Source organism: Streptomyces sp. NPDC028368, from assembly GCF_055565615.1.
On sequence record NZ_JBVHTY010000001.1, the window covers coordinates 564576 to 622246 of the forward strand.

Consider the following 57671-nt stretch of genomic DNA (forward strand, 5'->3'; position numbering starts at 1 on the left):
CCGCACGTGCGCCGTATACGTCGCGATCTTGCCGCGCAGATGCTTGAGCACCGGTACCCCGCGGGTGTCGAATCCGGTGCACAGCAGCACCGCCCCGACCGACGTCCGCAGGTCGGCGACCGCCCGTTCATAACGGTCGGCCACCGCGTCCGGGTCCGAGCCCGGCCGCAGGATGTCATTGCCGCCGGCACAGAATGTCACCAGCGCGGGGGCGAGCTCCTTCGCCCGGGGCACCTGCTCCTCGACGATCTGATCGAGCAGCCGCCCCCGCACGGCAAGGTTCGCGTAGCGGAAGTCCCCCTCTTCCCGCTGGTCCGACAGGAGAACCGCTAGCCGGTCCGCCCAACCGATGTACGCCCCGTCACGGCCGGGATCCCCGACCCCCTCGGTGAAGCTGTCCCCGACGGCTGCGTACGACCCGATGGCGCCACCGGCGCCGCTGTTGATGTTCTTCGAATCGTCTGCCACGTCAGGACATACTTCACCTTGAGAAGTGACTTACGCCACCGTAACCAGGGGTTGACGGGAGGTGATTAATGCCACCAGGTCAAATTCTTCTCAAGTGGGAATAATGAACGATCACAAACTGCTTCACCATCGCTCCATGAGCGGTCACGAGCGATCCATGAGCGGGCCCGGGAAGAGTCACACGTCGGCACTGTTGCCGCCCGATTGCCCCATGCATCAATGTCGTATCGTCGTCGTATCGTCGAAGCTGTCCCGCCGCGTCGACGACAGGCGCCGGCGGCCGAACAAAAGGAGCGCCCGTGACGCAGACGCCGCAGGTCCCGCAGGACCGGTCCGAGCTCGCGGAGGTCCGCAACTTCCGTGATGTGGGCGGACTGCCGACCGTGGACGGGCGTCGGGTACGTCAGGGGCGGCTCTTCCGCAGCGGCCATCTCGCCCATGCGACCGAGGCGGATGCCGCATTCCTCGGCAGCCTCGGGCTGCACACCGTCTTCGACTTCCGTAACGCCGCGGACATCAAGCTCGAGGGCCCCGATGTCGCGCTCCCCGGCGTACGGAATGTGAACATCCCGCTCACCGATCCGGCCGACGGCGCGGAATTCTGGACGATGGTGCGCGACGGCCGGCTGGAACAGCTGCGGGTCGCACTCGGTGACGGCAAGGCCGCGGCCCGGATGGCCGCGACCTACCGCCACATCATCACCACCCGCACCGAAGACCACAGCCGGGTGCTGCATGCGCTCGCCGAGGACAGCGTGCCCGCGCTGATGCACTGTGCGGCCGGCAAGGACCGCGCGGGCCTGTCCGTAGCCGTGACCCTGCTGGCGGTCGGGGTGGAGCCGGAGGCCATCGAGGCGGACTACCTCAAGTCCAACGACCCGCACCGCCGCTACAAGATCCGCCGCAGCGACAACTCCGCGGTCGGGATGTCGGAAGAGGTCATGGATCTGCTCTCGCCGTTGTTCGGGGCGCACACCGACTACCTCACGGCCGCCTTCGACACGATCGAGCAGACCTGGGGCTCCACGGAGAGCTACCTCACCGACGGCCTCAAGCTGACCCCCGCGACCCGCGAGCGGCTGCGCGCCCAGCTGCTGACCGACTGAGCGGCCCGGCCGCTCACCAGCTGTCCCCCGGGCGTGGCGGGCGGTGCTCCCAGACGTCCGGGTCGGTGACCCACCCCGCGACCAGCACCAGCCCCGACTCCCGGTGGACCGCGAGAATGCCGAAGGGCCGGTCATAGGTGGCCGACACCACCTGTGACCGCTTCTGCGGGCTCATCGCCGAGCCGAAGCGCATGCTGATGGCCGTCACGGCAGCGGCCCGGAACCCGAGCGCGCCGAAGGTCGCGGTGACCGTCTGCCGGGCGGACGTGACCGCCAGCGGCCATTCACTGATCCCGGGGAAGTGCCCCCGCGAGGCATCGGAGGCCGTGCCGAGGCCGAACAGCCCCGCCCGCGCCAGCAGATCGTGATCGGCATCGACGGTGAAGCCCGCCGTCGCCAGGTCCAGCTGCGGCGCACCGTCCCAGCTGGCCACCGTCCGCACCCGCACCCCCGGCCCGGCGCCCTCGGTCAGCGCCGTACCGCACGCCGCCGGATACGCCCCGCCCAGCGCCGCGACGCCATGGCGCAGCACCTCACCGCCCGGCATGTCGTTCGGGCCGAGCAGCAAATGGACGTCCAGGCCGTTGTCCCCCAGGACCTGAGCCGCGGTCAGCGCACCCCCCGGGGTGTCGTACACCCGCAGCCGCTCCGGGTCGTTGCCGGAGCGGCTCAGCCCGGTCAACTCCCGCCCGGCCCATGGCCCTTCGGCCGGCACGAGCGGGAAGTCCTGGAAGCGTTCCTGCCAGGTCGTGCGCACCAGCAGCGCGCTCGCGAGGACGAAGAGGGTGCTCGGGTCGACCTGTACGGGCATCCGCTCGATGAGGCCGTCGGTATGCCGCCGCGCCCAGGCATTCAGCGCCTCCTGGTCCGCGGGCGAGTCCCCGGTCAGCTCGCCGTGCACGTCCAGTGGCAGGCTGTCCAGCCATGCGGCGCGCAGCTCCAGTGCGCGCCGGGTCCACAGGCCCACCGCGGCGTCGACACCGTCCGCCGCGGCCAGCGCGGCGATCAAGGCGCACCCTTCGCGTACGGCGTCGTCCGCATCCGTGCCGATCGCATCAGCCAGTTCCTTACGGGCCGGGCCCGCCGCCGGCCCGGCGAGCAACGCCAGCAGCGGCCAGAGGCCGGCGGCGGTCAGCACCGTACCCCGCTCCCCCACCGCCTCCCGCGCCCACCGGGCCGTCAGGTCGTTGACGGCCCGTACCGTCGTCGCGGCGATCATCGTTCGTATCCCCCCGGATATGTCAGTGGTGGGCGACCGCCTGTTTCACCAGCTTCGGCGGCCACCATCATCTACGTCGGCGAACTCACCGGAGAACTGGCCAAGGCCTGGATCGCCGAGTGGTATCAACGCTGGCCGGACAGTACCAGCCCCTATCTGATCGCCCGTCAGTGCGCACTTCCGCGCAGCGATGCCGGACGGAGCCGATCAACCAATCGCACACCTCTAGCTATTGCAAGTAATATGCAAGAGACTCAAGTGGCCCTTACCTCTGTCCCGGAAGCGGAGCCACGTCATGCCCCATCTGATGCCACCTGCTGGACCCCAACGCGTCATCGCCGCCTCGAACTTCGTCTATACCGTCGGCAGCGGCCTCTATCTGACCGCCGGGGTGCTGTACTTCACTCAGGCGGTCCACCTTCCGGCAAGCCAGGTGGGGATCGGGCTTGGCATCGCCGGTTTCGTCTCACTGGCCGTGGGCATCGCCGTCGGCCATCTCGCGGACACGTACGGCGCGCGCGGCGTCTACGCGACCACGCTTGTCGTCCAAGGACTGGCAACGGCCGGCTTCGTACTGGCGGACAGCTTCTGGCCGTTCGTCCTCGCGGTTTGCACGGCTACCGGGGCGCGGGCGGCCGGACTGGCTGCACGCAGTCCGCTCATCAGGCACTACGGAGGGGACCGTCCGCAGGCATTCCGTGGCTATCTCCGGGCTGTCACCAACATCGGCATCTCCCTCGGTGCGTTGCTCGCAGGCTGGGCCGTCCAGGTGGGCACCCTCACCGCCTACCAGCTGCTCGTCATCGGCAACTCGATCGCCTTCGTAGCCGCCGCGGCCGTCCTGGTCCTCCTGCCGCCGGTCGCACCGGGGCCCGCTGTCGACGGCCCTCGCCGGGCCGCCCTACGGGACCGGCCTTACCTCCTGATCACTGCCCTCGACGGCTTGATGGCCATACAGTTCAAGGTGCTCACCGTGGCCGTTCCGCTCTGGCTGGTGGCGGCCACCACCGCACCACGCTGGCTCGTTTCGGGCACCATGCTCGTCAATACCGTCATCGTCATCGCGCTTCAGGTACGAGCAGGCCGCAGCGTGGATTCCCCTGCCGCAGGTGGCAGCGCCTACCGGCGGTCAGGCGTGGCGTTCCTCGTCTCCTGCTCGCTGATCTCGCTGTCCGCAGGGATACCGACATGGGCTGCCGTAACGCTGCTCATGACCGCGGTGGTGATCCATACGGTCGGTGAACTGTGGCACTCCGCCGGGGGCTTCGAAGTGTCCTTCGCCCTCGCCCCGGAGCACGCCACCGGCCAGTACCTCGGCGTGTTCGGCCTGGGTGCCGGCCTGGCCGACGCCCTCGGGCCAACCCTGCTCATCTCGCTCTGCATCACGTGGGGCCGCCCCGGTTGGTACGTCATCGGAGCGCTGTTCGCTCTGACGGGCCTGGCAGCACCGCTCGCCGTCCGCTGGGCGGAACGCCATCAGCCCGCGCGGCAGACACCCCCGGAAGCCGCGTGCACGGAACCGGCTGCCTGAGGGTGCGACGGAATGAGGTGGGGACACGCACCCCGGTTCAGCGTGTTTGCAACGCCTGTTTCACCAGCGTCCGCCCGAAGTCCCACATCAGGCCGCCGCCGTTGTGGGCGTCGTCCATGACGGCCGTGAATGCCTCGACGAACCGGTCCACTTCCCGTTCGCCGATGATCAGCGGCGGAATCAGCTTGATGACCTCAAGGTGGTCGCCGGAGACCTGGGTGAGGATGCGGTGGCGCTGCAGCAGCGGCGCCACGACCAGCTGCGCGAAGAGCCCCTTGCGGGCCGCCTGCAGCATCGTCCAGCGTCCTCGCAGTGCGAGTGACTTGGGCTTGCCGAACTCGATGCCGATCATCAGGCCGCGGCCGCGGACGTCGTGCAGCAGCTCGTAGGTGTCGATCAGCGCGGCGAGCCGCTCGCGCAGCAGGTCGCCGGTGCGCCGGGCGTTGGCGACGATCTGCTCGTCCGCCATCACCGACAGGACGGCGAGGCCGGCCGCCATGGCCTGGGCGTTGGAGCCGAAGCTGGCGGAGTGGACCAGCACCCGCTCCATGGACGAGTAGACCTTTTTGAAGATCCAGTCCTTGCCGAGCGTCGCACCGACCGGGACGTAGCCGCCGGAGAGTGCCTTGGCCACGCAGACCAGGTCGGGCGCCACGCCGTCCTCGTGCTGGTAGGCGAAGAAGTCGCCGGTGCGGCCGAGGCCGGTCTGTACCTCGTCGGCGATCAGCAGGGCCTTGTGCCGGTGCAGCAACTCCTGTGCGGCGCCCAGGAATCCGGGCGGCGTGGGGTGGACGCCCTTGCCCTGGACCGGTTCGACGACGAAGCCCGCCACGTCCCCGCGCTGCAACTCCCGTTCCAGTGCGGCCAGATCGCCCATGGCGATGGCGGTGTCCGGCAGCAGCGGCGCAAAGCCGTCGCGGAAGCCGTCCTCGCCGTTGACGGAGAGCGAGCCGGTGGTCAGGCCGTGGAAGGCGTGGGTGCAGTAGAGGATGCGGGGCTTGCCGGTGGCGTAGCGGGCGAACTTCAGGGCGGTCTCGACCGCTTCGGTGCCGCTGTTGCCGAAGAAGACGCGGTCCAGGTGCGGCGCGTAGGTCAGCAGCTGCTCGGCGAGCAGACCGGGCAGCGGCTGGCAGTCGAAGCGGGTGAGGTCGGGCAGGTTGGCGTCCAGGACGTCGTGCAGTGCCTGCCGTACGACGGGATGGTGGCGGCCGAGGCCCATCACGCCGAATCCGGCGAGCATGTCGAGGTAGTCCTGGCCGTCGCTGTCCCAGAAGTAGGCGCCCTCGCCCCGCTCGTAGACCTTGTCGAAGCCGATGGTGTGCAGCATCCGCGGGAGCTGGTGGTTGAGGTGGCGGGTGTGCAGGTCGTAGCGCTCGCCGCCGCGTTCGGCGAGCAGCGTGGCCAGGTCGAATCCGGTCACAGGCTGTTCTCCTTACGGCCCGGCGCGGCGTTCTGGCGGGAGAGTGCGGCGTTCTGGCGGGAGAGTGCGGCGCTGATCCGGCCGGCGATCTCGGCCGGGGTGAGCCCCAGGTCGGCCAGCAGCTCGCCACGTTTGGCGTGCGCCAGGAACCGCTCGGGGATGCCGAAGGTCCGCAGCGGTACGTCCACCTCCGCGTCCCGCAGTGCCTGGCCGACCGCCGAACCCACGCCGCCGTTGCGGCTGTTGTCCTCGACCACGGCCACCATGGCGTACCGCGCGGCGAGTTGGGCAATAGCGGCATCGACCGGCTTGACCCAGCGCGGGTCGATGACCGTCGCATCGACGCCGCGCGCCGCGAGCAGCTCGGCGACCCGCAGGCACACCGGCGCCATCACGCCGACCGCGACCAGCAGGACGTCCGGCTGTGGCGCGCGGTGCAGTACGTCGACGCCGCCGATCCGCTCCACGGCCGGGATCGGGTCGCCCACCGCCTCCTTGGGGTAGCGGATGACGGTCGGGGCGTCGTCCACGTCCAGCGATTCGCGCAGTTCGGCGCGGAGCTGGTCGGCGTCGCGCGGTGCGGCGATCCGCAGGCCCGGTACGACGCCCAGCATGGACATGTCCCACATGCCGTTGTGCGAGGCGCCGTCGGTGCCGGTGACGCCGGCGCGGTCCAGGACGAAGGTGACGCCGCATTGGTGCAGCGCGACGTCCATCAGGACCTGGTCGAAGGCGCGGTTGAGGAAGGTGGCGTAGACGGCGACGACCGGGTGCAGGCCGCCGGTGGCCAGCCCGGCAGCGGACACCGCGGCGTGCTGTTCGGCGATACCCACGTCCCACACCCGGTCCGGGTAGGCCTTGGCGAACTTCTGCAGGCCGACCGGCTGGAGCATCGCCGCCGTGATGGCGACGACGTCCGGGCGTTCGGTGCCGATCTGCACCATCTCGTCGGCGAAGACGGACGTCCAGGAGGGCGCGCCGGCCGGTGTGACGGGCGCGCAGGTCAGCGGGTCCATCACGCCGACGGAGTGGAAGTGGTCCGCCTCGTCCTCCAGGGCCGGCTGATAGCCGCGGCCCTTCTCGGTGAGGCAGTGCACCAGCACCGGGCCGTGGAATCCGGCGGCGCGGCGCAGCGCGGACTCGACGGCGGAGATGTCGTGGCCGTCGATCGGTCCGACGTACTTGAGACCGAGGTCCTCGAACATGCCCTGCGGCGCGAAGGCGTCCTTGAAGCCCTTCTTCGCGCCGTGCAGCGATTCGTACAGCTGCTGCCCGACGACCGGGGTGCGCTGGAGGACGTCCTTGCCCCAGGCCAGGAACTTTTCGTAGCCGTCGGTGGTGCGCAGGGTGGCGAGGTGGTTGGCGAGGCCGCCGATGGTCGGGGCGTAGGAGCGCTCGTTGTCGTTGACGACGATGATCAGCGGGCGGTCCTTGGCGGCCGCGATGTTGTTGAGCGCCTCCCAGGCCATGCCGCCGGTCAGGGCCCCGTCACCGATGACGGCGACGACATGGTCGTCCTTGCCGCGCACCTCGTTGGCCTTGGCCAGGCCGTCGGCCCAGCTCAGCACCGTGGAGGCATGACTGTTCTCGATGACGTCGTGCGCGGACTCGGCCCGCGACGGATAGCCGGAGAGGCCGCCCTTGGCCCGTAGCTTGGAAAAGTCCTGACGTCCCGTCAAAAGCTTGTGGACGTAGGACTGGTGGCCGGTGTCCCACAGGATGCGGTCGGCGGGCGAGTCGAAGACCCGGTGCAGGGCGATGGTCAGCTCGACGACACCCAGGTTGGGTCCCAGATGGCCGCCGGTACGGGCGACGGCCTGGACGAGGAACTGCCGGATCTCCTCGGCGAGTTCCTCCATCCGCTCCTCGGGAAGCGCCTTGAGATCGCGCGGCTCCCGGATGTGTTCCAGCATGGTCATGCTCGATCCCCCTCCAGGGTTCAGCTGACGGTGACATCGGGGGTGCCTGGCGGCGCTCCCCCGGCCGCCGCCGGCCCGACGCGCAGCGCGCGCGGCCTGCGCCGCGCGGCCTGCGGTCGGGCCGGGACGTCGGGGAGCCCCGGTGCCGCAGGCTCACCGCTCATCACGTCACCCGCGGTTTCCACCGACGGTTTCCCTGGCGGCCCGCAGCGATTCCTTCAGGGAGCCCATGGTGGCCAGGACGGCGGTGGGCTCATACCCGCAGTGCGCCATGCAGTTGGCGCAGCGCGGGTCCTTGCCCCGGCCGTACTTGCTCCAGTCGGTGTCGTCGATGAGCTCCCGGTACGTCGGGACGTAGCCGTCGCTCATCAGGTAGCAGGGCCGCTGCCAGCCGAAGAGCGAGTAGTTGGGGATCGCCCAGGCCGTGCAGGGGAAGTCCGCCTTGCCCTCCAGGAAGTCGAGGAAGAGCGGACTGTGGTTGAGCCGCCAGCGGCGGCGGTTGCCGCCGGCGAAGGCCTTCTTGAACAGCTCCCGGGTCTGCTCGACGCCCAGGAAGTGCTCCTGGTCGGGGGCCTTCTCGTAGGCGTAGGCGGGCGACAGCATCATCTCGTCGACCTGCAGGTCGTCATTGAGGAAATTGAGGACCTCGATGATGGTCTGCGGGGTGTCGGTGTTGAAGAAGGTGGAGTTGGTGGTGACCCGGAAGCCGCGCCGCTTGGCTTCCTTGATCGCCGCCACCGCCTCGTCGAATACGCCTTCCTTCGCGACGGATTCGTCGTGGCGTTCCCGCATCCCGTCGATGTGCACGGCGAACGCGAAGTACGACGAGGGGGTGAAGTTATCCATCTTCTTGCGCAGCAGCATCGCATTGGTACACAGGAAGACGTACTTCCGCTTTGCCACCAGCTGCCGGACGATCTCATCGATCTGCGGATGCATCAGGGGCTCGCCGCCGGCGATGGAAACCATCGGCGCGCCGGACTCCAGCACCGCGCCGACCGCCTGCGCCACCGGCATCCGCTGTTTGAGAATGCCCGCCGGATGCTGGATCTTTCCGCAGCCCTCGCATTTCAGATTGCAGGCGAAGAGCGGCTCCAGCTCAACGATGAGCGGAAACTTCTCGCGCCGTCGCAGCACTTTCTGTTCAAAGAGATACGTCCCGACCCGGATGGTCTGGCGAAGCGGCATAGCCATCTGGCTCACCTCCTGGGGAGCAGCAAAGAACGGTGCCATTCGAAGAGAACAGGAAGAACGGAGCGCAGCACACGGAAGGCCGATATTCCACCGCGTACCGTGCCGATACGTACGAGTTCATGTCCTGGAGCGTCCACGATCACCCGGACGGCCGCAACCGGACGATTTCCGGCACGCACCGCGGCACGCAGTGTGGCGGCGGATTCCATGTCCACCGCGACGGCGCCCTCGGCATGCAGTCCGGCCCGCTCCGCGCCGCGTACGACGTGGTCGGAACCGCGGAGCAGGCCGGTGTGGACGGTCAGCCCGCGCTGCCGCAGGGCGTCGAGCAGCGGACCGTTGTCGCGGCAGACGATGTCCCGCGCATCGGGCCGGTGGTCGCGGGTGGACTCGGCGACCACCACGTCCCCGGGCCGCATCCCCGGAGCGAGGCCGGCGCAGAAACCGCTGGCCACGACCGGCGAACCCGCGGTGGCGGCGCCGTCGCACAACGCCGCTTCCAGGGCTCGTTCGGCCGCCTGGGGGCCCATGCCCGTACGGAGGGTGACCGTCGGCGGGCGCGGACCACCGCCGCCACGGCCCCGCAGTGCGAGCCGCTCGATGCCGAGCGCACAGGCGATCAGCAGCGGCGGATCCGCCTCTGCCGGGGCCGGTCTCGGCATCAGATCCCCAACGGCGCGTCGGCCGGTCCGCCGTGGACATAGCGGCCCAGGGCTGTCAGCGGGAAGACCTGGCGATAGAGGTGGTAGTTGATGGAGAAGTCCCAGGGGAAGCCCGTGCCGGTGAAGTACGGCTCGTCCCAGGAGCCGTCCGGGCGCTGGGTGTCGATCAGGTGGCGCACCCCGCGCCGTACCGCCTCGCTGTCCCGCTCCCCGGCCGCGAGCAGCGCCATCAGCGCCCAGCCGGTCTGTGAGGGGGTCGAGGCGCCGCGCCCGGCCCACGCCTTGTCACGGTAGGAGCGCTGGTCCTCGCCCCATCCGCCGTCGTCGTTCTGCACCCGCGTCAGCCAGCCGACGGCACGGCGGACCGCGGGATGCGAGGCGGGGATACCGGCCGCGGCCAGCGCGGGCAGCACGGAGCCGGTGCCGTAGACGTAGTTGGTGCCCCAGCGCCCGAACCAGGCGCCGCTGGGTTCCTGTTCGGCCAGCAGCCAGTCGATGCCACGGCGGGTGCTCGGGTCGTGGGTGCGGCCGACGTCGGCGAGCATCTCGACGACATGGGCGGTGACATCGGCCGACGGCGGATCGATGACCTCCCCGAAGTCACAGAACGGCAGACGGTTGGGGAACGGGCTGGTGTTGTCCGCGTCGAAGGCACCCCAGGCGCCGTTCTTGGACTGCATGCCGAGATTCCAGCGCACCGCGCGGCGCACCGCGGCATCGACCCGCTGCCGGTCGGGATGCTCGACCCGGCGCAGCGCCAGCACGACCTCGGCGGTGTCGTCGATGTCCGGGTAGTTGTCGTTGTCGAACTCGAACGCCCAGCCGCCGGAGGCCAGTTGGGGCCTGCGCACCGACCAGTCGCCGGGCCTGTCGATCTGCTCGTCGAGCATCCAGTCGGCGGCCTTGACCAGCTGCGGGTGGTCGGCGGGCAGGCCGGCGTCGGCGAGCGCGATGGTGGCCAGGCAGGTGTCCCAGACAGGTGACTGGCAGGCCTCGATCATCCTGGCGCCGTCCTCACGCCATACCGTGAAACGGTCCAGCGACTCCAGGCCGCTGCGCAGCACCGGGTGGTCGAGGTCGTAACCGAGGAGGTGCAGAGCGATGATGGAGTAGACGGCGGGCGGCTGGATGCCGCCCCAGCAGCCGTCGTTCTCCTGCCGCTCGATGATCCAGCGGGCGGCGGAGCGCATCGCGGCGCCGCGCAGCCGGCGCGGGGCGACCCTGTGGTAGACGTGCAGTGCCTTGTCCAGGCGCTGGAAGAGGCCGTCCCAGCTGGTGGCGGGGGCGAGCGGGCGCCGCGGGTTGGGGCGGCGCGGATCGGTGTGCAGCTCGTCGAGGGCGAACGGCGCCGGGCGTACGGGGCGCTTCGCCGAGACGATGGTCAAAGCCACTATCGTCTGCCGCGCCCAGCATCCGAAGTCGTAGATGTTGAGCGGGAACCACTTGGGGAAGTAGATGAGTTCCGGAGGGAGTTCGGGGAGGTCGTCCCACTTCCACCAGCCGAAGAGGGCCAGCCAGATACGGGTGAAGACCCGGGCGGCGGCGATTCCGCCGTGTTCGCGGATCCAGGCGGAGGCCTTGGCCATATGCACCGCGTCCGGGGCGTCCCCGGCGAGCCGCAGGGCCACATAGGCCTCGATGGTCGTGGAGAGCTCGCCGGGGCCGCCGTAGAAGGTGGCCCAGGTGCCGTCCTCGCGCTGCTCACCGCGGATGAAGCGGGCGGCGGCCTCGATGAGCTTGGGGTCCTGGACGCCCAGGAACTGACGGAGCAGCAGGTCCTCGGCATCCATCGTGACGTTGGTCTCGAGGTCGCCCTTCCACCAGCCTGCGGAGTCCTGGAGGGAGAGCAGATAGTCGGTGGCGCGGGCGGTCGCGCTCCGCGCGGCGGTGGTTTCGGTCGTCTCAGCGGTGGCATCGCTGGCCGAAGGGGCCCGGGGCGGCAGCGCCCCGGTGCTTCCGTCGGTCGTCGCTGTCATGGCTTCCCCTTCTGCAGTGAACTGTCAATGCTCAGCTCAGGGATTCCGTCGGCCGGCGCCCGGCTGGCACCGGCCGGCGACTGCGAACTAGTTCGTATCGATAGTGATCATCTCTCTCGTACGACGACGAAGTCCGCGAGCGCGACCAGCTGCGCGCGGATCTTTTCCGGCATGTCGACCTCGTCCAGCGCGGCGATGGCGGTGGCGTGCTGGCGGCGGGCCTCCTGGGAGGTCCACTCGCGGCCGCCGGCCTCCTCGATGAGGGCCGCGCGGGAAGCGAACTCCTCCTCGGTGAAGTCGGCGATCTCGGTCTCGGTCTTCTTGGCGTCGGCAGCCAGGATCCGGGCCAGGCGCTCGGAGGCCGGGCCGCCCGCGGCCAGCGCGGCGACGACCGGCAGGGACTTCTTGCGCTGGCGCAGATCGCTCCAGGTCCGCTTGCCGGTGGACTCCGGGTCGCCCCAGATGCCGAGCACATCGTCGACCGCCTGGAAGGCGAGGCCGAGGTGGTAGCCGTACTTCTCCAGGATGTCGGCCGTGCGGTCGTCGGCGCCGCCGAGGACCGCCCCGATGGAGACGGCGCAGGCCAGCAGCGCGCCGGTCTTGTTGCCCTCCATCTCCAGGCACTCCTCGACGGTGACCCGCTCGCGGTGCTCGTAGGAGATGTCCTGGGCCTGACCGTCGATCAGCTTGCGAGTGGCCAGGGTCAGCCGGCGGGTCGCCCGGCCGGCCTCGACCGTGCCCAGCTCCAGCAGTATTTCGTTGGCGAGGGCGAACAGCGCATCGCCGACGAGGATGGCCTGCGCGGGGCCGTGCACCTTCCAGACCGTGTCACGGTGCCGGCGCTGTTCGTCGCCGTCCATGAGGTCGTCGTGCAGCAGCGAGAAGTTGTGCACCAGCTCGACGGCGACCGCACCGGGGATGCCGACCTCGGGGGCCGCACCCGCCGCCTCGGCCGACAGCAGGGCGAGGGCGGGCCGGACGGCCTTGCCGCTGTCCCCCGTCGAGGGGCGGCCCTGGGCGTCGATCCAGCCGAAGTGGTAGGCGGCGACGGTGTCCATGGGAGGAGCGAGCCGGTCCACGGCGGCACGCAGCACGGGAGTGGCAAGTGTCCGCCCGCGCTCCAGCAGCGCGGTGACGCTCGCGGTGTCGATAGCTGGGGAAGCCGGATTCACGGTTTCTCCTCTGTTTCCGATGCTCGTGCTCGTGCGAGCGCTCGTGGTACTCGTGGTCATGCCGCCTCCTGAGGCAACTGGCCCTGGGGGAAGCCGAGTTCGTTGAGTGCCTCGCGAGCGGCGGCAGTGCCGCTGCGAACAGCGCTTTCCATGGTCGCGGGCCACCCGGTGGCGGTCCACGCACCGGCCAGATACAGGCCGGGGGTCTGGGTGCGGGCGGCGGGGCGGAGCCTGCCGACGCCCGGTGCGGGCGCGAAGGTCGCGGTGCGCTCGCGGGTGACGAAGAAGTCGCGGATCCGTGCGCCCCGGGCGGCGGGCAGCAGCCGCTCCAGCTCGGGCAGATAGCGGGCGCGGAGCTTGGCGACCGGCTGGTCGATCTCTTCCTGTGCCGCGGACTGCGAGACGGCCAGGTACTGACAGCCGTCCCCTTCCGGAAGGGCCGCCAGCCCGGAGGCGTCCGTACGGTCGAAGACCCACTGCACCGGGGAGCCGACGGCGGCGAAGAACGGGCGGCGCAGCACCTTGCGGTCGTAGACGACATGGAGGTTGAGGATCGGTGCGGTGCCGATCTCCAGGAGCCGGTCCTTGTCCGCCAGCGCGCCCTCGGGCAGCAGTCCGTGGGCCTCGCGCTGCGGTACGGCGAGGACGACCGTGTCCGCGGCGAGTCGCTCGCTGCCGTGCGGGCCGTTCTCCACCGAGACCTGCCAGCCGTCTTCCGTACGCGCGACGGCAGCGGCGCGGGTGCGCAGCGCGATCCGTACGCCGGCCTTCTCCAGGGCCGTACGGGCGAGGGTGTCGTGGACCTCGCCGAGCGGCACCTGGGACCAGCCGATGTCGGCGGCGCCCGGCTCGGAGAGCAGTCCGGTCTTGAAGACCTTGGCGGCCAGGCCCAGGGACGCGTCGTCGGCCGTGGCGTTGAGGGTGGCGATGCCGACCAGGTCCCACAGCGCCTCGATGGCGCGGGAGGACTGGCCGTACCGGCGCAGCCAGCTGCCGAAGTCCACGCCGTCCAGGGCGGGGTCGGCCGGGTCCAGGCCCTTGAGGGCGAGGGTGGCACGGATGACGCCGGCCCGCTCGGCGGGCGAGAGGTGCGGGTAGGTCGCCAGGCTGCCCGCCAGGTGCAGCGGTACGGGCAGGGCGGTGCGGCGCAGCCGGCCGAGCCGCATCCGGTCGGCGTCCAGGACGGGGACGTCCATGCGGTCCTGGAGGGGCACCAGATGCGCGGCGTCGATCCGCCGCAGGAAATCCGTGTACGCGGTGCAGCAGCGCAGGTAGACGTGCTGGCCGTTGTCGACGGTCAGCTCGCCGGCGGCGCCGTCGCGGCGGAAGGAGAAGACCAGTCCGCCGAGCCGGGGCCGGCCCTCGACGAGGGTGACCCGCAGGCCCGCGTCGGCCAGCGCGAGCGCCGCCGTGGTGCCCGCGAGACCGCCGCCGATGACCACCGCGGCCGCCCCGTCGGGGCGGCCGGACGGCCTGGCTGCCGATGTCATGCGCTCTCCCCCCATACCGGTGTGAGGGACGCAGGCGTCCCGGGGAGGGTTGCCCCGCGGGTCATCCGCGCCTCCTGACGGACTCCCGGCGGCCGATCGCGCGCGCGTCGAGTCCGGACAGCCCGCGCACCGCGACGAACGCCTTCTCCCGGCCGGGCAGCGAGACCCGGCCGCGCAGTACGGCCTCGGGGTCGGCCGCGATCCGCGACAGCAGCCGGTGGTAGATGCCGGCCATCGCGGCCACACAGGCGCCGCTGCGGCGGTCGAGCAACGGCAGCAGCCGGAACCCGTCGGCGAACAGCGCGCGGGCGCGCTTCACCTCGAAGTGCACCAGCCCGGTGAAGTCGGAGCCGGGCGGCGGGACGGGGCCGTGGAAGCCGGCCGAGCAGCCGAACTTGGCGAGGTCCTCGGCGGGCAGATACGTCCGGCCGTTGTCGGCGTCCTCGCGAACATCCCTGAGAATGTTGGTCAGTTGGAGGGCGAGGCCGAGGGTATCGGCGTACTCGGGAGCGCGCTCGGCGTCCTGCGCGCCGGGCACCGTGCCGAACACCCCCAGCGAGAGCCTTCCGATGCCCCCGGCGACACAGCGGCAGTAGACCTTGAGGTCGTCCCAGGTCTCGTAGGTCTCGCCGCGCACATCCGCCAGCACGCCGTCGATCAGCTCGTCCAGCGCGTCGAGCGGAATCGGGAAGCGTCGGGCGGCGTCGGCCAGCGCGACGGCCACCGGGTCGGTGTCGTCCTCGTCGATCCGGCCGTCCTTGATACGGGCCAGCAGCGCCCGGGTGTCCTCCAGGCGCTGTTGTTTGGCGGCGGTCTCCAGGGTGCCGTCGCCGATGTCGTCGACGCGGCGGGAGAAGGCGTAGAGCGCCGACATGGCCTGCCGGCGGTCGGTCGGCAGGAGCCGGATGCCATAGGCGAAGTTGCGTGCCTGCTGCCCGGTGACGGCCTCGCAGTAGCGATATGCAGCGAGCACCGGCGCGGACGCGTGTGCGGTTGCCTCCACGGTCCGGCTCACCCCTCTCTTCGCAATGTCGCCCCCACCTCGCGCAGCAGGCTGAGCTTGGTCGGCTTGGGCGGTCCAGGGAGTACGTCGTGGTCGGCGGCCGCGACCGCCTGGAGTGCGGCGCGCCCGCCGGCGACGAAACCGGCCAGCAGCAGCTTCAGTCTGCCGTGGACGCTACCCACCAGCGGGGTGCCTTCATTCAGCAGGTCACGGGCGCGTTCCGCCTCGTATGCGATCAGTGCGCGCACCGATGCGCCCCCGCTGGGCGCGGCCAGATCGGCCTCACTGACGCCGAAGCGTTTCAGGTCCTCGGCGGGGAGGTAGATGCGGTCGCGGCCGAGATCCTCGGCCACGTCCTGCAGGTGCTCGACGATCTGCAGGGCGGTGCAGATCTGATCGGAGTGACGGATGCGCTGCGGGCTCGAGGTGCCGGTGATGCCGAGAACGAGCCGGCCGACGGGGTTGGCGGACAGCCGGCAATAGGCCACCAGGTCGTCGTAGGTGGCGTAGCGGGTGACGACCTGGTCCTGGCGGTTTGCCTCGATCAGGCCGAGGAAGGGCTCAGGGGTGAGAGTGCAGCGACGGACGGTCGGGCCCAGCGCGCGCAGCAGCGGATGGCGGGGGCCGGGCGAGCGGTCGCTGAAGACGCGGTGCAGGTCCGCCTCCAGGGCGTCCAGCATCGCGGTGCGGTCATCGGCCTGTGCCCGGTCCAGACCGAGCAGTACGGCATCGCCGCCGCCCGGTGCGAGATCGCCGTCACCGATGTCGTCGACGAGCCGGGCGAAGCCGTAGACGGCCATCAGGTCGGCTCGCCAGGCGCGGGGCAGGAAGAACGGCGCCACCGGGAAATTCTCGTGCGCGGCCTTGTCGAGCACGGCGCGCGACGGTGCGTCGGCCTGCTCGCCGGTGAGCTTCGCCCGCCGATGGATGACGGTGCGCGTCAACGCCTCCCCTTCACTCACCGCGGGCTGCCCGGCGCGTTTCGGAGCCGGAGCGAACCAGTAGCCATTGCCGTCACGTCTCCCGTTGTACACCGCCAAGCCAAAACATCCCATTTCGGACACGCCGCAGGTCACGGCGCGTCCCGAGCGAGCATCCTTCGCCCGCTCAGGTGAGCATTGCCCGACTTATACCACTTGTGCTGTTCAGTACCCGTACAGCTTACGCCGTACATCTCGCCCGCGTACGAGGGGGTACCGAAGCTTCGGGCAACGATCCGGTCAACATCAATAACGAATCAACTGTTTCCGGCTCCGGAAGAGTTGACCATCTGTTAACTCTCGCCGTGACGATCGAAGGTCTCCGCGAGCCGGACTCGCGGAGACCTTCGGGAGCGGCGGGTCAAAGGGTCCGGGCTATTTGCCCGTCTCCTTCTCGTATGCCTTGATCACTTCGTCGGTGGGGCCGTCCATCAGCAGTTCACCGTGCTCCAGCCACAGGACCCGGTCGCAGGTGTCGCGGATCGACTTGTTGTTGTGGCTGACCAGGAAGACCGTGCCGGCCTCCTTGCGCAGCTCGCGGATGCGGGCCTCGGAGCGCTTTTGGAACTTGCGGTCGCCGGTGGCCAGCGCCTCGTCGATCATCAGGACGTCGTGGTCCTTGGCCGCCGCGATGGAGAACCGCAGCCGGGCCGCCATACCGGACGAGTACGTACGCATCGGCAGGGAGATGAAGTCGCCCTTCTCGTTGATGCCGGAGAAGTCGACGATGCCGTCGTAGCGCTCGCGCACCTGGTCGCGGGACATGCCCATGGCCAGGCCGCCGAGGACGACGTTCTTCTCGCCGGTCAGGTCGTTCATCAGGGCCGCGTTGACGCCCAGCAGCGAGGGCTGGCCGTGGGTGTAGACATGGCCGCGCTCCGCCGGCAGCAGGCCGGCGACCGCCTTGAGCAGCGTCGACTTGCCGGAGCCGTTGGACCCGATCAGGCCGATCGACTCGCCCCGGTAGGCGGTGAAGGAGACGCCCTTGACCGCGTGTACCTCGCGCACACCGGTGGAGGGCTTGCGGCGGATGATGCGGTTCAGCGCCGCGGTGGCGCTGCCCCTGCCCGCGCCGGTGCCGTAGACCCGGTAGACGATGTGCAGATCGTCCGCGATCACGGTCGGTACGCGTTCCTGCGCAGCCTCCGTCGGCTGGAGGCCGTTGTCTTGTTCAGCCACGTCCGTACCGCTCCTCAGCCTTCCAGAAGTACACAAAGCCGACGACGCCCATCAGCAGCGCCCACCCGCCGGCGAACGCCCACACATGGTGCGGCAGCTGCTTCGCGGTGAAGCTGTCGATCAGCGCGAAGCGCATCAGGTCGATGTAGACGGCGGCCGGGTTGGCGTTGAGCAGGACCTCCACGAAATGCGGGACGTCCTTGCCCTTGAGGATCAGACTGATGCTGAACATCACGCCGGACGCGTACATCCACGTCCGCATGATGAACGGCATGAGCTGCGCCAGGTCGGGAGTCTTGCTGCCCAGCCGGGCCATGACCATCGCCAGGCCCGTGTTGAAGACGAACTGGAGCGTCAGCGCCGGGAAGATCAGCAGCCACGACCAGGTCGGCATCTGCCCGAAGCCGAGCAGGATGATGACCAGCACGCCCATGGAGAACAGCAGCTGCTGGAGCTGCATGATGCAAAACGAGATCGGCAGGCAGGCGCGCGGGAAGTGCAGCGCCCGCACCAGGCCGAGGTTGCCGGAGATCGCCCGGGTGCCGGCCATCACCGAGCTCTGGGTGAAGGTGAAGATGAAGACGCCGGTCACCAGGAACGGGACGAAGTCGGGGATACCCTTCCGCGTACCGATCAGCAGACCGAAGATCAAGTAGTACACGAGCGCGTTCAGCAGGGGCGTCGCCACCTGCCAGACCTGGCCCAGCTTCGCCTGGCTGTACTGCGCCGTCAGCTTGGCGCTGGCGAAGGCGGAGATGAAATGCCGCCGGTCCCACAGCTCCCGGACGTACTGCGACAGGCTGGGGCGGGCCCCGCTCTGCGAGAGCCCGTACTTCTGGGCCCGCTGGGCCGCAGTGAGCCCTTCGTCGGAAGATGGCGGGGCACTCATGGCGACCGCACTGTCGTGCGTAGTCTCGCTCACAGTTGACACTTTCGTCCTCAATGTGCGCTGCCGGGGCTTCGCCCCGGTTCGCGCCTGATGCTCTCAGATACGAGCTTGTCAGATGACGGGAGGGCGGCCCAGTCGGGTCAGTCGCCAAACGGTAGCCCACTTCATGGGACGCCTGTCACCGCACGGGGTCGTCCAGCCCTCCTTGAACCCGGCCAGCCAGACCCGCAGCGCAGGCCAGGACGGGCGACGGGCGAGGGTCAGCAGGAACCAGACACCGAGATAAACCGGAACCAGCAGCGCGGGCAGATTGCGGCGGGCCAGCCACACACGGTTACGGGCCACCATCCGGTGGTAGACCGCGTGCCGGCTGGGGGCCATGGTCGGGTGGAGCAGCAGCATGTCCGACCGGTAGTCGATCCCCCACCCCGCGTTCAGCGCCCGCCAGGCCAGGTCGGTCTCCTCGTGGGCGTAGAAGAAGTCGTCGGGCAGCCCGCCGATCTCCTGGAAGACCTTCGTACGGACGGCATTGGCGCCGCCGAGGAATGTGGTGACGCGGGAGGAGCGCATCGGGTCGGCCGCCCGCAGCCGCGGCACGTGCCGGCGCTGGGTCTCGCCGGTGTCCGGGTCGGCGATCCGGAAGCTGATGATGCCGAGCTCGGGGTCCTGGGCGAACGCCTTCCGGCACAGCTCGGCGGTGTCCTCCCTGGCCAGCAGCCCGTCGTCGTCGAGGAAGAGCAGCACGTCGACCTCGCTGCCGCCGGGCCCGAACGCCTCGATGCCGACGTTACGGCCCGCCGGGATGCCGACGTTCTCCGGCAGCTCGACGGTCCGTACGCCCTCGGGGAGCTCGGGCAGCGGCGAACCGTTGCCGACGACGACGATCTCGACCCGGTCACCGTCCTGCTTGGCGACCGAGTCCAGCAGCGCGCGCAGCTCGTCGGGGCGGTTGCCCATGGTGAGAACAACCGCACCGACGCGCATGCCCGTGTCCATATCCGCTCCCGTCACTTGAGCCTGCTGGAGGCGAGGATGGACACGAGGTGGAGCAGGGTCTGGACGATCGCGATGCCGGCCAGCACGGCGACGCCCAGGCGCGAGAAGAACAGGTCGCCCCTGATCGTGTCCAGGATCGCCAGGACCAGGATCAGCAGGGACGCCTCGACCCCGAGGACGAGCCGGTGGAACTTCAGCGCCGCGGCGGCCTTGCGGGCCAGCGCCATGCCGGACGAGCGCATCTCGGACGCGGTCTCCTTGACCTGCTCCTTGCCGCTCTGCGCGCGGGCCACGCCGACCAGGTCCGTCTCCGCCTTGATCAGGATGGCGCCGAGGGCGGCCAGCGTGCCGAGGAAGGCCCACAGCCAGTCGATCCGGCCCGAGCCCCACAGGTCGGCGGCGCGCAGGCCGAAGCCGACGAGCACGGCGGCGTCAGTGAGGTACGCGCCGACGCGGTCCATCCAGACACCGGCGAGCGAGTACTGCTTGCGCCACCGGGCGATCTCACCGTCGACGCAGTCGAGCAGCAGGTAGAGCTGGACCATCAGCACGCCGAGGACGGCGCCCGCGATCCCCGGCACCAGCAGCGCCGGGGCGGCGAGGACGCCGAAGACGGTCATCAGGTAGGTCAGCTGGTTGGGCGTGACCCGCGTGTTCACCAGGTGCCGGTCGATGCGCAAGGAGATCTCGCGCATGTAGAGCCGCCCGGCCCAGTGCTCGCCGCTCCGCCGGTCCTTCACACCCGGGGGGTGAACGACCGGGCGGAGCTCAGCTACCGATGGCTTGTGCATAGTCGGCGTAAGCGTCCCTGATCTGGTCGGTGGACAGGTCGAGGTGCTCCAGGATGGTGTAGCGCCCGGGGCGGGTCTTGGGTGCGTACTCGACGGCCTCGACGAATTCCTCGTCGGTGAAGCCGATCTCGCCGGGCGTGACCGGCAGGCCGTGCCGGCGCAGCACCTCGACCATCAGCCGGCACATCTCCTTGTCCCCGCGCAGATGCGTGGCGAAGGCGGCGGCAAGGCCGCACTGCTCGCCATGGCTGGCTGCGCGCTTGGGGTAGAGGATGTCGAGCGCGTGGTTGATCTCGTGGCAGGCGCCGGACGCGGGGCGGCTGTCGCCGGCCACCGACATCGAGATGCCCGTGAGGACCAGGCCCTCGGCCAGCACCTGGAGGAAGGCGTCATCGCCGACGCCGCCGGGATGCCGCAGTACGGCCTCGCCGGCCTGGCGTGCCATGGCGGCGGCCAGTCCGTCGATGGACTCCCCGGTCTCGCGGTGCGAGAGCTCCCAGTCCGCGACCGCGGAGATGTTGGAGATCGCGTCGCCGATGCCGGAGCGGACGAAGCGGACCGGGGCCTCGCGGATGATGTCGAGGTCGATGACCACGGCGATCGGGTTCGGCACACCGTACGAGCCGCGGCCCGCGTCGTTGTCGAGGGTGGCGACCGGCGAGCACAGGCCGTCGTGCGACAGGTTCGTCGCGACGGCGACCAGCGGCAGGCCGATCCGCGCCGCGGCGAACTTGGCGCAGTCGATGATCTTGCCGCCGCCGAGGCCCACGACCGCGTCGTAGTGCCCCTTCTTCATGGCGTCGGCGAGCTTGATCGCGTCGTCCAGGGTGCCGCCGCCGACCTCGTACCACTCGGCGCCGGGCAGCGCGGGCGACAGCCGCTCGCGCAGCCGTGCGCCCGAGCCGCCGCTGATCGCGATGGCGAGCTTGCCGGACGCGGAGATGCGCTGATCGGCCAGCAGGCCCGCCAGGTCGTCCAGGGCGCCGGCGTTGATGTCAACGACGACCGGGGACGGGATGAGGCGGGTCAGTACTGGCATGCGATGTCACGGCCCTTCGCCAGGTCGTCGTGGTTGTCGATCTCGACCCACTTGACGTCGCCGATGGGGGCCACGTCCACCTTGAAGCCGCGGTTGACGAGCTCCTGGTAGCCGTCCTCGTAGTAGAGGTCGGGGTCCCGCTCGAAGGTGGTCTTGAGCGCGTCGGCGAGCTCCTCGGCGGCGGAGCCCTCGATGAGGGTGACGCCGATGTACTCGCCGGTGGCCTCGGCCGGGTCCATCAGCTTGGTGATGCGCTGGACGCCCTTCTCGGGGTCCACGATGACCTTCATCTCCTCGTCGGCCAGCTGCTTGACCGTGTCGAGGGCGAGGATGATCTTCTGGCCGTTGCCGCGGGCGGCGAGCAGGGTCTTCTCGACGGAGACCGGGTGCACGGTGTCGCCGTTGGCGAGGATCACATCGTGCTTGATGGAGTCACGGCCGCACCACAGGGAGTAGGCGTTGTTCCACTCCTCGGCCTTGTCGTTGTCGATGAGGGTGAGCTTGAGGCCGTACTTCTGCTCCAGGGCCTCCTTGCGCTCGTAGACGGCTTCCTTGCGGTAGCCGACGATGATCGCGACCTCGGTCAGGCCGATCTCGGCGAAGTTGCCGAGGGTCAGGTCCAGGATGGTCGTGTCGCCGTCCACCGGCACCAGAGCCTTGGGCAGGGTGTCGGTGTAAGGGCGCAGACGCCGTCCGGCGCCGGCTGCCAGCACGAGGCCGATCATGCGGGTTCTCCTTCATCGTGTACGGCGGGTGCTCCGGAAGAGACCCAGAAGCGGATGCTCTCGATGAGCACCAGCAGCGCCAGGACCACGGCAAGAGCCGTGAGCGCGATTGTGAAACCTGAGGGGGACAGCGCGGCGGCGAGGACGGTCACCAAGAGGACGCGTCCTTCGTGCCCGCCGGTTGCCCGGACCAGCCACCGCGGCGGCGCCCCGGTGCCACCGCGGATGCGGTAGACGGTGTCGTAGTGATGGTAGGCGACGGCCGCGACCAGCCCGAACGCCGCGGGCAGCGCTCCGGGGGCGTCCGACCGGGCCGCCAGGACCAGGATCGTGGTGTATTCGCCGGCCCGGAAGAAGGGCGGCACCAGCCAGTCGAGGGCGCCCTTGAGCGGCCGGGACACGGCCGCGCCGGCCAGCAGTGCGGAGCAGGCGGCGACGCCGACGGTGAGCCAGGACGTGGGGTCGTCCTCGAAGATCACCCAGACCAGCAGCACCGCGGCCGAGAGAAACGCCATAGCGGGGGCGAGGAAGGAACCGGTCCGTCCGCGGCCCCGGGCGCCGCCCGCGATCAGCTCGGCGAGCGGCCCGGAGTCGGCGAGGTCGGCCAGCGCCTGGGCGGCGCGGTCGGTGCGCCGGGCCCGCCGGGTCAGCGAGCGCAGCACCCGGCCGGCCGTGGTGTAGCAGGCGGCCAGGGCGCAGCCGATGAGCAGCGCGTAGAAGACGATGCGTGGCGTGGTGAGAGCTGTCAGTACGGCGATCATGGCCCAGCGTTCGCCGATGGGCAGCACGATCATGCGGCGCACCCAGACGGTCCAGCCGACGCTGTCGAGCTTGTCGGAGAGCGCGGCGGTGGGGCTGGTGTTGGCCGCAGCGTCGTGGTTGGCCTCGTTGAAGGCGAAGTCGACGACGTGCCGGCAGGTCTGCAGCACCATCGCGCCCAGCGCCAGCGCCCAGACGTCGTCCCCGCCGCGGGCCGCGCCGAGCGCGAGCCCCGCGTAGTACGCGTATTCCTTGGCCCGGTCGAAGGTGGCGTCCAGCCAGGCGCCCATCGTCGAGTACTGCAGCGAGTAGCGGGCGAGCTGCCCGTCGGTGCAGTCCAGGACGAAGGAGAAGAGGAGAAGAACGCCGGCCGCGATGAAGCCGCCGCGGGTCCCGGTGGCCGCGCAGCCCGCCGCGATCAGCGCGGTGAGCAGCGAGGCGGTGGTGACCTGGTTGGGGGTGAGCCCGCGGCGCGCGCACCAGCGGGCGAGGTAGCGGGAGTAAGGGCTGATGCAGTACGTCGTGAAGAAGCCGTCGCGGGACTTCACGGCGGTCCGCAGCCGTACGGCCTCGTCATCGACGGCTGCGACGGCTTCCTGCGCATCCTCGCGCTGCGCCGGGGTGAGCGCGACGGTGGCGACCAGGCTGCCCAGCTCGACGCGGTGCAGGCCGATGTCCTCGCGGTCCAGCGACTCGGTGAGGGTGTCGGTGAGCACGTCGGTGAGGTGGGCGGTGCCGGCGCCGACCGGGATCTTGGCGGCCGCGCGGGCCAGCGCGGCGCGCGCCTCGGGCTGCGCGGTGAGCGCCCCCGGGACGGCGGCGGCCGGGAAGCGCGGGTCGGTCAGTGCCAGCCGCAGGGCGTGCAGGTGGCCGACGAAGCGGGGGTCGACGACGGCGACCCGCTCCTGGGCGGGCGCGGCGGCGATCAGCTCGGCGGCGGCCGCGGCATCGTTCGCCGTACGGACGTCAAAGCCCAGCGTGCGCAGGTCGGCTTCGAGCGGCGACCCGGCGACCGGCGGACCGGTGAGGATGGCGGTCGACAGACGAACTCACTCCTTGGATGCTGACAAGGCAGCACGGGCCGGTCCGCAGTCGATTCCGCATTCGATACGAACTACCCGGGCAGCGGGCGTGGCACACCTGGCGCCTGGAGGGCCGGGTGGCACGTCGGCAGAGGCTATCGGATCGCCGGATGCGGCCGTTCACCGCGCATTCACCGCACGATCGAGTGACCGACGGCTGCGCCTGCCGCGATCATCATGGTGGATCGGACGGTCCCTGAACAACTGCCGCCCTGACCAGCCCCTTGATCCGGTGCCGGTTATGAGTGGGCTGGTCACAGGTGGTGCGGGTTGTGCCGGGGCGGGTGTGGCACGAGCCATGCGGCCGGCGGGCCGATGTGGCCCCTCTCACGGGCCGGCCGCCCGACGATCATGATCATTTTGCATTCGGACATGGATCCGGACCTGACAAACACCGCGGCACCGTTCAGGACCTGGCCCGCTGTGCGCCTGATGTGCACGCGGGTGGGGCAGACTTGGCGTCGAAGACCGACGACAAGGATGGGCATGCCGATCACACCTGCCAACGGACAGACCGCCGGGATCCCGGCGGCGAGCACAGCGGACGGCGCCGCCGAACCGATCATGCTGGAGCTGGTCGACGAGGACGGCAGGACGATCGGCACCGCGGAGAAGCTCAGCGCCCATCAGCCTCCCGGGCAGCTGCACCGGGCATTTTCGGTCTTCCTCTTCGACGAGAAGGGCCGGCTTCTGCTGCAGCGCCGGGCGCTGTCGAAGTACCACTCCCCCGGCGTGTGGTCCAACACCTGCTGCGGGCACCCGTACCCCGGCGAGACGCCGTTCGCCGCCGCGGCCCGGCGCACCGCCGAGGAGCTGGGACTTGCGCCCACGCTGCTCGCCGAGGCCGGCACGGTGCGCTACAACCACCCCGACCCGGCCTCGGGCCTGGTGGAGCAGGAGTACAACCACCTGTTCGTCGGGCTGGTGCGGGCCGAGCCCGCGCCCGATCCCGAGGAGGTCGGCGAGATCGCGTTCGTGACGCCGCAGGAGCTGGCCGAGCAGCATGCCCAGGTGCCGTTCTCCGCGTGGTTCATGACCGTGCTGGACGCGGCGCGTCCGGCGGTCCGTGAGCTCACCGGGGAGTCGGTGGGCTGGTAGCCGGCGGGACGAGCGGCAGTTCGGCCCAGATGACCTTGCCGCCGTTCGCGGTGTGCTCGACATCGCACTTGCCGCCCGCTTCCGCGGTCAGCACCTTGACCAGCCACAGGCCGCGGCCGCCGACGTCGCCCTCGTCCGCCTCGAGCGCTTTGGGGCGGTAGGGGTGGTTGTCCTCGACCGCGACCCGTAGCCAGTTCACGCCGATGGTGAGCTGTACGGCGATCTGGGGCGAGAGCAGGGCGGCGTGTTGGACGGCGTTGGTGACGAGTTCGGAGACGATCAGCAGCAGACCGTCCATGATGTCGGCGGCGACCGGCACGCGCTGTTCGTCGAGCAGATCCCGTACCGCGTGGCGCGCCTGCGGCACCGACGACTCCAGTGCCGGGGCGGTGAACCGCCACACACCTTCGTACGCAAGCGGGGAGGTCAGCTCCTCGGGGGGTTCTGCGGGGGGTCCGGAAGGCATCCTCACAGGAAGAGTGTTGAGAATGCGTTGGTCCGGACCGGCCCACTGAACACAAGTCAGCGCCTATCGACGCCTTCTGGCTGTTTTTGTGCGATGCGATCGGTCCGGCGACCGCTTCTGTCCCCTTTATTCCTTCTTTATGGACGGTCGCACCAGGCCATCGAACGGTCCAGGCCATGAGCATCGCGGCCGGTATTCCGCATGGGGATCAGATCCGGCCACTTTGCCGTCCCGAGCCGCGGGACTCGACGGCGCGCAGCAGGCCGACGTACGACAGCAGGCCCGGTGCCTGAGCACCGGGCCTGCTGTGGATGAGTAGCGGGGACAGGATTTGAACCTGCGACCTCTGGGTTATGAGCCCAGCGAGCTACCGAGCTGCTCCACCCCGCGTCGGTGAACACCACAGTACGGGTAGCCGGGCGCAGGACCAAATCGATTATCGGTACGACGCTCGGCTCACACCGTGCGGTCGGCGATCCGGCCGGCGTCGACCTCGATGCGGCGCGTGGTGTGGACCGCGTCCAGCATCCGCCGGTCGTGGGTGACCAGCAGCAGCGTCCCCGGGTAGGAAGCGAGGGCCGACTCCAGCTGTTCGATGGCCGGGAGGTCGAGGTGGTTGGTGGGCTCGTCGAGGACGAGGAGATTGACGCCGCGGCCCTGGAGGAGGGCCAGTGCGGCGCGGGTCCGCTCCCCGGGCGAGAGGGTGCGGGCCGGGCGCAGCACATGCGCCGCCTTGAGGCCGAACTTCGCGAGCAGGGTCCGCACGTCGGCAGGCGACAGGTCCGGTACGCAGGCCCGGAAGGCGTCCATCAGGGGCTCGTCGCCCAAGAACAGCCCTCGCGCCTGGTCGACCTCGCCGACCACCACACCGGGGCCCAGCGACGCCTGTCCCCCGTCCAGCGGGAGCCGGCCGAGGAGGGCGGCGAGCAGGGTGGACTTGCCGGAGCCGTTCGGACCGGTGATGGCGACCCGGTCCGCCCAGTCGATCTGCAGATCCACCGGGCCGAAGCGGAAGTCGCCGCGGCGGACCTCGGCGCCGCGGAGCGTGGCCACCACCGCGCCGGCCCGGGGCGCCGCGGCGATCTCCATCCGCAGCTCCCACTCCTTGCGCGGCTCCTCGACGACATCGAGCCGTTCGATCAGGCGCTGGGTCTGCTTGGCCTTGGCGGCCTGCTTCTCGGTGGACTCGACCCGGCCCTTGCGGGCGATCTTGTCGTTGTCGGTGGCCTTGCGGCGGGCGTTCTTGACGCCCTTTTCCATCCAGTTGCGCTGGGTGTGCGCGCGGGTTTCCAGGGCGGACTTGGTCTCCGCGTACTCCTCGTACTCCTCGCGGGCGTGCCGCCGGGCCCGCTCGCGCTCCTCCAGGTAGGAGGCATAGCCGCCGCCGTAGGTGTTGACCTGCTGCTGGGCGAGGTCGAGTTCGACGACGCGGCTGACCGTACGGGTCAGGAACTCGCGGTCGTGGCTGACCAGGACCGTGCCCGCGCGCAGCCCGGCGACGAAGGACTCCAGCCGCCGCAGGCCGTCCAGATCGAGGTCGTTGGTCGGCTCGTCCAGCAGGAAGATGTCGTAGCGGGAGAGCAGCAGCGAGGCGAGGGAGGCGCGGGCGGCCTGGCCTCCGGAGAGGGAGGTCATCGGCTGGTCGAGGCTGACCGTGAGGCCGAGCTGGGCGGCGGTCTCCTCGGCGCGTTCGTCGAGGTCGGCGGCGCCCAGGGCGAGCCAGCGCTCGAGGGCGACGGCGTAGTCGTCGTCGGCGCCGGGCCGCTCCTCGACCAGCGCCTGGGTGGTGGCGTCCAGGGTGCGCTGGGCGTCGGCGACGCCGGTGCGGCGGGCGAGGAATTGCCGTACGGATTCCCCGGGGCGGCGGTCGGGTTCCTGCGGGAGATGGCCGACGGTGGCGGTGGGCGGGCTGAGCGCGAGCTTGCCGTCCTCCGGGGTGTCCAGGCCGGCCAGCAGGCGCAGCAGCGTGGACTTGCCCGCGCCGTTGGCGCCGACGAGGCCGATCACCTCGCCGGGGGCGACGACCAGATCGAGGCCGGAGAACAGGACGCGCTCGCCATGGCCGGCGGCGAGGTCTTTGGCGACAAGAGTTGCTGACATCAGACCGTCGATGGTATCCGGCCGCCCCCTATGGGGTCGCTCTAATATCCGGGGCATGGAACCGGCTCTGAAGACGCATGTCAGCGACGGCACGGCGACCGTCACGATCAGCAATACCGGCAAGCGGAATGCGATGACCGTGCAGATGTGGCGGGATCTGCCGCCACTGCTGGAGCGGCTGGCGAGTGATCGTTCCGTACGGCAGCTGGTGCTGACGGGCGAGGGCGGGACGTTCTGCGCCGGGGCGGACATCGGGTCGCTGCGGGAGCCGTCGGGCGAGTCACAGGGGCTGGCGGTGGCGGCGGAGGAGGCGCTGGCGGCGTTCCCGGGGCCGACGCTGGCGGCGATCCGGGGCTATTGCGTGGGCGGTGGCTGCCAGTTGGCGGCCGCCTGCGATCTGCGGTTTGCGGAGGAGGGGGCGCTGTTCGGGGTGACCCCGGCGAAGCTGGCGGTCGTCTATCCGGCGTCCGCCACCCGGCGGCTGGTGCGGCTGGTCGGGCCCGCTTCCGCCAAGTATCTGCTTTTTTCGGGTGAGTTGATCGACTGTGCGCGGGCGCTGCGCACGGGTCTGGTGGACGAGGTGCTGCCCGAAGGCGAGTTGGACAAGCGGGTTTCGGACTTCGCGGCCGTACTGGCCGGCCGGTCGCTGCTGACGCAGACCGCGGCGAAGGAACTGGCTGACGGGACGTGGGACGTCCTGCCTCCCGAGGCCGAGGAGCGGGGTGCCCACTGGGCCGCGCAGGCGCGCGCGAGCGGCGACACCGTGGAGGGTGCCGCCGCCTTCCTGGAGCGCAGGGCGCCGCGCTTCACCTGGCCCGCGGGGTAGCGGGGTAGCCGGCCGGGCCTGGGACTACTCCTCCCCCGCCAGGAGGAACCGGCTCCGCTCCCGCATCAGCGCGGTGATCTCGGCCGGCGCCTTCTCGGGGGAACCGGCGTCGTACGGCGGCTGCGGGTCGTACTCGATGCCGAGCTGGATCGACTGGGCCACGGCGTCCCCGGCGATCCGGCCCGCCAGGGTCAGCCCCATGTCGATACCGGACGAGACACCGGCCGCCGTGACGTACTTGCCGTCGAAGACCACCCGGTCCCCGGTCGGCTCGGCCCCGAGGCCGGGCAGCTGGTCCAGTGCCAGCCAGTGGGAGGTCGCCCGGCGGCCCTTGAGGAGGCCCGCGGCGCCCAGCAGGAGCGATCCGGTGCACACCGAGGTCGTCCAGGTGGTGTGAGCGTCCACGGCGCGGATCCACTCGAGCAGCGCGTCGTTCTCCATGTGCGCGATCTGCCCCGGGCCGCCGGGTACGACGATGATGTCGGGCGCGGTGACGTCGGCCGGCGCGGCGTCGGCGACCAGGCCCAGCGAGCGGTTGTCATTGCGGTAGGTGCCGGGGCGCTCGGCGACGAACACCGTCTCGGCGCCCGGCAGCCGGCTGAGGGTCTCGTACGGGCCCACGGCGTCCAGGGTGGTGAAGCGGTCGTAGAGAAGGATCGCGATCTGCATCTGAGGGCTCCTGTTGACAGTTGGCAGTTGGTAGTTGGCAGTTGGCAGTGATGACGGGAATCGGACGGGGACCTCACGCGCCGAGCCACGGGAACACCGCCCGGCCCCGCCGCGTTGTGGGCCCCGAGGGGGCGCTCGCATCCCCTACGGGTTGTGTTCGACCGCGCCGTAGGGGCAGGGTCCGGTCAGCTCACCGGCGCAGAGGCCGGCCGGAAACGGCGGCGGTATTCGGCCGGGGCCGCGCCCAGCGTCCGTATGAAGGCGCGGCGCATCGCCTCGGGGGTGCCGTACCCGCAGTGCCTGGACACCTCCTCGATGCCGTCGACGGTGTCCTCGAGGCGCCGCCGGGCGGCCTCCAGGCGGGTCCGGTCGACGTAGCGGCCCGGCGTCATCCCCACCTCGTCGCGGAAGGCGCGGGCGAAGTGCCGCGGCGAGAGTCCGGCGCGGGCGGCGAGGGCGTCGACGGACAGATCCGCCGCCGGGTTCTCGGTGATCCACTGCTGGACGTCGCGCAGCGGGCGCCGCTCCGCGGTCTGGGCGGCGAGCTGGGCGCTGAACTGGGTCTGATTGCCGGGGCGGCGCAGAAAGACGACCAGGTGGCGGGCGACGGTCAGCGCGAGGTCACGGCCCAGGTCCTCCTCCACCAGGGCCAGCGCGAGATCGATACCGGCCGTGACACCCGCGGAGGTGACCAGATCGTCGCCGTCCCGTACGTAGATGGGCTCCGGGTCGACGCGGACGGCGGGGAACCGCCGCGCCAGGGTGTCGCACAGCGACCAGTGCGTCGTCACCCGCCGCCCGTCCAGCAGCCCCGCCTCGGCGAGCAGCAGCGCCCCGCTGCACACCGAGACCTTCCGCCGGGCCCGCGGCGCATACGTCCGCAGCCAGTCGACCAGCCGGGGGTCGGGGGTACGGGTGCCGTTGCCGCCGGGCACCAGGAGGGTGTGCGGCACCTCGGCGTCGGCGAGCGCGAGGTCCGGGGTGAGCGTGAGGCCGCTGGTGGTGCGGACCGGGCCGCCGTCCAGGCTTGCGGTACGGATCCGGTAGGCACCCGGGGTGCGGACGTTGGCGCCGCTCAGGGCCTCGACCGGCCCGCTGACATCGAGGCTCTGCAGGCCGTCGAAGAGGACGACCAGCACATCGCGCTGTTCCATGCCTCCATCCTGGGGAGCAGCGGCGATGGCGGCAATGACGAATAACCCACCTTTACTGCCATGACCGGGAGGCCACCGGCGGGCCGGGGGCCAGGAGCCGGAAGCCGAGGGGCGCACCTGCCCCCATACCGAGCGGTCGGTAACCTGCTGCCATGACCTCTACCAGCGCACTGCCCGAGAACGCCGGACGTCAGTGTCATAACGTGATCAACCCGTACCACTCGACGCACTACTTCGCGCCGGAGTTCCCCGCCGAGCTGGCGAAGCTCGGTCTCGAGAACCGCAGCGCCGCCTACTTCGCCGCGCGGGCCGCCGCCATGGGCCCGGTGGGTCCCGGCACCATCACGGCCACCTTCTACAACTTCAAGCACGACCTGATCGCGCAGCACGTGCCGCACATCTGGTCGGTCACCACGCCCGAGGCCGTCCTCGAGGCCCGACTGCGCGCGGCCGACGCCACGCTGCGCCGGCTGCTCGGCGACGAGGCCGTGGCGTCCCCGGAGATGGCGGAGGCGGCGAAGCTGGCGCTGCGCGCGGCCGAGGGCTGCAGCCGCCCGGCCCGGCCGCTGTACGCCGCGCACGCCGACCTCCCGGTGCCCGAGGCCCCGCACCTCGCCTACTGGCACGCCGCGACGCTGCTGCGCGAACACCGCGGCGACGGCCACCTCATGGCGCTGCTGGACGCCGAACTGGACGGCCTGGAGGCGCTGGTCACCCACAACGCCAGCGGCCGCGGGATGAGCTACAAGGGCGTCATGGCGACCCGTGGCTGGTCGGACGAGGACTGGCAGGCCGCACAGGAGCGGCTGCGGAGCCGTGGGCTGCTGGATGCCGAGGGCGAGTTGACCGAGACCGGCGGTCAGCTGCGCAAGGACCTGGAGCGCACCACGGACCGGCTGGACCGGGCCCCGTACGAGCACCTGGGCGCCGAGGGCGTGGCCCGGCTGACCGAACTGGCGACCGGTTTCGCCGGCGCCGCCATGAACGCCGGGGCCTTTCCTGCGGTGATGTTCGGCAAGTGAGCGGGCGTGTGACCGGCATGTGACCGGGTGTGTGACCGGGTGTGTGACGGGGCGCGTCACCGGTATGTGACCCGCATGTGATCAGCATCGGACCGGCACCGGGTCGGCATGCGCTCGGTGTGATACGCCGTCGCCGGGGTGTGCGTGCGCCTTCTCACACCCCGGCGCGCGCGGCTGGGCGGCGCGACAGTGCGGCCCGCCACCCGGCACAATGCAGGCTCAAGCAAGCGCTGGAAGGCGGGGCAGGATCAACGTGACGGCATCGACTGTGTCCACTGGGTCTCTCGAGTCCCTCGAAGCGAGGATCGCCGAGGAGCTCGGCGTCAAGGAGCGGCAGGTCAGGGCCGCGGTCGAACTGCTCGACGGTGGCTCGACCGTCCCGTTCATCGCGCGCTACCGCAAGGAAGCCACCGAGATGCTCGACGACGCGCAGCTGCGCTCGCTCGAGGAGCGGCTGCGCTATCTGCGGGAGCTGGAGGAGCGCCGGGCCGCGATCCTGGAATCCGTACGGTCCCAGGGCAAACTGGACGCCGCCCTGGAGGCGCAGATCCGGGGCGCCGAGTCCAAGGCGCGCCTGGAGGACATCTACCTGCCGTACAAGCCCAAGCGGCGTACCAAGGCGCAGATCGCGCGGGAGGCGGGCCTGGAGCCGCTGGCCGAGGGGCTGCTGAGCGACCCTTCGGTGGAGCCGGCCGCGGCCGCCGAGGGGTTCGTGGACGAGGGCAAGGGCGTCGCCGATCCGGCCGCCGCCCTGGAGGGCGCGCGGGCCATCCTGACCGAGCGGTTCGGCGAGGACGCCGACCTGATCGGTGAGCTGCGTGAGCGGATGTGGTCGCGCGGTCGGGTCGCGGCCAAGGTGCGGGAGGGCAAGGAGGAGGCCGGCGCGAAGTTCGCCGACTACTTCGACTTCGCCGAGCCGTTCACCGAGCTGCCCTCGCACCGGGTGCTGGCGATGTTCCGCGGCGAGAAGGAGGAGATCCTCGACCTCGCGCTGGAGCCGGAGGCGGCCGCGTCGGTGACCGAGGGCCCCAGCGCGTACGAGCAGGCCATCGCGCATCGTTTCGGCATCGCCGACCGGGGCCGTCCCGCCGACAAGTGGCTGCAGGACACGGTCCGTTGGGCCTGGCGCACTCGCGTCCAGGTGCACCTCGGCATCGATCTGCGGCTGCGGCTGCGGCAGGCCGCCGAGGACGAGGCGGTACGGGTCTTCGCGTCCAACCTGCGCGATCTGCTGCTGGCGGCGCCCGCCGGGACGCGCGCCACGATGGGCCTTGACCCCGGTTTCCGTACGGGGGTGAAGGTCGCGGTCGTGGATGCGACCGGCAAGGTGGCCGCCACGGAAACCATCTATCCGCATGTCCCGCAGCAGAAGTGGGACGCCTCGCTGGCCACGCTGGCGAAGCTGGCGCGCGAGCACGACGTCGAGCTGATCGCGATCGGCAACGGCACCGCCTCCCGCGAGACGGACAAGCTGGCGGCCGATCTGATCGCCGCCCAGCCGGAGCTGAAGCTGACGAAGGTGATGGTGTCCGAGGCGGGCGCCTCGGTGTACTCGGCCTCCGCGTTCGCCTCCCAGGAGCTGCCGGACATGGATGTGTCGCTGCGCGGCGCGGTCTCCATCGCCCGGCGCCTCCAGGACCCGCTGGCCGAGCTGGTCAAGATCGACCCGAAGTCGATCGGTGTCGGCCAGTATCAGCACGACCTGTCCGAGGTGAAGCTGTCGCGCTCGCTGGACGCGGTGGTCGAGGACTGCGTGAACGGCGTTGGTGTGGACGTCAACACCGCTTCCGCGCCGCTGCTTTCGCGGGTGTCGGGCATCGGTTCCGGCCTGGCGGAGAACATCGTCGCGCACCGGGACAGCAATGGCCCCTTCCGCTCCCGTAAGGCCCTCAAGGACGTGGCGCGGCTCGGCCCGAAGGCGTACGAGCAGTGCGCGGGCTTCCTGCGGATCCGGGGCGGCGACGACCCGCTGGACGGGTCCAGCGTGCACCCCGAGGCGTATCCGGTGGTGCGGCGGATGGTCGCGTCGGCGGGCAGCGAGGTCGGCTCGCTGATCGGCAACACCACGGTGCTGCGCACGCTCAAGGCCGCGGACTTCGTCGACGACTCCTTCGGCCTGCCGACCGTCACCGACATCCTCCAGGAGCTGGAGAAGCCGGGCCGCGACCCGCGGCCGGTCTTCAAGACCGCGACCTTCAAGGAGGGCGTGGAGAAGATCGGCGATCTGCAGCCGGGGATGCTCCTGGAGGGCGTGGTGACCAATGTCGCCGCCTTCGGGGCGTTCGTGGATGTGGGCGTCCATCAGGACGGCCTGGTGCATGTGTCGGCGATGTCGAAGACCTTCGTCAAGGACCCGCGGGATGTGGTGAAGCCGGGCGACATCGTGCGGGTCAAGGTGCTCGACGTCGACATTCCGCGGAAGCGGATCTCGCTGACGCTGCGGCTGGAGGACGAGCACGGCAAGGGCGCGTCGGCGGGCGGCGGCGAGCGGCGTGGCGGTGGTGAACGCCGCGGTGGCGGTGCGCACCGCGGTGCCGGTGAGCAGCGCGGTGCCGGTGAGCAGCGCGGTGCCGGTGAGCAGCGCGGTGCCGGTGAGCAGCGCGGTGCCGGACCGCGTGAAGGCGGCCGGGGCGGTGCGCCGCGGCAGCGGCAGGGCGGCGGCGGCCAGCGCGGCGGGGAACGCCGGGGCGGCCGTGACGCCGGGCCGGCCAATGACGCGATGGCGGACGCCCTGCGGCGGGCCGGGCTGCTCGGCAAGGAGGGCGGCGGTCGCCGGTAGACACCGGCGTTCACGGGCGGGCGGGGGCGCGGCCTCCGCCCGCCCGGCTGGTTGGGCCGGTGGGGAGTTGTTGCCGTTCATGGCCACCGGGACGTCCGCAAGCCGCTCTTACGTCGCGCGCCCGGCGGCGGCCCGCTCTTCCCGCTCGCGCTCCGCCGCCGACTGCGCGTACCACTCGTCGTAGTGCGCGGCCCCGTGAGCCTTGGCGGCGGCCCGCCGCCAGTCCTCCTGTGGTCCGGCGAAGGCCGAGGTGTGCTGTGGCCCCCACACCTGCGCACCGTCGCGCCACAGCGAGGCGGTCTGATACCCGTCCCCGCCCCAGAAGTCCGCTTCCACATGGGCGATCGGCCCGTCCTGCGACAGCTCGCCCAGGGTCCGTGGCAGCGCGTCCAGGAGCGGCTCGGTGAGCGGCATCAGCCCCAGACGCTGCCGAAGCGGGGCGACCAGCGGCTCCGGTTTTGCGGCGGCCCAGCTCTGCAGGTGGTCGAAGTCCCCTATGACGGCGTTGAGTTCGTACGACATCCGGTTACGGTAGCCGGGCCCCGGCAGGGCGCCGATCCCCTTTTCGCGGCGGTCGCCAAGATCCGTTGTCAGTGGCTGCTGATACGAATAGAAGCAGCTGAGAACGGGGGTGGGACGTGGCGTACGACGCGAAAACCGCGGGGCACCGGCCGGTGGTCGATCTGACCGACCGGCGGGCGCTGGAGCGCTGGAGGCCGGCGGAGCCGGCGGTGGTGGAAGAGGCGCGGCGGCTGAAGGAGGCCGCGCTGCTGGACTTCGGGCTGACGGATTCCGTGGTCGCGTCGTGGATCTATGCGAAGTGCCCTCACCAGATCCCGACGACGGCCGTCGCGACCGCCGCCGTCGTGGCCTCGGGAGACGGCACCTGTCCGCTGCTCTACAACCCGGATTTCTTCGTCCAACTGGGGCTGGACGGCGTGAAGTTCGTCCTCTTTCACGAGGCCCGGCATCTGGTGCACCGCCATCTGTTCGCCGATCCGGAGCTGCGCGACGACCCGGTTTTCGCACTCGCCGCCGAGGTCTCCATCAACCATGTCGCGCTCGTACGGCTGGGCCGCAAGCATCTCCCGATGCTGAATGGCAGTCCGACGGGCGTGGATCCGCGCGAGGTCCACCAGGATTACGTCGCCGACCTGACGGACCAGGGCCTCGACCCTGTCGTCTATGACGATTTCGTCGAGACCGACATGAGCGTGTTCCGCGAGCTGAAACGGATGAAGCGGCCGCCGGTGCCGACGGCGGTGTGTGTGCATCTGGACGGCCATCCGGATGCCGGCATGGGGCCGATCCAGGAGGCCGGCGCGGACCAGGAGACCATCGACGAGGCCGTGTCGTCCGCGCTGCTCAACACTCTGCTGGCCGCCCGGCGCGGACACCCGGGCGCGGAACGGGAGTTGCTCGACCTGATGGACCGTACGGACGGGATGTCGGAGCATGCGAGCCGGGTGTGGGGGCGGCTGGGTGCGGGGACGCTGCGCGGCGAGACCGCGCGGACCGGCAGGGTCGACTGGTGGCAGCGCTGGCTGGTCGACATCCTCGCCTCGAAGCTGCGGGAGGGTGAGCGGCTGGTCTACCCGAAGAAGCGAGGCGCCCTGCTGGCCGCGCTGGGCCATGACCCGATGCTGTCGCGGCGCGGCCCGGAGCGCGAGAAGGTCCTGGTGATCGCCTATGACACCTCGGGGTCGATGCCCGATGGAGTGGTGTCCTGGTTGACGAGGCTGGTGGGCGAGATCGACGGGGTGGCGGCCCACTGGCTGTCGTTCGACGGCGTGGTGATGCCGTTCCAGCCCGGGGAGCGAGTGTACGGCGGCGGGGGCACGAGCTTTCAGGCGGTGGCCGATTACGTCGAGGGCCGTACGACGGTCGACGGCAGGCATTTCGAGGAGATACCGGACGCCGTCGTGATGCTCACCGACGGCCACGCCCCGCACCTCACACCCGCCGAGCCGGACAAATGGATCTGGCTGATCACCCAGGGCGGCGACGACTGGCCCGACCACCACACCCCGCAGATGGCCTGCCACCGGGTGACGACAGGAGACCGATGAGCACGACCATGCCGACCAGGCCGACCACGCCGACCACCACGGTGCCCGGGACAGCGGCGGAGACCGAGCGGCCTCGCTGGCGGTCGAGTGCCACCTACCCGGAGCCGCCCGAGGGCTGGACGGGTGTGTCCCGGCTGGAGTCGTTCATCGACGCGATGATCGACATGGGGCAGACCGGCCAGATCTTCGGCGAGCACGGCATCGGCAAGACCGCCACCTTCTTCTCCCATCTGCCCAAGGCGTATCCCGATGCCGAGCTGGTCTTCGTGCCGGCCGCCAATCTCACGCCCGACGATCTGCTGGCCAACGCCCCGGTGCGTGACGCCAGGACGGGTGAACTGGTGCTGCGGCAGCTGGTGATGAGCCAGCTGCGCCCCGGCAAGCCGTTCGTCCTGCTCATCGACGACTCGCTGCAGGCCGGTGCGACGATCCAGTCGCAGCTGATGCAGATCGCCTGCAACTGGACGCTGGGCGAGTACGACCTGCGGGCGCTCGGCTGTATCGGCGTCTTTCTGACGGACAATGAGTCGCTGGCGGAGACGGCCGCCCGGCGCAGCGATCTGGCCGTGCTGGACCGTATGGTGACCCTCCGGATCACCGCCAATGACACGGCCTGGCGGTACGAGCTGGCCGCGAAGTACCCCGACTGGAATCTGCGTGAGGTGTTCACCACCTGGGCGGCCCTCGGCCCGGCGCTGCGGGAGCTGCTCTCGCCCCGCACCATCGACCACATCCTGGCCAATGCCCAGGAGGGTTTCCCGCTGCGCTGGGGTCTGCCGCTGGTCAACGGCGAGCGGCTGCGGCTGCGCGAGCAGCGCGGCGACGGCAAGCCCGGCAAGGACCGTACGGCCGAGGTGCTGGACCGGATCGCGGCGTCGGTCGGCGCGGCGAATCCCGCCACGATTCCCGACCCGGTCCGCGCGGTCGTCCGTGCGGCGCTGCGCAACCGCTGGTCGGTGCTGCTGCAGGGGCCGCCCGGGTGCGGCAAGACGGAGCTGGTGCGCGAGACGGTCCGGGACGGGCTGGAGGGGCGCGAGCCGCTCTACTTCTCCCTGCCGGTGACCAACGTCGAGGACCTCTGCGCGCCGATCCCCACTGCCGACGGTTCGCTGGACAACCTCCTGGCCGGACCGTTCCTGGGGCCGGAGCCGAAGGCGATCGTCTGGGACGAGTACAACCGCCCCAAGGACAAGTCGGCGTTCGCCAAGCTGATGGAGATCACTCAGGAGTGGTCGCTGGCCGGGCGGCGGATCGAAAATCTGCGGGCGCAGATCGCCGTGCAGAATCCGCCGTACCACCTCGGCCGCAAGCTCCTGGTCGCGCGGAACAACATCGCCCAGGCGACCCGCTTCACCGCCTCACTGACGGTCGAGCCCGGCGACATCCCGGCCAATGAGTGGCTGATCGCCACGTACGGGCCGGTCGCCGAAACGGTCCTGGAGTGGTGGAAGCACGACATCGACGAGGACGGCCGGGCCTGGATCACCAAGCGCACCATCGAGCGGCTGATCAAGCTCCACCAGCGGGGGCTGCCGCTGGAGATGGCCATGGTGTATCTGGGCGACGGCGAGTACGCCCCGGTGCCGCTGACCGCTCTCATCGACCGGCTCAACCGGCGGCCGGTCACCGGCCTGCGGGAGCTGGCCGAGGACATCGACGCCTGGGAGGAGCGGATGCGCAAGGCGGCGGCCGAGTCGAGCGAGGGGTCCAACGACAGCGACCTGGTCCATCAGGTGCTGGCAAACGCCGAGTTGTCGCAGCTCAAAGAGCATCAGGACGCGGTGGCCCGGCTGTTGCCGCTGCTGCCGCCGAAGTTGCGTTCCACGTATCTGGTCGGTGCGTCGAGCGATGCGCAGCGGTTCTGGATCGAGACGTTCGCGCGGATACCCCGGCGGTGAGGCGGGGTCGGCGCACGCCCGCGCTGCCGCCATGCGGCGTCACCAGTCGGCTTCCCGGTAGTCCTTGAGGAAGACGCCGGAGACCGGGTCGCCCGCCTCGCCGCGCACTATCGGGTCGTAGACGCGGGCCGCGCCGTCGACGATGTCCAGGGGCGTACGGAATCCGGCCCTGGCGCTGTGTTCCTTGATGGGCAGCGGGTTCTCGTCGGTGATCCAGCCGGTGTCGACGCTGCACATATGAATGCCGTGGGCCGCCAGTTCGGGGCCGCTGGTGCGGGTGAGCATGTTCAGGGCGGCCTTGGCCATGTTGGTGTGGGGATGGCGGCCGGTCTTCTTGTGGACGGCGAAGCGCCCCTCGACGGCGCTTACATTCACCACATAGCGGCGGGGGTGTGGCGAGGCGAGCAGCAGGGGCAGCAGACGGTCGCAGAGGAGAGTGGGCGCGAGGGCGTTGACCAGTTGGGTTTCCAGCAGCTCGGCGGGGTCGAGGTCCCCGATGCGGGCCGTCCAGGAGTTGGCGGGCGCGGTGTCGGGCAACAGCCCGGCCTCGTCGACGGCGAGCCCGCTTCGGCCGGTCATCGTGACAGGCGCAGGTACGTGCACGGACAGGGGCAGGGGTTCGGGCAGCGGTACGGGCGGAGGCGCCGGCGGAGGTGCGGAGAGGGGCTGAGGGGTGGCGGCCTGCGCCAGCCTCAGGACATCCGCGTGCTGACGGCCCGTCAGGGCGAGGTCGGTACGGAAGCCAGGGGCGAGCCGCACCCCCTCCGGCAGTTCTCCCCGCTCCCCCGCCGCGAGCAGCGCATACGACTCGGGCGGCCGGCGTATCGTCTGCGCCGCATTGTTGACGAGGATGTCCAGGGGGCGGCCTTCCTCCCGCAGTCCCTGGCACAGTCCGAGCACCTGGCGGGGGTCGCACAGGTCGATGCCGACGACGGTCAGCCGGTGGAGCCAGTCCGCGCTGCCCGGCGCGGCCCCGAACCGGCGCCGGGTGTCCCGTGGGAAACGGCTGGTGACCAGCAGCTCCGCGCCATCGCGCAGCATCATCAGCGCCAGCTGGAATCCGATCTTGACCCGGCCGCCGGTGAGCAGCACCCGGCGCCCGGTCAGATCCGTACGGAGCTCGCGGCGTGCGGCGTTGTCGGCGGCGCAGGCGGGACAGAGCAGGTGGTAGAAGGAATCGACCCGCCGGTAGAGCGCTTTGCAGACATAACAGCGCCGGGGCCGCTGCAACTCCCCTCCTTGGCCGATCTGTTGACCGAGGGCGGTGTCCTCGCGGCGCTCCGGGGAACCGGTCGCGGTCGCGGCCAGCACGGCCGCGTCGGCCGCGGCCTGCTCCCGCTTGTGCGCCTTGCGCCGGATCATCCGGGTATCGCGTACGAATGTGCCGGCGGCCCGCTCCGCCCGCACCCGCCTGGGGTCGCCGACGGGCAGCGCACGCAGCCGGGCGATCGTCCGGTCGAAGGCGGCGAGTTCGTCCTCGGTGACCACCACGTCCTCCGCGGCCCGGTCTGCCGCGGCCCCTTTCTCCGCGGCGCCGTGCCCGGCGGCCCCCGCCGCGTGCCCTGAGTCCACCTCGGTCCGCATTCCCATCCCCCGTTACGCAGTGTCTCCCCTTGACCAATGATCACCCTATGCGACCTGACCTGGCGGAAGCGGGGCTCGCCGCAGTGAGCCACCGCGTCGGCATCGCCCAGCGGGCCGCGACCACGTCCGGCCACACCCGGCCCGCCCCCGATGCCCGGCGCTACGCCGTCCCCGCATACCCCCGCAGACGCTCCAGCTCAGCTGCGACATCCGTCAGCGTGGCGCAGTCCGGGTCGGTCCACAGCTCGGGGGCCGGGGTGCCGGTGGCCCGGTGGCGCGGGTCCTCGACCGTGTCGGCCATGGCGGACAGCGCCTGGCACAGGCGCTCGGCTTCTTCGGGGCTCGGGCGGCGGGCGCCGTGGTCGAGGCGTACGGCGCAGGCGGTAGCGGCGTCCACGATGCGTTCGGCCGCGGTGACGGCGGTCAGCCAGTCGGGGTTGCGGTCGCGGGAGGCGAGGAGTTCGGCCGCGGCGGTCTCGGCCGCCGCACGGGCCTCGCCCAGCGCCCGGTAGGCGGCCCGGCGCAGCGCCAGCCGCTCGGTGAGGTGCTGTCCGGGTTCGGATTCCAGGACATGCCGCAGGAAGCGTTCGGTGGCACGCAGCGCCGCGGTGACCCGCTGGCCGACCCGGCGGCGGGGGTCCGCGAGCCGGGGCAGATGTCCGACGACGAGGACGATGCCGCAGGCGATGGATGTATCGGCGATCCGCTCGGGGGCGGCCTGGGGATCGCCGCCGAGGTGGACGAACGACAGCACCATGAGGGTGATCGCCACGGTCTGCAGCGCGAAGTGCCGGGTGGCGAACGGCAGAAGCGCGCCGCCCGCACCGGCCACCAGCGCGGGCCACCACGACCCGGTCCCGGCGAGCAGCAGCCCCGCTCCGGCGAAGACCAGCACACCCGCGACGGTCCCGGCGAAGCGGTTGACGGTACGGGAGAACAGCGGCCCCAGGTCCGGCTTGACCAGGAAGGTGGCGGTCACCGGGAGCCAGTACCAGTGATCGGCGCGCAGCAGCAGGGCCACGGCGGCGCTGGCCGCGATGCACAGGGCGACCCGCAGGCCGTAGTCCCGCCCGGCGGGGCCAAGGAGGCTGCGCCCGCGGCGGGTCCGCCGGCTGATGACACCGAGCGCCCGCCGGGCCATCGACGACCACTCGGGGCCGCCCGGCATCGGCGCTCGAGGCGGCGACAGCGGCTCCGAGCGGGCGAACGCGACCGCCGCGTCGAGCAGGGCACGGTCGAAGGCCCCGCGCGCCGCCGAGCTGGACTCCGGCGCGGACAGCCGCCCCGGTGGCTGCCCGGTCCGCAGGGCGTCGGCGAACCGCCGGGGGCTCTGGGCGACGCGGGCCGGCAGCGGGCGGGCCTCCCAGAGGAGCGCGACGCTGGCCTCGCACAGGGCCGTCGCCGCGGCGAACCGCTCAGCGAGCAGGAGCTCTTCCCTGCGGGCGGGCCGGCGCAGCAGCCTGCTGGTCAGGCGGCGCAGCCGCAGGGCCTCGTCGGCGCGGTCCAGGGCGGCGGTCAGGCGGCGTCTGGCGGGTTCGGCGCCGGGGCCGCCGGCCGCGGCGAGGGAGTCGGCGAGCGCGTCGAAGACGGTGGCTACGGCGGCGCGCTCGCCGCTGAGCGCGCCGCCCGCGGGGCGCGGCGAGCGCAGTACGAGGCGCAGCAGGAGCAGCCACAGGCAGCCTGCCAGGACGTAGAGGGCCTTTTCCGGCGGCGTCCCGGGCAGCGGCATGCCGGCGCCCAGGATGGTGGTGGCGAGCATCTGCATACCGGCGGTGGAGCGGACGGGCCCGGCGACGCTGCCCGCGCCGGAGACAAAGCCGACCGCGAACAGCGCCGGAACGATCCACCAGCCCGCGTCGGCCGCTTGGAGCGTGGCGCCCAACAGCATGCCGAGCGCCGAGGCGAGGGCGGGCAGTCCGATGTGGACGATGCCGGTGCGGCGGGTGCCGGGGCGGTCGTTGACGCCGGCCAGCATCGACCCGAGCCCGGCCAGCACGCCGGCCGGCAGATGGCCGGTGGCGATGCCCGCGCCGAGCAGCGGCCCCGCGCACAGGGCGCCGCGGGTGACGGCCGCCCACGGCACGGGCAGCCGCTGCCAGCGCAGGGGGTGGGCGAGCCAGGCAGGCAGGGCGCGCAGGGCGCGGGGCATGGGCTTCCTCATCGGCCGACGGTGCTGCTACCAGCCTAAGGTCGGGGTTTGTCCTGGTGACGGCCGGAGAGTTACGCCAAGATCACGTCAGCGTGACCGGCCGCGGACCGGGCCGGGCCGGGCGGGGGCCAGGCGGGGGCCAGGCGGGGCGGGGGCCCCACGCGACTCACAAGAGCCCGGCCAGCTTGTAGAGGACCAGGGACCCGGCCACCGCCACATTGAGACTGGCCCCGGTCCCCACCATCGGAATCTCCACCACCTCGTCCAGCAGCGGCAGGGCCTCGGGCGGAATGCCGTGCTGCTCGTGTCCCAGCACCATCACCGTCGGCTCCCGCGCCGCGGGCAGATCCGCCAGCCGCACCGCCTCTTCGGCGAGTTCCACGCCCACCACCCGCAGCCCGCGCTCACGCTGCCGCTCCAGCCAGCCCGTCGGGTCTCCCGTCCAGTGCACACATGCGGGCCGCCGGAGCGTATTGCCACGTTCCAGCGCCTCGGGCACCCAGGAGAAGCGCGGCACGGTCAGACAGGCACCGACCGCATCGCAGGTCCGCAACAGCGTGCCGAGGTTGGCCCCGTGCAACGGCCAGAGCGGCGCGGCGTAGAGGTGGTCCCAGCACGAGTGGGCGCGTGGCCGCCGGGACCGCCGGAGTTCGCCGCGGGTACGCATACGGATGGCGGGCGCGGTCCCCCGCGTACGCCCGCTCATCGCCCGGCGGAGGCGGCCCCCCGGAACCTCGGCGTCATGGTCCGGCGCCTCATCGGCAACGTCCTCGTCACCGTCTGCATCGTCAGCAACTGCGGCGCCGACACCTGTCGCGTCAGCAACTGCTTCGTCAACAGCCGCTTCATCAACAACCGCTTCATCAACAACTGTCGCATCGATCAGGGCGCTTCGCGGCGCGCCCGAGCCATCGTTGTCCCTGCCGTCGCCCGGTCGGCGCGCGGCCGCCTCATGCTAGGCCGCCGCTGCCGCCCCGTCCTCCCTTTTTGTGGTCACGCCGGTACGAGAGGCAGCGCAGCCTCGCTGAGCGACCGCGGAGGGCCGGTATCCCCCGCCCTCCGCGCTCTTACCGCCCGGACCCCATACCGCCCGGAACTGTTACTCCTCGGAACTGCTACCGCTCGGAAGTCTTACCGCTGGGCCGAGCGTCCCCGGACTCGACACCCGCGGGACCGGCACCCGCGGGACCGGCACCCGCGGGACCGGCACCCGCGGGACCGGCGTCCGCGGGACCGGCGTCCGCGGAGGCCTCGGCCACCGCCTCGGCGCTCACCTCGCCGCTCACCCCGCCGTTCACCGGCCCGATCCGGATCTCGAAGTCGCCGTCGTACTGCTCATGGCCCGCGATCACGGCCATCCCGACGGCCTCCTCGCCCTTCTGCCCCCGCACGATCAGCGGATCGCTGCGCAGATCCCGCATCAGCGCCCAGCACATGGCGAGCATCACGACCATGAACGGCACCGCGACCAGGATCGTCAGGTTCTGCAATCCGGTCAGCGCATCGCCCGAGCCACCGCCGATCAGCAGCATGATCGCGGCGACCGCACCGGTCACCACGCCCCAGAACACCACCACCAGGCGGGTCGGCTCGAAGGTTCCCTTCTGCGAGAGGGTGCCCATGACGATGGAGGCGGCATCGGCGCCGGAGACGAAGAAGATGCCGACCAGGATCATCACCAGGATGCTGGTGACGGTCGCGACCGGGTACTGGTGCAGCACGTCGAAAAGCTGGCCCTCGGAGGTGGTCGATCCGTTGAGCTGCTTGGAGTGCTGCAGCTTCATGGCCGAGCCACCGAAGATCGCGAACCAGATCAGGCTGACCACGCTCGGCACGAGGATGACGCCGCCGATGAACTGACGGATCGTCCGGCCGCGGCTGATCCGGGCGATGAACATGCCCACGAAGGGCGTCCAGGAGATCCACCACGCCCAGTAGAAGACCGTCCAGCTGCGCAGCCAGCCGCCCACCTCGCTGCCGCTGCTGGCCTCCGTGCGGCCCGCCAGCTGCGGAAGCTCGCCGATGAAGGAGCCGATGGAGGTCGGCACCAGGTTGAGGATGAGGATGGTCGGTCCGACGACGAAGACAAAGACCGCCAGGATCAGCGCCAGCACCATGTTGATGTTGGACAGCATCTGGACGCCCTTGGCGATGCCGGAGACCGCGGACAGGATGAAGGCGACGGTCAGTACGGTGATGATGACGACCAGCAGAGTGGTGCTGACGCTGTCCATCCAGCCCAGCACCTTGATGCCGCTGCCGATCTGCAGGGCGCCCAGGCCCAGCGAGGCCGCGGAGCCGAAGAGGGTGGCGAAGATGGCCAGGATGTCGATGATCCGGCCGCCCCAGCCGTTCGCCCGCCGCTCGCCGATGAGTGGGGTGAACACCGCGCTGATCGTCTGCCGCCTCCCCCGCCGGAAGCAGCTGTACGCGATGGCCAAGCCCACGACCGCGTAGATGGCCCAGGGGTGCAGCGTCCAGTGGAACAGCGTGGTGGCCAGCGCCGTGTCCATCGCCTGGGCGGCGTCCTTGGGGGCGGTGCCCGGGGGCGGAGTGGTGAAGTGCCCCAGCGGCTCGCTGACGCCGTAGAACATCAGGCCGATGCCCATGCCCGCGCTGAACATCATCGCGACCCAGGACACCGTGCGGAACTCCGGCTCCTCCCCCTCCTTGCCGAGCGTGATCCGGCCGTACTTGCTGACGGCCAGCCAGATGGCGAAGATGACGAAGCCGGAGGCGGCGAGCACAAAGGCCCATCCGCCGTTGTCGATCACCCAGTTCAGCATCGACGTCGAGACGTTCTTGAGCGATTCGGTGGACCCCGCTCCCCAGGCGATGAACGCCAGGGTGAGCAGGGCGGTGACACCGAAGACCACGCGGTCGGTCTGTGGGGGCGCCGTCCGGTGCGGGTCGTCGGGCAGCTCCATCACCGGTGGCGGGCCACCCCCCACACCCTTCTCCTTGACTGTGTCCGACACTGTTGACCTTTCAATTGGACATATTTTCCTTACCTGTTACCCCCTACCACATCGCCGCAGTACCGCACCGGCGTCGCGACCGTAAGGTGATAACCGGCCCGCCGGTCCAATAGCAGCGGGATGAGACGGCGCATCGGCTGACGGAGCGGTACGACGGCGCCGCCCGCGCCGTCCGGCCGCCACCGCACCCCGTGCAGTGCCAGTTCCGCCTTGACGTGGTCGAACTGTGCTGCGCCGAGCAGGTAGGCGCAGGGCGGATCGGCCAGGATCTGTTCACCGGTGGCGGGTTCGTTGTCCGCGCCACCGAGATAGACCGGTCCGCGGTCGGCGTATCCGGCGAGCCGCGCCGCGGTGGTGGCCGCCTCGATGCGCGGGCGATGCCGGTCGAGGAAGGTGAACGCCCCTTTCAGGGCGGCACGTTGGGAGGTCACCCGGCGTCGGTTGTTGAGCGCGGGGTCGGCCTTCTCCGCGTCGGTGAGGGCATCGACCCGGGTTTCGACGAGCAGTCCGACCGAGCCCTTCACGCCCGCGATGTTGCGCAGAATCCGTTCCTGGCCGTCTCCCGCCACCTGCTTGACGGGCTCACCCGTCTCCGGGTCGGTCCAGATGCCGTACACCCCCGTGGTGAAGCCCTCCTTCTGGACGGCGGGTTCGACGAAGTCCTTGGACAGGGCCGTCGCCTCGCGGTGCACCGCGTCCGCCGTGTTGAGATTGCGCGGCCACAGGGACAGCAGGTCCTTCATGTAATACGGGACGGTGGGGCCGTATTCGTGCAGGTCGTAGATGGTGTCGGGGCGGTAGTCGCGGATCACGGAGGCCATCGCACGGGCCTCGGGGGTCCGCAGGGCGAGGTGGTCGCGGTTGATGTCCGTCCCTTCGGCGTTGCCGCGGGTGTCCGCCGCCCGGCCGTCGGGGTTGGCGGTCGGTACGACCAGCACGCTGGTGTGCGCGAGGAACCGCCGGGTCGCCGGGTCCTTGGCGTAGGCGAGGTCGCGGATGGTGGTCAGGCACGCCTCACGGCCGGCGGGTTCGTCGCCGTGCTGGGAGCAGATGAAGAGGACGGACGCCCCGCGTCGGACGTCCTCGGGGCGCTCGGGGGCCGGGGCGCCGATCCGTACGAGCTGCACGGGGCGGCCCTGTTCGGTGGCGCCGATGCGGTCGATCCGTACCCGGGGCGTGGCGCGGTCGACGGCGGTGAGGAAGGCCTGTTCCTCGGTCTGGCTGGTCCACCGGGCGCCGTGGCTGGTCTCGAAGCCCGTACGGGGGGTGTGCGGTCCGGCCGCGCCGGCCGGTCCGGCGGGCAGGGTCGCGGCGAGCGTGGCCGTCAGACCGACGGCCAGCGCACCGAGGGTGAAGCTGCGGGAGCGGGGTCTCACGAGGGGTGCCTCCCTTGGCTCGAGGACGTGCGGGAAGGGGGCCGCCCCGCCGGTCGGGGCGGCCCCGGCCGGGTCAGCCCGCGGACGGCCGGCGGCTGATGGAGCGCGGCGGGGCGATCCCGTCGAGCGGTGTGCCCGCCGTGACCGTCGGACGCGCGGTGCCCGCCGTGGCGCGGGCGAACGCCGGGGCGCCGCCGACCAGCGGCAGTTCGGCGCCGGTACGGCTCAGATCGAGGGTGAGCTGCGGCCTGGACGACGGCGGGTCGATCAGGCCCGCGTCCGTCCCGGCGACGATCAGCGCGAGCCGGTGGCCGGCGGGCACGATGTGATCGCTCGCGGCCAGGTCCAGGGTGATGGTGTACGGCTTGCCCGGGGTGAGCGGGCGGCCCTTGCGGTCGTTCGCGTAGTTGCCGAGGTCGGCCCAGCCGCGGCTGAAGACGGTGTGTGCCACCTTCTGGGTGTCGGCGGCGGTCTCCTTGAAGCAGCCGGTGTCGCCCGTGGTGCCGGCGCCCCAGCAGGTGCGCCGGGTGAGGGTGGTGATGCCCTCGCCGTCGGCGCCGTAATTGCGGATGGTGTCCGGGCCGAGGTCCACCAGGACGGCGCTCAGATGCGCGGTCGAGGTGCTCGGGGTGGCGGTGACGGTCACCTTGCCGGAACCGGACAGCCGCAGGGGTGCCTTCAGCGGCGCCGTGGTGAACCCGGCCTTGTCCGGCGTGGAGCGGTCGATGTCCGCCGCCCAGTCGGCCTCGCTCCGCTTCGGGTCGTCGGTGAAGGCCGCGGTCGCGCCGTGCGGTGCGGGTTCGGTGCCCAGGACGCCGGCGCCCGGCGCGGTTGCGTTACGGGGCCGCACGGTGGTGGCCGCGGTGCCGGGGGCGGGCCACTGCGGATCGGTGGACCAGGTGCCGGGCGACCGCTCGATATCGGCCATCGGTGTGCGCTCGATGCCGTTGTCGTAGCCCATCAGATAGTGGTCGAACCAGTGGTGCAGGGTCGTGACCCAGGCGCCGCGCCGGTAGTCGAAGGGATCGACATGGCCGGTCTGGGACAGCCACACCTTGCGCTCGACGCCGTGCCGGGCGAGCGCGTCCCACCAGCGGCCGGCGTGCCGGGTGCGGACATTGAGGTCCTGCATGCCGTGCACCATGAAGACGCTGGCGCGGACCTTGCCCGCGTCGGGGACGTAGTCCCGCTCGGTCCACAGGCCGGTCCAGTCGCCGGTCCGCGGCGCGCCGTCGACGAGCTTCTTCTGTACGGCGGCGCACCGTTTGTGCGCGTCGGGGCTGTCGACCGCGTCCGCGAGCCCGTCGGGACCCGAGTCGTAGAGCGGGGCACCCTTGGCGAAGTAGTAGTCGTACCAGGAGGAGATACCGGATATCGGGACGATGGTCTTCAGGCCCTTGACGCCGGTGGCCGCGACGCCGTTGGCGATGGTGGCGTCCCAGCTCTTGCCGATCATTCCGGTGCTGCCGTTGGACCAGCCGGCGGTGACGGGTTTACCTCCCGTACGGGCTGAATAGGCGCGTCCTCTGCCGCCCAGCCAGTCGACCACGGCTTTCGCCGACTGGATATCGGAGCGGCCGCCGACGTCGATGCAGCCGTCCGAGCGGTTGGTGCCCGCGAGGTCGACCAGGACCGTCGCATAGCCGCGCGGCACAAAGTAGTTGTCATAGAAAAGCGGGAACTGGACCGGCCGGCCCTGGTCGTCGTAGGTCTTCTTCTGGCTCTCGTTACCGCGGCCGCAGCAGGAGTAATACGGACTGGCGTCCATGATCACCGGTATGCGGCGGCCCTGCCGGGCGGGCTCGGACGGCCGCACGATGTCGACGGCGACCCGGTCGGTCCTCCCGTCCGCGTCGCCGTCCAGCCGCGTGTCCACCCAGACCGATTCGCGTATCGCGTGGTCGTAGGAGTACACGGGTCTGCTCTCACCGGACGCGGGGGTCGCACCCGCGCCGTTCGGAGCGATCAGCACCGACAACAGGGCGACGGTGGCCGCCAGTACGAGCGCCTTCCAGGGGATGCGGGAAACCCGCGCACGTATCGTCACGGGCGGACCGTAGCGCGGGTCAACTCCGGTGCAGAAGGGGGCCGTCAGAGGTCCATGACGGCGAGATGTCGGTCATGTGTCGGATGACGCCATGGACATGACGTTGACCACGATGAGTACATAGGGTCCGTACACAGGGCCCAAGAGATCCCTCTCCCCACCGACTTGGAGGACTCGTGCGTCACAGACTTATCGTCCCGGGTGCGGCCGTGCTCAGCCTGCTGCTGGCGATCCCGGCATCCGCGGCCAGTTTTCACCCGGGAGCTCCGGGGGTGGGCGACAGCTACTACCCCGAGAGCGGCAACAGCGGATACGACGTCTCCCACTACGACCTGCGGCTGAAGTACCAGCCGAAGACGGATCTGCTGGAGGGGACGGCGACGCTGCTCGCCACGACGACCCAGGATCTCTCCCGTTTCAACCTGGACTTCGGCCTCAAGGTCAGCGAGATCCGGGTCAACGGCAAGAAGGCCGCCTACACCACGTCCGGTAAGCATGAGCTGGAGGTCACGCCGGCCGCGCCGCTGGAGAAGGGCAAGCAGATCAGCGTCGTGGTGCGCTATGCGGGCAAGCCCTCGGAGCTGAAGATCGACGGCTTCAGCGCCTGGGCCCGGACGCCCGACGGCGGGGTGATCGCGCAGGAGCCGGACGCCGCCGTGTGGTGGTACCCGAGCAACGACCACCCCACCGACAAGGCGACGTACGACATCTCGGTGGCGGTCCCGGACGGCACCCAGGCGCTGAGCAACGGCGTGCTGCTGTCCGAGACCTCCAAGCTCGGCTGGACCCGCTACAACTGGCGCTCGGACAAACCGCAGTCGACGTATCTGACCACGCTCGCGGTCGGCAAGTTCGACATCACCAAGGACACCACCGCAAACGGCCTGCCGGTCATCAACGCCGTCAGCAAGGACCTGGGCAGCAACGAGGGCGCGGCAAAGGCCAGCATCGAGCGCACCGCCGAGGTCGTGGAGTGGGAGGAGGGCCTCTTCGGCCGGTACCCCTTCAATGCGCTGGGCGGGTATGTGCCGAACGTGCCGGCCGGGTACGCGCTGGAGACCCAGACCCGCCCGTTCTACGGCAAGAAGGTGTTCGACAACGGCGCCAACGTCTCCGTGGTCGTCCATGAGCTGGCGCACCAGTGGTACGGCGACAGCGTGTCCCTCAAGGACTGGAAGGACATCTGGGTCCACGAGGGCTTCGCCCGCTACGCCCAGTGGCTGTGGTCGGAGAAGGAGGGCGAGGGCACCACGCAGGAGCTCGCGGACTATGTCTACGCGCAGCACCCGGCCGACGACCCGTTCTGGAAGGTCAAGCCCGGCGACCCCGGCGCGGCGAACCAGTTCGACATCGCGGTCTACGACCGGGGCGCGCTGGCCATTCAGGCGCTGCGCAACAAGGTCGGCGACAAGGTCTTCTTCAAGATCCTGAAGGCCTGGCCGACCGAGAACAGGTACGGCAACGGTTCGGTGGCCGACTTCGTGAAGTTCGCGGAGAAGAAGTCCGGGAAGAAGCTCGCCGGCTTCTTCGACACCTGGCTGTTCCAGGCCGCGAAGCCGGCCGCGGGGGCGGATCGGGGCGTCACGATATCCGCGCGGAAGGCGCCGGTGGCGCAGCCGAAGTCGTGGAAGTCGATCGCGGCCACGAACCATGTGCACGAGGCGCACGGGCACTGAGGCGAGGCCTTCGGGCACCGGGCCGAGATGCACGGGCACCGAGTCAGGGCTGAGTGAGGGCGGAGTGAGGGGGAGCCGGGGTGTCACGCCCCGGCTCCCCCGCCGTGTCAGCGGCGTGCCGCCCGCCGGGCCCGCCGGGCGATGGGCATATAGCGCAGCCGCTCCGGAAGCACCGGGACCACGGCGCGCACCACCCGTCCGAAGCGGCGCAGCCGGCGCTCCTGCGCATCGGTCCACTCCAGGCCGAGGGCACGGCGGGCCTCGGGAGGCATCAGCCCGATGGTGAGGAAGCGCCGGAGCCGGGCGAAGCGCGGGCCGAGCCACGGCCAGGCCGGCCGGAGCAGCCACCGCAGCCGGCGCGCCCCGCGGTCGGGGACCGGCCAGGTCCGGTCCGTCGCGACCAACTCCCGCACCACGACGGTCTGTTCGAGATCGTTGTCGAGGACCTTGCGGTAGTACGGCCAGAACTCCTCGATCGTCTGGGGCATATCGCGGTCGTGGATGCCCAGGATCCGGCCCACCTGGAGCCACTCCGCGTACAGCTGCCGCTCCTGCTCTTCGGTGAAGGGGCGGCCGAGATAGCGCTGCGCGTGCCGGAAGACGGGGTAGCCGGTGGCGTGCACCCAGGCGTAGGAGGACGGGCTGAGCGCGTGGTACTTCCGGCCATGCGCATCGGTGCCCTGGATGGCCTTGTGCAGCTGCCGCAGCCGGCGCCCCTCCTCGACGGCCTCCTCGCCGCCGTACACCCACAGCTGCAGGGAGGTCAGCGAGCGCTCGCCGCGCCCCCAGGGGTCCGTACGGAATACGGAGTGGTCGTCGACGCCCGCGCCCACCGCGGGATGCGCGACCTGCATCGTCAGCGCGGCGGGCAGGGTCAGCAGCATGCGGATGTCCCCGACCAGTGACCAGAGGACGCCTCCGGGCGCCGGGGGTATCGGGTCGTTTCTCGCTGATTTCATACCGTTAATCATCATACGACTCCCCCAGGGGGCGGCGGGTGCGGGGATCGGTGCCGGGCCGGTGGGTGTGCCAGTACGCCAGGAACATGGCCGGGGCGATCCGCAGCGGCGGCGGCACCAGCGCCATCAGACCGCGCACCAGCCGGGCGAACCGCCGCAGCCGCCGCTCTTGCCGTTCCGTCCAGGTCAGGCCCAGGCGCTCGCGTAGTACGGGCGGCAGTACGCCGATGGTGACCAGCAGCGCATAGTGCGCGGCGACCGCGGCGAACGGCCGCCACACCGGGGCGGGCACCCACCACACCGGCGGCTTCTGCGGATGGGCCAGCTCGTCCAGGACGTCCCGGACGGCGGGGTTCATCGCCAGCCGCTCCGCGACCATGTCGTCGTAGTAGGCGCAGAACGACGCCCAGTCGGGCGGCAGATGGTGATCCTTCAGCCCCCAGACACGTCCGACGTCCCGCATCTCGCGGTAGTAGTCCTCCGTTTGCTCCGGCGTGAGCCCCTTTCCGAAGAGCCGCAGGGCATCGACCGGACCGCGGACGAGTGTGGCGTGCACCCAGTGGTACGCCTCGGGGTGCAGCGCGTGATAGCGGCGGCCCTGTGCGTCGGTGCCCTTCATCTCCCGGTGGACATCGAGCAGCCGCCGGGCCTCGGCCGTGGCGGCGGCCTGGCCTCCGTAAATGACGGTGCCGAGCGAGCCGACGGTACGGATCAGCCGCTGCCAGGGTTCGGCGCGGAAGTCCGAGTGGTCCTCGACGCCGGCGCCGACCACGGGGTGGGCGACCTGGAGCAGCAGAAGCTGCGGGGACGTCAGAAAGGCGCGGGTGTCGCCGAAATGGCGCCAGGCCACCCCGCCGCGGCGGGGTGCCCTTAGCTGCGAGGCCGGCCCGGATGCCGCTCCGGACGGTTCGGGAGGTTCGGGGAGTTCGGGAAGTTCGGGCGGGGTGCCGGCCGCGGCTGCGGTGTTCATCCGGCCGCGTGCGGTACTCATACGGCCTCGTGCGGTGCTCATGCGGCCTCCTCATGAATCCGTGTCAGCAGTGTTGACGCGGCTTGTGAAACAAGTCAATAGTCTTTGTAACATTGACTCACCCCATCGGGAGGACCCCGAAATGGCCGCGAGTGCACGTGAGTTGAGCCCCGAGGGACGCACCCACTGGAAGCGGACCGCCGTGATGCTGGTGCCGTGCGTCGCCTGTGTGGGTGCGGTCGTCATCGCCCTGGCCCAGGGCGCGATGGCCGCGTCCTTCGCCGTCTCCGGCAAGAACTTCAAGGTCTCCGCCGACGAGATCACCGGCCAGGGCATCTCCAGCTTCCCGTCGTCGCTCGGCAGCAAGGACGGCAAGGGCCACGCCGTACTGCTCGCCGGCATCAAGTCCGGTACGGCGAAAGGGGTCTGCCTGTCGATGAAGCAGAAGCTGCCGCTGGTCGGCGAGGTGTCGCTGCTCGTACGGTCGGGCGGCGAGCGGGCCATCAAGGGCGAGAACCTCGTCGTCAACGCCGACGCGCTGACCAGCAGCGGGGGCAGGGTGACCGGGGTGCAGGCGGGCCGGGACGCGTCAACTCTCCAGGCGGCTCCCGGAGTCAGCGGTCCGCCGGGGCTCTTCGGCGTCCAGGCCGACACCGCGCTGGCCCGTGATGTGCGCAGCACGGCCTGGGCCTCGAACGGTGGCTCGCTCACCCTCGACAAGGTCGAGATCGAGCTGAGCAGCACCGGCAAAGAGTGCTACTAGCCGGGAGGGGAGCGACTTGTGATCACGTTCGTTCTCGGCTTTCTCGCCGAGCTCGCCAAGGAGACCGGCAGCTGGCTCGATCGCGTCCTGCCCGCCCCCGGGCTGCGCCGGCCGCTGCGGTCCTGGCGGCGCCGACGCCCGTTCTGGGCGGGAGTGTGGGCGGTGGCCGGCGGTCTCGAGATGATCTTTCTGCCGCTGGCGCCGCTGCCGCTGATGCTCAAGGTCGGCATCGGCGCGATGTCCGCCATCGGCGTCGGCCTGGTCCTCATCGCGGGCGGCCTCTTCTTCGTTTTCGCCCCCGCACAGCGGATGTTCGTCTCGGTCGTCACCGCCATCGCCTCGCTCGTCTCGCTCGCCGCCACCAATCTCGGCGGCTTCGGCATCGGCTGCGGGCTGGGCCTGCTCGGCTCGTCGATGGCCTTCGGCTGGCTGCCGCATCGGCCGGCCGCGGTCGCCGCGGACCGACGTACCGCGGGCGGCACGGAGGCGGTGACCGCCCGCCCAAAAGCGCGTGAGGGCCGGACGGTCCGGCGTGTGCCGGGCACATCCGCCCTCGCTCTGACGCTGCCGCTCGCCCTGACGTCCTGGCTGATCACGGCCGCCCCTTCGGCGGCCGCCCGCCCGGCCGGCGGCGACCCCCGGGACGCCGCGGCCCGGGTCTCCCTCCCCTGCCTCGCCGGGGTGGACACCGGCGGCGCAGGCACCCCCGACCCCACCGGCCCGCCGCCCTCCGGAGGCGGCCGCCCCACCGCCACCGCGCAGCCGGGCAGGGTCGGTGCCCCCGACGACCTCACCGCGCTCAAGCCCCCGCTGGTCATCGGTGACCAGCCGGGACCGGGCCGCGCGACCTACCCCGTCAGCCCGTACCACCCCACCGTGAACGCCACCCGGCTCGCCGCCACCGACGCGATCATCCACGGCGCCACCTACCTCCCCACCGTGGGCGGCGGCCGGATCAAGGTCCTGTGGGTGCATGCCTCGCGGATCGTCGCCGACAACTACCACTTCGAGGTGTACGGCCCCGAGGGCACAAAGCACCTGCTCGACGTCCAGCTGGACATCAGGAACGTCGATGTCTACGCCACCTACCTCAAGGGCTCCCTCGAGATCCCCGGCCTGAAGGTCAACACCCCCCAGATCTGCATCGGCGCGGACATCGTCCCGGCCAACCTCCCCATCGCCGTCCAGCTCCCCGAACTGACCATGGAACCGGTCACCGCGGGCCAGGTCCTCGTCGATGCCGCCGAGGTGCGCTACACGGTCCTCGGCAGCCACTGAAGGCGCACACACGTCAGGCACACGACGACTCAGGCGTACACGTTTCAGGCGTACACGTTTCAGGAGGTGCCCGCCCATGGGCCGCTACACCCGCCTGCGCGAGATCCGCAGGATGGACCCCGAACGCGACTACGAGCAGATCTTCCGCTGGATCACCCGGTACGAGTTCCCGTGGGACTACGCGCAGGGCATCAGCATCGCCTTCCTGCGCGACTACGGCGTGCCGCGCATTTCCCAACTCCTCGACCGTACCCAGGAGTTCGAGCGCGCCGGACAGAAGCGCTACGACGACACGGTCCTCTTCGGCTACGAGATGGCCGCCGAGGGCTTCGACTCCGAGCGGGGCCGCGCCGCCGCCCGTCACCTCAACCGCATCCATGGCAAGTACAAGATCGCCAACGAGGACTACCGCTTCGTACTGGCCACCACCGTCGTCGGCCCCAAGCGCTGGATCGACCGCTTCGGCTGGCGGCCGCTGTGCGCCAACGAATGCCAGGCACTCGCCCTGGTGGGCCACAAGATGGCCGGGATGATGGGCATCGAGGGCGCGCCCCGCACCATGGCCGGCTACGAGAAGCTGCTCGACGACTACGAGGCCGAGATGTTCGCCTACGACCCGGCCAACCACCGTGTCGCCAACGCCACGTTCCGCGTCATGTCCGCCTGGTACCCGGCGGCCCTGCGCCCGGCCATCGCCCGCTTCTCTCTCGCCCTGCTCGACGAACCCTTGCTGCGCGCCCTGGGTTTCCCTCAACAACCCGCCTGGATACAAGAGTTGGCGACACGTGCGCTGCGGGCCCGCGCCGCCTTCGTGCGCCTGATGCCGGCCCGGCCCGAGTCGCGCCCCGGCCTGGCCCCGCCCCGTTCGTACCCCTTCGGCTACACCCTCGACGACCTCGGGCCCGCCTGGGCCCAGCACCGTCCGCTCCGGCCGCTGGCCTGCGAAGACGCGTCATGACGGCCCGGTTCACCTCCCGCTCCCCCGCCACCGGCGAACCGGTCGGCGACCATCCGGTGCACGGCCCCGAGGAGGTGCGCGCCGCCGTCGACAGGGCCGCTACGGCGGCGCGCCACTGGGCCGCGTGCGGCTGGGCGGGCCGCCGGGCGCGGCTGCTCGCCTGGAAGCGGTCGCTGGCCCGCCGGATGGAGGAGTTCGCGCGGCTGATCTCCGCCGAGACCGGCAAGCCCCTGCACGACGCGCGGGCCGAGGTGCTGCTCACCCTCGTCCACCTGGACTGGGCGGCTCGCAACGCCCGCCGGGTCCTGGGCCGCCGCCGCGTCCCCGCCGGCCCGCTCGCCGTCCACCAGCGGGCGCTGCTCGCCTACCGCCCGCTCGGCGTCATCGGCGTGATCGGCCCCTGGAACTACCCGCTTCACACCCCCATGGGCTCCATCGGCTACGCCCTCGCGGCAGGCAATGCGGTGGTCTTCAAACCCTCCGAACTGACCCCGGCCGTCGGGGAGTTGCTGGCGCGGAGCTGGACCGAGGAAGTCCCCGGCCACCCCGGCCTCCTCGAGACCGTCACCGGCCATGGCGCCACCGGTGAGGCGCTGGCCCGCTCGGGAGTCGACAAGGTCGCCTTCACCGGATCGCCGGGCACCGCCCGCAAGGTGGCGGCCGTCTGCGCCGAAATGCTCACCCCGCTGCTCGCCGAATGCGGCGGCAAGGACGCCGTCCTGGTGGACGCCTCTGCGGACCTGGACGCGGCGGCCGAGGCGATCGTCTGGGGCGCGATGGCCAATGCCGGCCAGACCTGCGCGGGCGTGGAACGCGTCTACGCCGTCGCCTCGGTCCATGCCGACCTGTGCGCACGCATCGTGCATCGGGTACGCGCACTACGCCCCGGCGCGGACCAGGACGCGGACTACGGCCCGCTCACCCTTCCCGCCCAACTCGCCACCGTGGAACGCCATATGAAGGAAGCCCTGGCCGCCGGCGCACGCGCACCCTACGGCGGCCCCGCATCGCTACGCCCGCCATACGTACACCCCGTCGTCCTGGTCGACGTCCCCGAGGACTCCCCCGCCATGCGCGAGGAAACCTTCGGCCCGATCGTCGCCGTCAACGCCGTCCGCAACCTTGACGAGGCGGTGGCCCGCGCCAACGCCGGCGACTACGCCCTGGGCGCGGCGGTCTTCACGGGCAGCCGACGCACGGGGCTCGCGGTGGCCGAACGCCTCAACACCGGTTCCGTATCGGTCAATTCGGTCCTCGGCTTCGCCGCGATCCCCGCTCTCCCCTTCGGTGGCTCCGGCGCATCCGGTTACGGGCGGATCCACGGCGCCTAAGGCCTACGGGCGTTCGCCACGCCGCGCTCCCTCACAGTGCGGCGCTTCCGGCCGCCGGTCGATCTGACGTCGTTCGCGAGACCGCGGCGCAGGGCGGAGCGCGCCGTTGAGCTGGGGCGACGGCTGCACGCGCGCCGGTGACGGGCCCGCCCGGCCCACCGGAGGCCCGCACCACCGACGGGGCCCGCCCGGCCGACGGCCCACCCGCCCGGCCGACAGTCCGCCATACCAACGGTCCGCCATGCCGACGATCCCCCATGCCGACGGTCCACGCCGCCCGCCGCCCACCGCCCGTTCAGCTGTCCAGCAACGGCATCAGATAGCGGCGCGCAAAGCCCCGCGCCTGGTCATCATCGTCCAGCGCAAAGCAGCTGACCGGATTGAGCAGAAAGGAGACCGTGATCCGCACCATCAGCTCGGCAACCGGTGTCGGATCGCTCTCCGCGCGCCCCTCCACCCGCTGCGCCCGCCGCAAATGCGCCGCGAGATACCCCCGCATCGCGAGAAAGGACGGCCCACTCTCCAGCGTCAGATACGGCAGCATCGTCTCCGGCTCCAACCGCATCAGGCCCCCGATCAACGGATGCCCCCGGATCAGCCGAAGGATGGCGGCGAACCCCTCCACCATCCGCTCCTCCATCGTCGGCAGCCCGGCAACCGCCGCGTCCACCTCCGCCACGAACTGCCGGTACTCCCTCAGCAGCACCTGCTGCACCAGCTCGTCCTTGTTGCCCACCCGCCGGTACACCGTGACCCGCGAGACCTTGGCCCGCTTCGCCACATCGTCCACGGTGGAACGCCGCAGCCCGAACGTCATGAACTGCTCTCGCGCGGCATCAAGAATCTTCCCGGTCAGCGCATCCGCGGCCGGCGCGCTCGCCATCGCCCGCGCCAGCAGTGACCCGTCATCCCAGGCGCCCGGCCCGGCAGTTGGCGTCGCATCCGTACTCCGTGCGCCCATCGGCCCTCCCCGTCCTCCCCGGTCCTCGTACCGGAGTCACGTAACACCGTCACGCAACAAAGACACTAACCGAATAGCTTTGTAACTACGCCCTGCCCAGGAGGCATTCGATGGCCACCCCGCTCACCCCGGAACAGCAGGACTTCGTCACCGCGCTGCGCGCATTCGCCCGCCGCGAGTGCGGTACCCGCGAGCAGCGCGACACCCTGACCGCCGAGACCGGCGGCCCGCACAGCCCCTCGCTCTACACGCGGCTGGCGGCCCTGGGCTGGCTCGGGGTGTGTCTTCCCGAAGAGTACGGCGGAGCGGGCGGCGGAATGACCGACGCCTGCCTCTTCCTGGAGGAGTGCGCCCACGGACTCGTCCCGGCCGGCGGCTTCATCACCTCGGTGATCACCGCCAAGGCGTACGAAAGGTTCGGCAGCCCGGCCCAGAAGAAGGCCGCGATCGGTGGCGCGATCGCCGGTCAGGTGCTGTCCATCGCGATGTCCGAACCGGGCGCGGGCTCGGACGTCGCCGCACTGCGCTGCCGCGCCGAACGCACCGAGAACGGCGGCTGGCTGATCAATGGCCATAAGACCTGGATCTCCAACGCCCACCTCGCCGAGCACATCCTGCTGGTGGCCAGGACCGGCGGCGACGGCGGCAGGCATGAAGGACTGACGATGTTCCATCTGCCCGCCGCCACCGCCGGCGTCGAGATCCGCGGCATCGACACCATGGGCGGCCGCGAGGTCAACGATGTCTTCCTCACCGATGTCCGGCTGCCCGCCGACGCGGTGGTCGGACGCGCCGATCACGCCTGGACCCAGCTGATGGCAGGCCTGAACGCCGAACGCCTCTTCCTCGCCGCCAACATGCTCGGTCTCTCCCGCCGGATCTTCGACGACACCCTCGCCTACGTCCGCGAGCGCGAGCAGTTCGGCCGCCCGGTCGGCTCATTCCAGGCGCTGCGTCACC

At 70.9% G+C, this 57671-nt stretch carries 46 protein-coding genes, 1 tRNA gene and 1 pseudogene (2 of these 48 cut by a window edge); 15 read left to right on the top strand and 33 right to left on the bottom strand.

Annotated features, from left to right (window positions below; translation table 11 throughout):
* On the bottom strand, nt 1-468 hold the 5' portion of the coding sequence (locus tag ACZ4S3_RS02515) for an SGNH/GDSL hydrolase family protein (RefSeq protein WP_467924780.1). 333 nt of this gene lie to the left of the window's left edge; only the first 468 of its 801 coding nucleotides appear in the window; it begins with the start codon at nt 466-468; its stop codon lies beyond the left edge, outside the window.
* 299 nt (nt 469-767) lie between these two features.
* Here ACZ4S3_RS02515 and ACZ4S3_RS02520 point away from each other — a divergent pair, with 299 nt between their 5' ends.
* Nucleotides 768-1574, top strand: a complete 807-nt coding sequence (locus ACZ4S3_RS02520) for a tyrosine-protein phosphatase (RefSeq protein ID WP_467924782.1) — start codon at nt 768-770, stop codon at nt 1572-1574.
* Nucleotides 1575-1587: 13 nt separating this feature from the next.
* Here the strand turns inward: ACZ4S3_RS02520 and ACZ4S3_RS02525 are convergent, their stop codons facing one another.
* On the bottom strand, nt 1588-2793 hold the full coding sequence (locus ACZ4S3_RS02525; protein ID WP_467924784.1) for a serpin family protein: 1206 nt from the start codon (nt 2791-2793) through the stop codon (nt 1588-1590).
* A gap of 307 nt (nt 2794-3100) precedes the next feature.
* Here ACZ4S3_RS02525 and ACZ4S3_RS02530 point away from each other — a divergent pair, with 307 nt between their 5' ends.
* Nucleotides 3101-4324 carry an MFS transporter gene (locus tag ACZ4S3_RS02530; protein WP_467924786.1) on the top strand — a complete coding sequence of 408 codons (1224 nt, stop codon included), beginning with the start codon at nt 3101-3103 and terminating at the stop codon, nt 4322-4324.
* Nucleotides 4325-4361: 37 nt separating this feature from the next.
* Here ACZ4S3_RS02530 and ACZ4S3_RS02535 read toward each other — a convergent pair whose 3' ends face one another.
* The 16 genes from ACZ4S3_RS02535 to ACZ4S3_RS02610 all read right to left on the bottom strand — a co-directional run bounded on the left by ACZ4S3_RS02535 (nt 4362) and on the right by ACZ4S3_RS02610 (nt 23363).
* Complete coding sequence (locus ACZ4S3_RS02535; RefSeq protein WP_467924788.1) at nt 4362-5744, bottom strand: aspartate aminotransferase family protein; 1383 nt, start codon at nt 5742-5744, stop codon at nt 4362-4364.
* A complete protein-coding gene (gene dxs / locus ACZ4S3_RS02540; protein WP_467924790.1) occupies nt 5741-7663 on the bottom strand; it encodes a 1-deoxy-D-xylulose-5-phosphate synthase in 1923 nt (640 codons plus the stop codon). The genes ACZ4S3_RS02535 and dxs overlap by 4 nt, the downstream gene beginning before the upstream one ends.
* A gap of 168 nt (nt 7664-7831) precedes the next feature.
* Nucleotides 7832-8857 carry an adenosyl-hopene transferase HpnH gene (hpnH, locus tag ACZ4S3_RS02545; protein WP_467924792.1) on the bottom strand — a complete coding sequence of 342 codons (1026 nt, stop codon included), beginning with the start codon at nt 8855-8857 and terminating at the stop codon, nt 7832-7834.
* Nucleotides 8858-8862: 5 nt separating this feature from the next.
* Nucleotides 8863-9519 (bottom strand): phosphorylase family protein, encoded by a 657-nt coding sequence (locus tag ACZ4S3_RS02550; RefSeq protein WP_467924794.1) that lies wholly within the window; start codon nt 9517-9519, stop codon nt 8863-8865.
* Entirely contained in the window at nt 9519-11495 is a 1977-nt protein-coding gene (gene shc, locus ACZ4S3_RS02555) for a squalene--hopene cyclase (protein WP_467924796.1), read from the bottom strand. The genes ACZ4S3_RS02550 and shc overlap by 1 nt, the downstream gene beginning before the upstream one ends.
* Before the next feature lie 107 nt (nt 11496-11602).
* Nucleotides 11603-12667, bottom strand: a complete 1065-nt coding sequence (locus ACZ4S3_RS02560; protein ID WP_467924798.1) for a polyprenyl synthetase family protein — start codon at nt 12665-12667, stop codon at nt 11603-11605.
* A 56-nt stretch (nt 12668-12723) separates the two neighbouring features.
* Complete coding sequence (hpnE, locus tag ACZ4S3_RS02565) at nt 12724-14157, bottom strand: hydroxysqualene dehydroxylase HpnE (RefSeq protein ID WP_467924800.1); 1434 nt, start codon at nt 14155-14157, stop codon at nt 12724-12726.
* A 61-nt stretch (nt 14158-14218) separates the two neighbouring features.
* A complete protein-coding gene (gene hpnD, locus ACZ4S3_RS02570; protein ID WP_467924802.1) occupies nt 14219-15172 on the bottom strand; it encodes a presqualene diphosphate synthase HpnD in 954 nt (317 codons plus the stop codon).
* The gene (gene hpnC / locus ACZ4S3_RS02575) at nt 15169-16035 is read right to left on the bottom strand and encodes a squalene synthase HpnC (RefSeq protein WP_467925218.1); all 867 of its coding nucleotides are present in this window, start codon (nt 16033-16035) and stop codon (nt 15169-15171) included. Before hpnC ends, hpnD begins: the two co-directional genes overlap by 4 nt.
* A gap of 480 nt (nt 16036-16515) precedes the next feature.
* Complete coding sequence (locus ACZ4S3_RS02580; RefSeq protein ID WP_467924805.1) at nt 16516-17319, bottom strand: ABC transporter ATP-binding protein; 804 nt, start codon at nt 17317-17319, stop codon at nt 16516-16518.
* Nucleotides 17312-18241: an ABC transporter permease gene (locus ACZ4S3_RS02585; protein ID WP_467924807.1), complete on the bottom strand. Its 930-nt coding sequence runs from the start codon at nt 18239-18241 to the stop codon at nt 17312-17314. Before ACZ4S3_RS02585 ends, ACZ4S3_RS02580 begins: the two co-directional genes overlap by 8 nt.
* A gap of 78 nt (nt 18242-18319) precedes the next feature.
* On the bottom strand, nt 18320-19204 hold the full coding sequence (locus tag ACZ4S3_RS02590) for a glycosyltransferase family 2 protein (RefSeq protein WP_467924809.1): 885 nt from the start codon (nt 19202-19204) through the stop codon (nt 18320-18322).
* Between the two features lie 11 nt (nt 19205-19215).
* Nucleotides 19216-19995, bottom strand: a complete 780-nt coding sequence (locus ACZ4S3_RS02595; RefSeq protein WP_467924811.1) for a CDP-alcohol phosphatidyltransferase family protein — start codon at nt 19993-19995, stop codon at nt 19216-19218.
* Nucleotides 19973-21034 (bottom strand): iron-containing alcohol dehydrogenase family protein, encoded by a 1062-nt coding sequence (locus ACZ4S3_RS02600; protein WP_467924813.1) that lies wholly within the window; start codon nt 21032-21034, stop codon nt 19973-19975. Before ACZ4S3_RS02600 ends, ACZ4S3_RS02595 begins: the two co-directional genes overlap by 23 nt.
* The gene (locus ACZ4S3_RS02605) at nt 21022-21759 is read right to left on the bottom strand and encodes a phosphocholine cytidylyltransferase family protein (RefSeq protein WP_238576330.1); all 738 of its coding nucleotides are present in this window, start codon (nt 21757-21759) and stop codon (nt 21022-21024) included. The genes ACZ4S3_RS02600 and ACZ4S3_RS02605 overlap by 13 nt, the downstream gene beginning before the upstream one ends.
* The gene (locus tag ACZ4S3_RS02610; protein ID WP_467925220.1) at nt 21756-23363 is read right to left on the bottom strand and encodes a DUF5941 domain-containing protein; all 1608 of its coding nucleotides are present in this window, start codon (nt 23361-23363) and stop codon (nt 21756-21758) included. Before ACZ4S3_RS02610 ends, ACZ4S3_RS02605 begins: the two co-directional genes overlap by 4 nt.
* On the opposite strand from ACZ4S3_RS02610, the gene ACZ4S3_RS02615 reads away from it, so the two are divergent.
* Nucleotides 23244-23585: a hypothetical protein gene (locus tag ACZ4S3_RS02615; RefSeq protein ID WP_467924816.1), complete on the top strand. Its 342-nt coding sequence runs from the start codon at nt 23244-23246 to the stop codon at nt 23583-23585. The genes ACZ4S3_RS02610 and ACZ4S3_RS02615 overlap by 120 nt on opposite strands.
* A gap of 501 nt (nt 23586-24086) precedes the next feature.
* Nucleotides 24087-24698: an isopentenyl-diphosphate Delta-isomerase gene (gene idi, locus ACZ4S3_RS02620; RefSeq protein ID WP_467924818.1), complete on the top strand. Its 612-nt coding sequence runs from the start codon at nt 24087-24089 to the stop codon at nt 24696-24698.
* Here the strand turns inward: idi and ACZ4S3_RS02625 are convergent.
* From ACZ4S3_RS02625 to ACZ4S3_RS02635, 3 genes are all read right to left on the bottom strand, one after another.
* Nucleotides 24673-25164: an ATP-binding protein gene (locus ACZ4S3_RS02625; protein ID WP_467924820.1), complete on the bottom strand. Its 492-nt coding sequence runs from the start codon at nt 25162-25164 to the stop codon at nt 24673-24675. The two genes, idi and ACZ4S3_RS02625, sit on opposite strands and share 26 nt — an antisense overlap.
* A gap of 316 nt (nt 25165-25480) precedes the next feature.
* Nucleotides 25481-25554, bottom strand: a tRNA-Met gene (locus tag ACZ4S3_RS02630).
* A gap of 66 nt (nt 25555-25620) precedes the next feature.
* Nucleotides 25621-27264, bottom strand: coding sequence for an ABC-F family ATP-binding cassette domain-containing protein (locus ACZ4S3_RS02635; protein ID WP_467924822.1), 1644 nt, complete (start codon nt 27262-27264; stop codon nt 25621-25623).
* Nucleotides 27265-27319: 55 nt separating this feature from the next.
* Here ACZ4S3_RS02635 and ACZ4S3_RS02640 point away from each other — a divergent pair, with 55 nt between their 5' ends.
* Nucleotides 27320-28090: an enoyl-CoA hydratase/isomerase family protein gene (locus tag ACZ4S3_RS02640; protein WP_467924824.1), complete on the top strand. Its 771-nt coding sequence runs from the start codon at nt 27320-27322 to the stop codon at nt 28088-28090.
* A gap of 24 nt (nt 28091-28114) precedes the next feature.
* On the opposite strand, the gene ACZ4S3_RS02645 is transcribed toward ACZ4S3_RS02640, so the two are convergent.
* Nucleotides 28115-28759, bottom strand: a complete 645-nt coding sequence (locus ACZ4S3_RS02645; RefSeq protein WP_467924826.1) for a DJ-1/PfpI family protein — start codon at nt 28757-28759, stop codon at nt 28115-28117.
* A 185-nt stretch (nt 28760-28944) separates the two neighbouring features.
* Nucleotides 28945-29913, bottom strand: a complete 969-nt coding sequence (locus ACZ4S3_RS02650; RefSeq protein WP_467924828.1) for a GlxA family transcriptional regulator — start codon at nt 29911-29913, stop codon at nt 28945-28947.
* Nucleotides 29914-30065: 152 nt separating this feature from the next.
* Between ACZ4S3_RS02650 and ACZ4S3_RS02655 the strand changes: the two genes are divergently transcribed.
* Together ACZ4S3_RS02655 and ACZ4S3_RS02660 are read left to right on the top strand one after the other, a co-directional pair.
* Nucleotides 30066-30935 carry an SCO6745 family protein gene (locus ACZ4S3_RS02655; protein WP_467924830.1) on the top strand — a complete coding sequence of 290 codons (870 nt, stop codon included), beginning with the start codon at nt 30066-30068 and terminating at the stop codon, nt 30933-30935.
* Between the two features lie 253 nt (nt 30936-31188).
* The gene (locus ACZ4S3_RS02660) at nt 31189-33714 is read left to right on the top strand and encodes a Tex family protein (protein WP_467924832.1); all 2526 of its coding nucleotides are present in this window, start codon (nt 31189-31191) and stop codon (nt 33712-33714) included.
* A gap of 108 nt (nt 33715-33822) precedes the next feature.
* Here ACZ4S3_RS02660 and ACZ4S3_RS02665 read toward each other — a convergent pair whose 3' ends face one another.
* Complete coding sequence (locus ACZ4S3_RS02665; RefSeq protein WP_467924834.1) at nt 33823-34236, bottom strand: hypothetical protein; 414 nt, start codon at nt 34234-34236, stop codon at nt 33823-33825.
* Between the two features lie 116 nt (nt 34237-34352).
* Here ACZ4S3_RS02665 and ACZ4S3_RS02670 point away from each other — a divergent pair, with 116 nt between their 5' ends.
* The gene (locus ACZ4S3_RS02670) at nt 34353-35783 is read left to right on the top strand and encodes a DUF2201 family putative metallopeptidase (RefSeq protein ID WP_467924836.1); all 1431 of its coding nucleotides are present in this window, start codon (nt 34353-34355) and stop codon (nt 35781-35783) included.
* Nucleotides 35780-37681 carry an AAA family ATPase gene (locus ACZ4S3_RS02675; protein ID WP_467924838.1) on the top strand — a complete coding sequence of 634 codons (1902 nt, stop codon included), beginning with the start codon at nt 35780-35782 and terminating at the stop codon, nt 37679-37681. The genes ACZ4S3_RS02670 and ACZ4S3_RS02675 overlap by 4 nt, the downstream gene beginning before the upstream one ends.
* A 39-nt stretch (nt 37682-37720) precedes the next feature.
* Here the strand turns inward: ACZ4S3_RS02675 and ACZ4S3_RS02680 are convergent, their stop codons facing one another.
* The 6 genes from ACZ4S3_RS02680 to ACZ4S3_RS02705 form a co-directional block, all read right to left on the bottom strand.
* Nucleotides 37721-39169 carry an SDR family NAD(P)-dependent oxidoreductase gene (locus ACZ4S3_RS02680; protein WP_467925222.1) on the bottom strand — a complete coding sequence of 483 codons (1449 nt, stop codon included), beginning with the start codon at nt 39167-39169 and terminating at the stop codon, nt 37721-37723.
* A gap of 256 nt (nt 39170-39425) precedes the next feature.
* On the bottom strand, nt 39426-41414 hold the full coding sequence (locus ACZ4S3_RS02685; RefSeq protein ID WP_467925224.1) for an FUSC family protein: 1989 nt from the start codon (nt 41412-41414) through the stop codon (nt 39426-39428).
* Nucleotides 41415-41580: 166 nt separating this feature from the next.
* The gene (locus ACZ4S3_RS02690; protein WP_467924840.1) at nt 41581-42120 is read right to left on the bottom strand and encodes a TrmH family RNA methyltransferase; all 540 of its coding nucleotides are present in this window, start codon (nt 42118-42120) and stop codon (nt 41581-41583) included.
* Between the two features lie 409 nt (nt 42121-42529).
* Entirely contained in the window at nt 42530-44341 is a 1812-nt protein-coding gene (locus ACZ4S3_RS02695) for a BCCT family transporter (RefSeq protein WP_467925226.1), read from the bottom strand.
* A gap of 80 nt (nt 44342-44421) precedes the next feature.
* Nucleotides 44422-45768, bottom strand: a complete 1347-nt coding sequence (locus ACZ4S3_RS02700; protein ID WP_467924843.1) for a M14 family metallopeptidase — start codon at nt 45766-45768, stop codon at nt 44422-44424.
* 73 nt (nt 45769-45841) lie between these two features.
* Nucleotides 45842-47815 (bottom strand): Xaa-Pro dipeptidyl-peptidase, encoded by a 1974-nt coding sequence (locus ACZ4S3_RS02705; RefSeq protein ID WP_467924847.1) that lies wholly within the window; start codon nt 47813-47815, stop codon nt 45842-45844.
* A 176-nt stretch (nt 47816-47991) separates the two neighbouring features.
* Between ACZ4S3_RS02705 and ACZ4S3_RS02710 the strand changes: the two genes are divergently transcribed.
* Complete coding sequence (locus ACZ4S3_RS02710) at nt 47992-49491, top strand: M1 family metallopeptidase (RefSeq protein ID WP_467924849.1); 1500 nt, start codon at nt 47992-47994, stop codon at nt 49489-49491.
* Between the two features lie 107 nt (nt 49492-49598).
* Here ACZ4S3_RS02710 and ACZ4S3_RS02715 read toward each other — a convergent pair whose 3' ends face one another.
* Nucleotides 49599-50450, bottom strand: a complete 852-nt coding sequence (locus ACZ4S3_RS02715; RefSeq protein WP_467924851.1) for an oxygenase MpaB family protein — start codon at nt 50448-50450, stop codon at nt 49599-49601.
* A gap of 4 nt (nt 50451-50454) precedes the next feature.
* Nucleotides 50455-51462: an oxygenase MpaB family protein gene (locus ACZ4S3_RS02720; protein ID WP_467924853.1), complete on the bottom strand. Its 1008-nt coding sequence runs from the start codon at nt 51460-51462 to the stop codon at nt 50455-50457.
* A gap of 100 nt (nt 51463-51562) precedes the next feature.
* Between ACZ4S3_RS02720 and ACZ4S3_RS02725 the strand changes: the two genes are divergently transcribed.
* The 4 genes and pseudogenes from ACZ4S3_RS02725 to ACZ4S3_RS02740 all read left to right on the top strand — a co-directional run bounded on the left by ACZ4S3_RS02725 (nt 51563) and on the right by ACZ4S3_RS02740 (nt 55891).
* Complete coding sequence (locus ACZ4S3_RS02725) at nt 51563-52183, top strand: DUF6230 family protein (RefSeq protein ID WP_467924855.1); 621 nt, start codon at nt 51563-51565, stop codon at nt 52181-52183.
* Between the two features lie 18 nt (nt 52184-52201).
* Nucleotides 52202-53461, top strand: coding sequence for a DUF6114 domain-containing protein (locus ACZ4S3_RS02730; protein ID WP_467924858.1), 1260 nt, complete (start codon nt 52202-52204; stop codon nt 53459-53461).
* A 76-nt stretch (nt 53462-53537) separates the two neighbouring features.
* A complete protein-coding gene (locus tag ACZ4S3_RS02735) occupies nt 53538-54419 on the top strand; it encodes an oxygenase MpaB family protein (protein ID WP_467924860.1) in 882 nt (293 codons plus the stop codon).
* A pseudogene (locus ACZ4S3_RS02740) lies at nt 54416-55891 on the top strand (aldehyde dehydrogenase family protein). Before ACZ4S3_RS02735 ends, ACZ4S3_RS02740 begins: the two are co-directional and overlap by 4 nt.
* Nucleotides 55892-56045: 154 nt before the next feature.
* On the opposite strand, the gene ACZ4S3_RS02745 reads toward ACZ4S3_RS02740, so the two are convergent.
* Nucleotides 56046-56711, bottom strand: coding sequence for a TetR/AcrR family transcriptional regulator (locus ACZ4S3_RS02745; RefSeq protein ID WP_467924863.1), 666 nt, complete (start codon nt 56709-56711; stop codon nt 56046-56048).
* Between the two features lie 110 nt (nt 56712-56821).
* On the opposite strand from ACZ4S3_RS02745, the gene ACZ4S3_RS02750 reads away from it, so the two are divergent.
* Nucleotides 56822-57671, top strand: partial view of an acyl-CoA dehydrogenase family protein gene (locus tag ACZ4S3_RS02750; RefSeq protein ID WP_467924865.1) — the 5' portion only. The gene runs 296 nt beyond the window's last position; 850 of the gene's 1146 nt are visible here — the first part of the coding sequence; its start codon is at nt 56822-56824; its stop codon lies beyond the right edge, outside the window.

Coding starts and splice junctions, on each gene's coding strand:
- ACZ4S3_RS02530 (WP_467924786.1), top strand. CDS start 3,101: ATGCCACCTGCTGGACCCCAACGCGTCATCGCCGCCTCGAACTTCGTC.
- ACZ4S3_RS02685 (WP_467925224.1), bottom strand. CDS start 41,414: ATGCCCCGCGCCCTGCGCGCCCTGCCTGCCTGGCTCGCCCACCCCCTG.
- ACZ4S3_RS02640 (WP_467924824.1), top strand. CDS start 27,320: ATGGAACCGGCTCTGAAGACGCATGTCAGCGACGGCACGGCGACCGTC.
- ACZ4S3_RS02655 (WP_467924830.1), top strand. CDS start 30,066: ATGACCTCTACCAGCGCACTGCCCGAGAACGCCGGACGTCAGTGTCAT.
- ACZ4S3_RS02590 (WP_467924809.1), bottom strand. CDS start 19,204: ATGGACACGGGCATGCGCGTCGGTGCGGTTGTTCTCACCATGGGCAAC.
- ACZ4S3_RS02605 (WP_238576330.1), bottom strand. CDS start 21,759: ATGATCGGCCTCGTGCTGGCAGCCGGCGCCGGACGGCGTCTGCGCCCT.
- ACZ4S3_RS02695 (WP_467925226.1), bottom strand. CDS start 44,341: ATGGAGCTGCCCGACGACCCGCACCGGACGGCGCCCCCACAGACCGAC.
- idi (WP_467924818.1), top strand. CDS start 24,087: ATGCCGATCACACCTGCCAACGGACAGACCGCCGGGATCCCGGCGGCG.
- ACZ4S3_RS02665 (WP_467924834.1), bottom strand. CDS start 34,236: ATGTCGTACGAACTCAACGCCGTCATAGGGGACTTCGACCACCTGCAG.
- ACZ4S3_RS02550 (WP_467924794.1), bottom strand. CDS start 9,519: ATGCCGAGACCGGCCCCGGCAGAGGCGGATCCGCCGCTGCTGATCGCC.
- hpnE (WP_467924800.1), bottom strand. CDS start 14,157: ATGACATCGGCAGCCAGGCCGTCCGGCCGCCCCGACGGGGCGGCCGCG.
- ACZ4S3_RS02650 (WP_467924828.1), bottom strand. CDS start 29,913: ATGGAACAGCGCGATGTGCTGGTCGTCCTCTTCGACGGCCTGCAGAGC.
- ACZ4S3_RS02625 (WP_467924820.1), bottom strand. CDS start 25,164: ATGCCTTCCGGACCCCCCGCAGAACCCCCCGAGGAGCTGACCTCCCCG.
- hpnH (WP_467924792.1), bottom strand. CDS start 8,857: ATGGCTATGCCGCTTCGCCAGACCATCCGGGTCGGGACGTATCTCTTT.
- ACZ4S3_RS02635 (WP_467924822.1), bottom strand. CDS start 27,264: ATGTCAGCAACTCTTGTCGCCAAAGACCTCGCCGCCGGCCATGGCGAG.
- ACZ4S3_RS02675 (WP_467924838.1), top strand. CDS start 35,780: ATGAGCACGACCATGCCGACCAGGCCGACCACGCCGACCACCACGGTG.
- ACZ4S3_RS02720 (WP_467924853.1), bottom strand. CDS start 51,462: ATGAGCACCGCACGAGGCCGTATGAGTACCGCACGCGGCCGGATGAAC.
- ACZ4S3_RS02600 (WP_467924813.1), bottom strand. CDS start 21,034: ATGCCAGTACTGACCCGCCTCATCCCGTCCCCGGTCGTCGTTGACATC.
- ACZ4S3_RS02735 (WP_467924860.1), top strand. CDS start 53,538: ATGGGCCGCTACACCCGCCTGCGCGAGATCCGCAGGATGGACCCCGAA.
- ACZ4S3_RS02725 (WP_467924855.1), top strand. CDS start 51,563: ATGGCCGCGAGTGCACGTGAGTTGAGCCCCGAGGGACGCACCCACTGG.
- dxs (WP_467924790.1), bottom strand. CDS start 7,663: ATGACCATGCTGGAACACATCCGGGAGCCGCGCGATCTCAAGGCGCTT.
- ACZ4S3_RS02715 (WP_467924851.1), bottom strand. CDS start 50,450: ATGAAATCAGCGAGAAACGACCCGATACCCCCGGCGCCCGGAGGCGTC.
- ACZ4S3_RS02645 (WP_467924826.1), bottom strand. CDS start 28,759: ATGCAGATCGCGATCCTTCTCTACGACCGCTTCACCACCCTGGACGCC.
- ACZ4S3_RS02690 (WP_467924840.1), bottom strand. CDS start 42,120: ATGAGCGGGCGTACGCGGGGGACCGCGCCCGCCATCCGTATGCGTACC.
- ACZ4S3_RS02525 (WP_467924784.1), bottom strand. CDS start 2,793: ATGATCGCCGCGACGACGGTACGGGCCGTCAACGACCTGACGGCCCGG.
- ACZ4S3_RS02745 (WP_467924863.1), bottom strand. CDS start 56,711: ATGGGCGCACGGAGTACGGATGCGACGCCAACTGCCGGGCCGGGCGCC.
- ACZ4S3_RS02595 (WP_467924811.1), bottom strand. CDS start 19,995: ATGCACAAGCCATCGGTAGCTGAGCTCCGCCCGGTCGTTCACCCCCCG.
- shc (WP_467924796.1), bottom strand. CDS start 11,495: ATGACAGCGACGACCGACGGAAGCACCGGGGCGCTGCCGCCCCGGGCC.